Genomic DNA, 57,216 nt, shown 5'->3' with positions numbered 1-57,216 from the left:
TCCTGGATGAACCTTTATCCGCACTTGATTTAAAGCTGCGGACCGAAATGCAATATGAGCTGAGGGAACTGCAGAGAAATCTGGGCATTACGTTTATTTTCGTCACACATGACCAGGAAGAAGCATTAGCCATGTCAGATGAAATTTTCGTACTTAACAGCGGAAGCATCGAGCAAAGCGGAACTCCTACTGATATTTATGATGAGCCGATCAATCGTTTTGTAGCAGATTTTATTGGGGAATCAAATATCGTTGCTGGAACGATGATCCAAGACTATCTGGTGAAGTTTGCCGGCAAATTATTTGAGTGTGTTGATGGGGGCTTTGAGCCAAACGAAGATGTTGAGATCGTCATCCGCCCTGAAGACCTGGCTATTACCGCACCGGAAGATGGGAAACTGAAGGTACAAGTTGACTCCCAGCTCTTTAGGGGAGTCCATTATGAAATCAGCTGCTATGACAGCGATGGCAATGAGTGGCTGGTCCATTCAACGAAAAAGGCGACAGTCGGGGATCAAATTGGCCTTCATTTCGATCCCGAAGCAATACACGTCATGAGGCACGGGGAAACAGAAGAGGAATTTGATAAGCGTCTTGAAGCTTATGAAGAGGAAAGCCATGAAAACTAATTCCCGCAACTTTTATTTAATTCCTTATGTCCTTTGGATTGCTCTCTTTGTAGTAGCGCCATTGCTTCTTGTTCTGTATTATTCGTTTTTTGATATTGAAGGGCACTTCACTTTGGAGAATTATAGAAAGTTCTTTACACCCGTTTATTTAAAAATGACTTTAAGCTCCTTTTGGTATGCCTTTTTAATAACGTTATTTTCATTGCTGATCGCTTATCCGACAGCTTATTTGCTTACTAAGACGAAACATAAGCAGCTGTGGCTCTTATTAATTATACTGCCATCGTGGATTAATTTGCTTTTAAAAGCCTATGCATTCCTGGGTATCTTTGGAACATATGGTGCAGCGAATAGCTTTTTGGATGCAATGGGAATAGGGGGCAGGCAAATTCTGTTCACTGATTTCAGCTTTATCTTTGTGTCAGTATACATCTTTCTTCCTTTCATGATTTTGCCGATATTTAATTCTCTGAATGAACTGAATCCAACCCTTCTTGATGCCAGCAATGATTTAGGCGGGTCTTCCTGGGTAACATTTAAACGCGTAATTTTTCCTTTGACACTTGATGGCGTGAAATCGGGATGCCAGATCGTCTTTATCCCTGCACTGTCATTATTCATGCTGACAAGGCTGATTGCAGGAAACCGTGTCATCACTCTTGGAACAGCCATTGAACAGCATTTCCTTGTGACACAGGACTGGGGAATGGGCTCGACCATTGCCGTATTTCTGATTATCGCAATGGTGTTCATTATGGTGCTGACAGGCAGAAGAAAGCGGGGGATCCTATAATGAAAAAGAACAGGAAATGGCCGGCGATTTATTTGGCACTTATCTTTATCATCCTGTACGCCCCGATCTTTTACTTGATATTTTATTCATTCAACAGCGGAGGGACCATGTATCAATTCGAAGGTTTCACCCTGGATTGGTATCGGGAGCTGTTTGCTGATGCCCGATTACTCATCATTGTCCTTAACACCATTATTATTGCCCTTTTATCTGCAGCGATTTCGACCATTATTGGAGTGGCTGGAGGACTAGCCATTGCCTATGCTAGAAAACGCAGAGTGAAAAATACGCTCCTGTCACTGAATAATGTGCTGATTGTCAGTCCGGATGTCATTATAGGCGCCTCGTTTTTGATTCTGTTTACAATGATCGGACTTAAGCTTGGATTTGTATCTGTTTTGCTTGCTCACATAGCCTTTAGTGTACCGATTGTTGTGCTGATGGTTTTGCCTAAAATAGAAGAAATGAGCACGTCCATGATTTATGCAGCCATGGATCTTGGGGCAAGCAGATTCGATGTGCTGACCAAAGTCATTCTCCCTTATATTACTCCTGGAATTTTCGCTGGCTTTTTTATGGCCCTGACGTATTCCCTGGATGATTTTGCGGTAACTTTCTTTGTTACAGGCAACGGCTTTACCACTTTGTCTGTTGAGATTTATTCACTGGCAAGACGGGGAGTTTCTTTAAATATTAATGCTTTATCTGCTTTGCTTTTCCTATTTACAATCATTCTGGTAATAGGCTATTACTTTATTACGAAACGAAATGATAAGCCGAATGGAATGGGGGTAAGGCAATGAAGAAGCTTGTTCAGGCACTCGCCGCGGTATTAATTGTTTCATTTACCTTATTGTACATCGCTTCAGGGCTGAATTCCTCCCAGGGCTACACAAGCGGAAATACTTTGACCATTTTTAATTGGGGCGACTATATAGATGCAGACTTGGTGGACAAATTCGAACAGGAAACAGGCATAAAAGTCATCTATGAGACATTCGATTCCAATGAAGCGATGATGACGAAAATTGAACAGGGTGGCACAGCTTATGATATTGCTGTTCCATCTGAATATGCGATTGAAAAAATGAAAGAGGAAGACCTGCTTTTGCCGGTTGATCATTCAAAAATTCCGAACCTGAAATATATCGATCAGCGTTTTATGGACCTGCCTTTTGATCCCGGGAATGAATATTCAATTCCCTATTTCTGGGGTACTGTCGGAATTCTTTATAACACCGATATTTTAGGAGATAAAAAAATCACAAGCTGGAATGATTTATGGGACCCTGAATTAAAGAACCAGATCCTGCTGATAGATGGGGCAAGGGAAGTAATGGGCATGGGTCTCAACAGTCTCCATTATTCGCTGAATGACAAAAATAGAGACCATTTGGTCGAAGCTAAACAAAAGCTCGATAGTCTTACTCCTAACATTAAAGCCATTGTCGGTGATGAAATCAGAATGCTGATGGAAAATGATGAAGCCGGCATTGGGGTGGTCTGGTCCGGCACGGCTCAGGAACTCATGTGGGAGAAGGATAATCTGGAATATGTACTTCCGGAAGAAGGCTCCAATCTTTGGTTTGATAATATGGTCATCCCTAAGACTGCCAAAAACCCGGAAGCAGCCCACCAGTTTATGAATTTCATCCTTGACCCGGAAAATGCGGCACAAAATACAGAATACGTTGGATATTCAACGCCGAATAAAGAAGCGCTGAAATATATGGACGAAGAAACAATTTCAGATGAACGATTCTATCCGGATGAAGAAATGACAGCTCGGCTGGAGGTTTATGAGAACCTGGGAAAAAGAATGCTTGCTTATTATAACGAGCTTTTCCTTGAATTTAAAATGCATAAAAAATAAAGTGCTGCCAGGATCAATTCCTGGCAGTTTTTGCATTGGAACTGTTTTAAAGAATCAGGGAATGCTAGCTCAAAGGAGGATGGAAAATGAAAATATTCATCAGTATATTTTTATTGATTTTTTCATTCGCAAGTATAGGGAATTCCATAAGTGCTGCCCCGCTAAAACCTGAATTGGCGATTGTCATTGACGATCTGGGAAACAACATGAAGGGAACAGCAGAAATGATGGAGCTTCCGGTGACCTTAACAGTTGCCATCATGCCTTTCATGCCAACGACAAAAGAAGATGCAGAACTGGCAAGTGAAAATGGACATGAAGTGATCGTTCATATGCCAATGGAGCCGAAAAGAGGAAAGAGGAGCTGGCTTGGTCCGGGGGCAATCACAACAGATTTAACTGATGAAGAAATCCGCAGCAGGGTAGAGAGTGCCATCAAAGAAGTGCCGCATGCGGTCGGGATGAATCACCATATGGGTTCAAGAGCCACTGAGAATGAGCGGGTCATGAGAATTGTCCTTAAAGTATGCAAAGAACACGGATTATTTTATCTTGACAGCAAAACAACCGGCAAAAGCGTCGTCGGCAAACTGGCAAAAGAAATCGGTGTACCATATGTAGAAAACAATATTTTCTTCGATGACATATACACTACTGCCCATATTACAAAACAGGCTGACAGACTTGCAGAAAAACTGGTGAAAAATGAACGCATTATCGCAATTGGCCATGTCGGCATCACAGGTACAAAGATGGTTAATGTGCTTAAAGAGTATATACCTGTTTATAAAGAGAAAGCAGAAATAGTGCCGCTCTCAGAACTGATTCCAGGCTATGAACTTATTGACGAAGGTCCTTGAACTAAAGCGGAAGCTCCTTGATCAGGGTAAACGTCAACTAAAAACCGCCACGTCCTGTGGCGAACGTTGAAGCCGGCACATCCTGTGCAAGTCCGACAGGCATATGACGAATCACGCAGGAAACCTTCCAAAGCAGCTTTGGTCGGGCGATGTATCCGATGACGAAGCGTTCCTTGTCCTGATTTCTGGAGTGATTTGGCTTATGACCCGAGGGGCTAGGCGCTGGAGGTAGATGCAATCTTTCCACAGAGTGATTCACACAGTTCCATTTTATAATTTACTATAAATAAAAGCTGCAAGCCTGGTGTGGTTTGCAGCTTTCTTCATGGTGTGTAATAAAACGGTGCAATGGTGAAATACGGCTTAAATCCTAAAAGGTGGCCGCCCACATTCCGGTCTGGTTAGTCCCGCAACGAAGCGATGTTAGAAGAGGTGGGCGACCGTGAATATAGTATATGCAGTGATGCAAAAAGGATGCAGCAAAACTTCCCTGAATACAGGAAGGTTTTGTATGATCTTACTGAACTTGTGTGGCATGGGTGTCCGGCACCTTTTTAAAAGAGATACATCATTGTAACAATGATAAGGGTTAGAATGACCGAGAAAAAAGATGCCTGAGATGTTAATGGATTTTGCTGTTGAAATGGCAAAGATGGTGCATTTATTTCTTTTGAGAAAAGGGAGCAGGCATGGAAAACGTTTTATCACAAGCTTAAGGATTTGAAAAAAAGTGAAGCATCCTCATTAAAAGAAATTGCCAATCGGGGCTGCTGCAAAAGAATTGGAAAATGCAATACTCTCTGAATAAAAATATCCATCCACTGCAAAACATAACATTGTCAGAACTGTAAAAAGTGCGGCAATGTTTTTTTTTCATTTACTCATGATTTTGTCCCGGTTGTTAGGGGTATGTAAATATTAAATTAACAGGAAGGGGTGAATTGCATGCTTTGGACTATAGCAGGTATTTTGCTTGTATTATGGATACTCGGATTAATATTTAAAGTAGCAGGAGGCATCATTCATATACTGCTGGTAATAGCAGCGATCATCTTTGTTGTAAACTTTATAAGAGGCCGTGCATCCGGCAGGGGATAAATGAAAAAAGCCTTCAGATTTTGGAGGCTTTTTTTAAAGTTAATGTATTTGATCCATCACGATTAAGCTACCCTGTGCTGGCGATCATTTATTTTCGGAAAGATTCCCATTCAATGAATATGGAGTTAACTCTCATTCATACGCTGACCTCCAGACATGTTCTGGAAAGAAGGCTGCCGTATCTCTTCAGGCGAGTAATATAGAGGCAGCGAAATAGTAAAGCTGGTTCCTTTATTCTGTGTGCTCTCTATTAAATATTTTCCTTTCAAACGATTGATGATGTCAAAAGATATCATTAATCCTAAGCCGGTTCCTTTTGTTTTCGTTGAGTAATAGGGCTGACCGAGCATTTGAAGCTTTTCTTTCGACATTCCGACACCTTCATCTTTAATTTGTATATCTGCTGTAGTATTTCTTTTGAATGCTGAAACCTCTAGAATACCGCCATCAGGCATGGCTTCTATACTATTTTTCATTAAGTTAATAAATAATTGCTTTATTTCATTCGGATTACCCATGATAAAAATGCCTTCAAAAATACTTGTCCTTATTTCAACCTTTGTCATCAGTCCATATGGCCGCATAAAATCAGCCACCTCCAATAATAATCCGGAAAGTGAAACTTTACTGGTAACAGAAGTTTCCGGGCGTGCAAGTAAGAGGAAATCACTAATAATATGATTGGTTCTGTCCAGCTCTTCCAAAGAAACTTTAATAAATGTCTTTTGATCTGCAGTCAGGTTTTTTTCATTTTTAAGCATTTGCAGAAAACCTCTTACAGTAGTCATTGGATTCCTAATTTCATGGGCGACTGACGCAGCCAGCTGACTGATTGCATTGATTTTTTCGGCATTTCTCAGTTTTTCCATCATATTTTCCTGAACCAGATTCATTTCAATCAAATAGATGATTATAGAAAGCGTCATAATGGAAACTGCTGAAAACAATAGTAAGTATACAGCGTCTTCGTTTATATCCTTTTGGAGGAAAATAACATACCTGGTTATCGTAATGGGAAGATAAAATAAAACTGCTATACTGAGTTTTTGCCTAAATGTACATTTTTTATAGATTTTTGACGCATAGAAAAAAAGCACAGAAATTATTGTGTAATTTACAAGCGCAATCCAAATATCTCCTGGTGAAAAAAAGCCCTTAAAAGAAATCAATGCAAAAATAGTCAGGAAGCCTGCACGGGGCTTAATGTAAAAATAGGCGACAAAAACAGGAATAAATTTCAAGTCAAAAAACTGACCGCCTGCAATTTCCACAGGAAAAGTCATAGTGAGGAAAAGTGCTAAAAAAAGAACAGATAAAAGCGGGGCAGAAGTCTTCCAGTAATCCCCCCGATAAGAAGAGATTTTATGGATAAAAGGGATCATGATCATAATCAGAAAGTGAAAAATCAAGTCAGCTGTAAAATCATACAAAAGAACCATTCCTCCATTATGTAGGTAATATTAGTAATTAAACAAAAGAAAGGAAGAATCCTTTATATGGGAACATTTATTTATTCTGGTTATATGAAAGAACCATTTGTTTACATAACATTATTATGGGTTAATTTGATTATTTACAAATGACCCGCAGTTCCATTATAAAAAACCGGCCCATAGTGGGACGGTTTCTCATCATGCCAGTACCATTTCAGTCTTCAATTCTCCAACAATCTTCTGGACTTCACTGCCTTCAAGAGTTTCTTTTTCAAGAAGGGCCTCTACCAGCGTTTCAAATTGAGGCTGATGATTTGCGATGATCAATTCGCATCTTTCCAGTGCTTTCTGGAAAAGATCCTGCATTTTTGCTTCTTTTTGACCTTTGTTAAAAGTAAGCTCAAAGCCGTTATCCAGTAACCCGGTATCAACCATTTGCTCAATGATATGCTTGGCTTGTTTTACGTCACCGCTTACTCCAATGCTATGCTCGCCAAGAATCATTCGTTCTGATACACCGCCAGCGAGAATCATGGCAACTTGATCAAGCAATTCACTTGTTGTCGATAAGTGAAGTTCTTTTTGAATGGGGGCCACGTAACCAAGAGCTTCACCTCGGGGAATGATGGTTGCTTTTCGGACGGATCCTGGTTTTGTTAAAGCAGCCACTAAAGCATGGCCAGCTTCGTGTATGGCCACCCGCTGCTTCGTGCCGGGATCCTGCAATGCACGGGTGGTAGTTCCCAAAATGGTCCGATCCAGCGCATAATCCAAATCATCCTTAGAGATAATTTCCTGGCCGTTACGGACAGCTCTGCGGCTTGCCGTTTCAAAAAGGGAATGAAGATCTGCTCCCGAGAATCCAGAAGTGCTTTCTGCCAGATCGCCAAGTGTTGTCATGACATCCTCAGCAAGTAATCTATTTTTCGTGTGAATATTGATAATCTCTCTTCGGCCCTTTGTATCCGGAAGAGGGACATTGAAGGAGAAGTCAATACGCCCAGGACGGAGGAAGGCTTCATCGAGCATATCCTTCCTGTTTGTCGCTGCAATAAATAGTATTCCATCATTGGAATATCCGCCGTCAAGCTGAACTAGCAGCTCAGTTAATGTTTTTTCACTTTCTTCCCCGCCATGCTGCTTTCTTCTGCCTGCCAGTGCATCTACTTCGTCAATGAAGACAACAGCAGGGGCATGCTTTCTTGCATTTTGGAAAAGATTTCTTACACGGGATGCTCCCACACCAACGAACAATTCATTAAAACCGGAACCGCTGGTTGAGAAAAAAGTAGCTCCAAGCTCTTTAGCGATTGCCTGAGCCAGCAACGTTTTCCCCGTTCCAGGAGGCCCGTATAACAGAATTCCCTTTGGCGGCTTAATCCCCATCTTCAGGGAGCGCTCAGGTTCTTTTAAAATTGAAAGAGTCTGCATGATTTCCTCTTTCATTTCTTCCTGAATTCCGCCAACATCCTCAAGTGAAATGGAAGGAAGGGCCTTTGGCTTAGATACACTTTGCTTCATAGTATTTGTAGCGCCCATTCCGCCTTTTCCTGACTTAAACAGGTAAATGCCAATGGCTATAAACAAAAGGACTACACCGCCCAGAATCCAAGGGGTATAAGGTCCTGTGTTTGCGAACGTATATTGTATATTATAGGTTTCTACTAATTTATCAACCATCTCACTGTTGGGGGGCACATGGGAGATGTACTCGCCATCAGGGGCTGTGATCAGCAGTTTCCCATTTTTATATTCCTGTACTGCAACAGTCTTCCCATCCTGGGAGGCAATAATTTTTTCCACAGAAGAAAACGGGACTGTCACATCCTTTTTTCCTGCTTGTACGGTCCAAATAACCGCCGCCAAAATCACCGTGATCACCAATGCAATAGAAACAATCGTCGAAGGCTTCTTAAGACGTGATTTCAACTATTTCCCTCCTCATTAAACATACCTACATTATAAGGAAAAAGAATTGTTAATTACAGGGTTTTACACTTTTTAAACGTTGTAAATTATGGAAAAATAATATCTCATTAGAGGAATTGTGCTATAACAGCATTCCAGGTGCATCAATTTATGATAAAAATGTGACAGAGATGAAGCAAATAAAATTATAAAACATAATAACAATCAAAACTATAAAATTGGAAACTGGATATGAAATAGTGAATAATAGAAACTGTGAAAAAAATATGGGAAAAAGGTGTAAAGATGGCACAGCAGGATTTTACAAAAGGAAATATATTCAAACAGCTCTTGGTGTTCTCAACTCCAATCATGCTCACTAATTTTCTGCAGGTTTCCTATCAATTTATTGATAGTCTGTGGGTTGGGAATCTGCTTGGGGCCGACGCATTGGGAGCTGTGGCGGTGTCCGGCACTGTAATCTTTACAGTTCTTTCTTTTATCATTGGAATAAACAATGCGGCGTTAACGATTTTATCCCAGCAAAAGGGTGGGGATCATGAAGAGGGGCTGAAACAATATTTGAATGCCTTTACCGTCATTCAGACAATTATGTCAGTTGCTCTTGGAATAGCCGGATTCCTGTTTGCAGAAAGAATTTTGGCCATAATGGGCACACCTGCAGGAATGGCTGAAGGTGCAGCATCCTATTTGCAGATTAACTTCATTGGTATTCTGTTTTTATTTGGATACAATTTTATAGGAACCGTACTCAGGGCGCTCGGAGACAGCAAGAGTCCACTGTACTTTGTCCTGATAGCAGTCGTATTAAATGCAATCCTGGACCCTCTTTTTATATCTGTATTCCAGCTTGGTATTGATGGGGCAGCTTGTGCTACGATCCTTTCACAGGGGTTCGCATTTATGATCGGAATGATATTCATACTCCGCAAAAAGCTGGCGCCGTTCACTATTCCTTCTTGGCCGCATAAAGAGGAAGCGGCATTAATTTTCAAGCTCGGCATCCCTTCTGGACTTCAAATGACCGTTATATCGGCTGGTGTTATGGCTATTATGTCTGTCGTCACCTCTTTTGGCGATGACGTGGTTGCGGGATTTGGTGCAGCTCAGCGTATTGACAGCATCATTATGCTTCCTGCGATGGCATTGGGGACTGCAGTCAACAGTATGGCCGGTCAAAATATAGGGAGAAATCAATGGGAACGGGTTCATCAAATCGCCTTGTACGGAGTCATTTACAATCTTGGAATCATGTTTATCATCGCTTTTGGTACGGTCCTATTTGCAGAACACGGGGTGCGCCTGTTTATACAGGATAAAGAATCAGTTCAGTATGGCACTGACTATTTAAAGATCATTGCCTTTTTTTATCCGCTCCTGGGCATTAATTTTATATTGAATGGTGTGGTAAGAGCTTCCGGTGCGATGTTTCAAGTGCTCATACTGAATATCATTTCATTCTGGATCCTGCGCTATCCTTTAACATTCCTATTTTCAAAGTTTATGGGTGATAAAGGAATTGCTGCAGGCATGGGGATAAGCTTTGCTATAAGCAGTGTCATCGCCTTTATGTATTACCGTATCGGAAAGTGGGATAAACAGGCTATATTTGGAGAGGGAAAATAATCCTTTTCACTTTCATTTATTTCATTTATACTAAAATTGGATAATACAATAACGTGCCACAAGGGGAGCATTCTGCTGAGAGTGAATAGTTCGCTGTTCTGACCCTTTGAACCTGTTAGATAATGCTAGCGCAGGAATGTGGAATAAAAGGCGGAAGGGGTTTTTCTGCCTGCTTGTTCTCCCTTGGGGTATCGTCATACGATTATAGGGGGATTTTTTTATGAAAAAATTAAGCCTGACGGCGATGATTGAAGCTTCATTTTTTGCAGCATTTGCTATTATTTTGGATTTCCTTCCATCTATTAAGCTGTCGCCTTCCATTTCAATTTCTGCTGCGATGATTCCCATATTCATTTTGGCATTCAGATGGGGCTTTAAAGTCAGCTTCATTGCCGGTCTATTATGGGGAATATTGCAGATTGCCATGGGTGATGCCTGGATTGCGACTCCGCTTCAGGCATTTATTGAGTACTTTGTGGCATTTGCCTGTATCGGTTTTGCCGGTTTGTTTTTCCGACCAATTCAAAATCAGCTGCGCAGCGGAAACAAGAAAAAGGCATTGGGCTGGGTTGTTTTAGCTGTGTTTGCCGGAAGCCTTGCCCGGTATTTCTGGCATTACATAGCAGGTGTCCTTTTCTTTGGGAGCTATGCGCCGGAAGGGATGTCACCGGTTCTCTTTTCCTTCCTGGCAAACGGTGCAACCATGCTCGGAGCAGCTATTCTCTGCTCGATTTTAGCAGTATTAATTATATCTTCAGCTCCAAGATTGATCATAAGAAAAACGGATGAAGTTATTCAATCACAAAAACGCGCTTCCTAATATAATCAGCCTCTTTGGAAATTTCCAAAGAGGTTTTTTCTTATTTTAGGAAACTGCTCCTGAAAAATGGGTATATTACTCAAAAAGGGGAGTGATTGTTTGTCAAACACATTGCAGGGCAATATTATTACAGGTGTATATGATGCAGAAACCAGTGCCTTTGAGATCCAGAAGGTTAAAAATTTCAGCACCCAGTCTGTCCTTAACAAAAATCAATGTGAAAATTTGTATAACTATTTATCCCTTCATGAAGAGGATGAGGGAGGACAGATTATTACACTTTACGATCAAATGCCATTAATGCTGACCAGGCAGGAAATAGGCAATTTAAAGAAAGATTTGGAGAACATTAAAAAGCTATATCAGTAGAAAATTGCTTTGCACCTTTGCAAAGCTTTTTTTGCATAAATAAATTTGACAATTTTGTGACAAAAAGTTTGACAAATTTGTGAACATAGTTAGAATATTAAATAAAAGGGGATGAAAATATGACTTTAAAACAGCAAAAGGTGCTGCATTTTTTTAGAAATGTTACTGCGGCCGGTATTCTTTTAGGGTTAATTGTCTTTATTTCAAGCTTTTTTGTAAGCGGTCTCACGGGTGAGTATGTTTTATCAATCGGTTTAAGCATTATGGTATCATCCATGCTAATTTTTGGATTCGGATTTTTTATCAATGTGATGGAAGAAATGACAAAGGGCAGCAAGGGAATCAGACAATACAAATAAAACCGGCCTCCAAAAGGGAGACCGGTTTTATTATCTGGCTCATGGGATGGACAAGGCGATTCCGCTTTTCTTGAATTAATGAGCCGCGTGCCCAGAAGTGAGAACCCAAATAGAACCTACTACAATTACAATAACCATAAATACGGCATAAATCATATTAACTAAGTTCGTTTTGCCGTCTTCTCCTTCTCTTAAGTGCATGAACATGAACAGCTGCATGCCTGCCTGAATGACAGCCAGCGAGCCGATGATCCACATGATCACTTTAAAAGAGAGGTTCGTTTTTAGGGCAATACCTGCTGCTGCAAATGTCAGCACAAGGGAAACAGCAAATCCAATGACATGGCTTATAGGGAAGCTTTTTGATTGATGATGTTCCATTTAAGCCACCAGTCCTTTCAAATACACGAATGTGAAAATAAAGATCCAGACCACATCAAGGAAGTGCCAGTAAAGGCCGATAATAAACGTTTTTCTTGCTGTAGTAGGGGTAAGGCCTCTTTTTAAAAGCTGGATAATGACCATAGTTGCCCAGCCAATCCCCAATGTAACATGGGCTCCGTGTGTACCCAGCAGGACAAATAAGCTGGATAGGAACGCACTTGTCTGCATCGTTGCACCTTCATGGGCATAATGGATAAACTCATTAATCTCCATGAATAGGAATCCTGCGCCAAGTGCAAGGGTAATCACCAGCCAGGTGATTAGCCCTTTCAGGTTATGGCGGCGCATTTCAAAAATGGCGATGCCCATTGTAAAGCTGCTTGTCAAAAGGAGGACTGTCTGAATCATGACATCCTTGATCACAAAAATGTCTTTATGTGTTGGCCCTCCAGCAAAGCGTTCATATAAAACTCCATATACTCCGAACAGAGTGGCAAATAGAACGATTTCAGCGCCAAGGAAAACCCAGAAGCCAAGAATATTCATCCGGTCCTGTTCAGTTTGATATTCAAGGGGCAAAGAAGTATCCACTTTAGCTGACATGATCGTGCACCTCTCCTTCTGTTTTTCTCCACGCATTTTCAATTCTGTGGATTTCATCTTTTGTAACATGGAAGCCTTCATTGTAATCGAATGAACGAATGATCAATCCAGCAAAAATGCCGATGGCAGCTACAGCTGCAGCGATGTGCCATTCAAATACAAGGAGGAAGCCTGCGATGCCAAAGATGACACCCATATAAATCGGAAGCCAGGAATTGCTTGGCATATGAATCTCTTCGATTTCACTGTCATATAACGTTAAGCCTTCATTCTTTTTTTTCATGTGCCAGAAAGGATCAAGGGATTTAACTTCCGGCAGTTTTGCAAAGTTATAGAATTGAACAGGTGACGCAGTAGACCATTCCAATGTTCTTGCGTCCCATGGGTCGCTTGAAATGTTTCTGTCGGCATAGCGGATGCTCCAGTAAATGTTGTAGCAGAACACCGCGAATCCGGCTGCCAGAATGATGGAACCAATTGCCGAAAGCATAAAGAGTGGTGCAAATCCAGACTCGGCAGAGTATGTGTATGCACGTCTTACAGCTCCGTTTAATCCAAGGAAGAACATAGGCATGAATGTTACGTTAAAGCCGATAACAAATAGCCAGAAATGCCATTTACCGATTTTTTCATTCAGCATGAAGCCGAACATTTTTGGCCACCAGTAGTAAAGACCTGCAAATACCGCAAATACGACACCTGGAATTAATACATAGTGGAAGTGGGCAACCAGGAATAATGTATTGTGATACTGATAATCCGCTGCACCCATTGCAAGCATTACGCCAGTAACCCCGCCTATGACGAAGCATGGGACGAATGCAAGTGCCCAAAGCATGGCGGAAGTAATTTTTATGCGGCCTTTACGCATCGTAAACAGCCAGTTAAACATCTTGACTCCAGTCGGTATGGCTATCGCCATCGTCGTGATGGAGAAGAAAGAGTTTACAGCAGGGCCTGATCCCATTGTATAGAAATGGTGGACCCAGACAACCATACTTAAAAGGGCAATTCCAAGGATGGAAAATACCATTGATTTATATCCAAACAATGATTTTCTTGAGAAAGTGGCAATAACTTCTGAGAAAATCCCGAATGCAGGAAGGGCAACAATGTAAACTTCAGGATGTCCCCAAAGCCAGAACAGGTTAGCCCAAAGCATATCCATTCCTCCGCCTGATACTGTAAAGAAGTGTGTTCCATACAGACGGTCGAATGTCATCAGTGCCAATGCAACTGTGAAAATAGGGAAAGCTGCCACAATCAGAATGGATGTTACAAAGGTAGTCCAAGTGAACATCGGCATTTTCATTAGTGTCATGCCTTTTGTTCTCATTTTCAAAATCGTGACGATAAAGTTTATACCTGTCATCAGTGTCCCGATACCAGCAATTTGCAGCGCGACTGCGTAAAAATTATTGCCGATTCCAGGGCTGAATTCCTTGCCTGCAAGAGGGAAGTAAGATGTCCAGCCTGCATCAGGCGATCCCCCGATAACAAAAGAAATATTAAATAGCATAGCTCCGCTGAAGAACAGCCAGAAGCTAAGTGCATTCAGCTGCGGAAAGGCAACGTCACGCGCACCAATTTGAAGCGGAATGACAACGTTCATTAATCCAATCAAGAATGGCATTGCCATGAAAAGAATCATAATAACGCCGTGTGTTGTAAAAATTTCATTATAGTGCTGTGAATTCAGAAATTCCATTTCAGGGCGTGCTGTCTGAGCTTTCATCAGCAAGCCGTCCATCCCGCCGCGGAAAAACATCAATACTGCGGAGATGATATACATGATACCGATTTTTTTATGATCAACTGTAGTCAGCCATTCGGTCCAGAGGTATTTCCACTTTTTTAAATACGTGATGGCAGCGACTGCACCAATCATCGTTAATAAAATAGCAATCTGTGAACCTAGTATAAGGGGGTCCCCAGTAATAAAAAACTCATCCCATTTAATGCCCATGATGGCCACCTCCATGGTTTTCTTGACTATCATGGCTCTCTTCTTCACCATGACCTTCAATTACGTTTGGATTCTCATTTTTATAATTGTCATCTTCTTCGAATGTTTTACCTTGATATCCATGGCCTCTGTAGAGCTCAGGATTTGTATAAGCCTTCGAATTTGGATCAGCATGGTTAACCCATTCTAAATGAGTATTGGAATATGTCAGTCTTCCTAAATGCGTAGGCTTCAGCAGCCCTTCATACTCTTTCTCAGTCAGTTTAGGTGCTGTTTCTTTAACGTCGTCAACCCATTGGTCAAAATCTTCCTGTGTTTGAGCAAGAACCTCAAACTTCATATCCGCATAGCCGCGGCCGTTAAAGTTCGTGTTCTGTCCTTCATATGATCCAGGGTTATCAGCGACAAGATACATTTCAGTTTCCATTTTGGGCATCGTATATTTCTGTCCGCCAAGTGCAGGCACCCAGAAAGATTGCATAGTGCTGGCAGATGTCATTTTAAAGAGAACCGGCGTATCTTCAGGAATATTGACATAGTTCACTGTTTCAATGCCTTCTTCAGGATAGCTGAAGATCCATTTCCAGTCAGCAGATGTTACATGTATTGTAATAGGTTCTTTTTCTTCATAGCCCTTAGGTGTTTCTTCCAGCGCATAAAGTGTTTTTACTGTCGGGATTGTTAGGGCGATGACAATTAAAATCGGAATCCCGGTCCAAATAATTTCAAGTAGTGTACTTCCATGCTCCTCAGGGGGTTCATAATCTTTATTCTCAGGTCGTTCACGGTATTTCCAGACAATGTAGCCGAATAATCCAAACACGACTGCAACGACAAGAAGCATCCAGATCAGGGACCAGTTAATTAATTCGGTAATGCTTCTTGCAACGGGGCCCTGAGGTTCAAATACAACCATATTGCAGCCGCTTAAAACCATTAAGGGCAATAGGGCTGTTAAAGAGAGCAGCATTTTCTTCATCTGATGTTTCATCTCCTTTTGACAAAAACTATTGTTAAATAATTCACAAATAATGTGCGGGTTTTCACAAAGATGCCAAAAAAATATATAGCTGGTAAACATAAGCATCCTTAAAAACCTTTATTTAACTTAGTTATCACTGTGTAAATGATATTAACATAAGCAAATGTGAAAAGTTGTGACAAAAGTGGGAAGGAAATAAATGTAAGCTATTTGGACAGCTTATATTTTTGTTCAAATAGCATTATTACAGGGTTATGGTCATCAAAACAACTTTTGAACAAATTTTGAACTTTAATGCGACACCCTAATTATCTTATGTTACATCCATATTCAAGCAAAAAACCACCAAATAAAATTCTCCATACAAGAATTAATTAAATGAATTCTCTCTTTGTTGAAAAATACTGAATAGTACAGTAACATGGACTAATAATAGAGAAGGACAGGGTGAGGAAATGACTGATTTAAGAAGTGATACGGTTACAAAGCCAACTGAAGAAATGCGGAAAGCTGCTTATGAAGCTGAAGTTGGGGATGACGTATATGGAGAGGATCCATCAATAAATAAATTGGAAGAGACAGCTGCTGAGGTGCTTGGTAAGGAGGCAGCTCTGTTTGTAACGAGCGGCACACAGGGAAACCAGATTGCCATCTTAACACATTGCCGTCCGGGCAATGAAATTATTCTTGAAGCAGAAAGCCATATTTTTTATTATGAAAGCGGCGCTTCATCTGCCTTTGCCGGAGTCCAGACAAGGACGCTAAATGGGATAAGAGGTGCAATGAATCCTTCAGAAGTGGAGTATGCCATTAGGGGAGAAGATCAGCATTATCCGGAAACAGGATTGATTTGTCTGGAAAATACCCATAACAGAGCTGGCGGTGCCGTAATACCTATTGATAATATGAAAGAAATATACAGCATTGGCAAAACGAATAATATTCCCGTACATATTGATGGGGCAAGACTGTTTAATGCAGCCGCAGCCTTAAACCTGCCGGCTTCTGAAATGGCCAATCATTGCGACACTGTGCAAGTATGCCTCTCTAAGGGGCTCGGAGCACCTGTTGGTTCCATTCTTGCAGGTAGCAGAGAATTTATTGCTGCAGCAAGAAAATGGCGCAAAAGATTGGGAGGGGGACTCCGCCAGGCTGGGATCATAGCAGCTCCGGGAATTGTTGCATTAACGAATATGAGAGAGCGTTTAGCCGAGGATCACGAAAATGCTCAATATCTTGCACAGCAGCTTGGACAAATCAAAGGGATTGAAATCGTAAATCAAGTAGATACAAATATCATTGTGGCTGATGTAAAAAACCTTAAAATGAACTCATCGGAATTTGTTGAAAAGTTAAAAGCTGAGGGAGTGCTTTCAGGAACTTTCGGACCTTCTTATGTGCGTTTTGTCACTCACTATGATGTTACTAAAAAGCAGCTTGAAGATGCAGTCATAGCCATACACAGAACAGCTGGTCAAAGGATCTAACTGCAAATAAAAACCCATGTTTTCTGCAGCAAGCGTTTTTCCGTTTCAAATGAATCGCATATCTCAGCTTAGATGGCTCAAAAAGCACACAAATGGTTATAAGAAAATAAAAGGAAATCGGCGCATTAGCCGATTTCCTTTTTGTTGATTAAAGGTTCAAGCTGATTTTTTATATCATCAAGCAATTCATGAATGGTCACTTCATTATCTGTTTGTCCTTTATCAAGAGCGGATTCCAAAAGCTTTGCAAAATCATTAAAGTTAGTTTTCATAATAGACACCTTCAAATTGCAATGTATTTTATGACTCTATTCCCTGATAAGATTTTTTAAAACTCATTATATATTATTAATTTTCCGGCTGAGGTGTGACGAATAGTGAACAGCCATTCAATCTTGTTCTTTGTATGAATGTTTAGGTCCTAAGAAATCTGGGTAATTAATACTGATAAATTTCTCAGCTGCCCCCATACCTGTCTAATACGAAGCGAATAGTATAGCAGGAAAGAGATTATAGATTCATTCATTCATTCATTAATTAAATCAGGAGGTCTGGTTATGAGATTGGTGCAAATGGATATTGATCAGCTATTGGAAGCCACATCGGAAATTGCCGAAGAAGATCTTGGCTATATGATCAGACATGTAGAAATTGATCATTTATTAGAACGAACCCAGGATTGGTAATATATATGGAAAATCCCCGCAGTCAGGAACTGAGGGGATTTTTTATGCTGAAGACTTATTTTCTTGAACATGGTTCTTAAATCGCAAAGTTTTTTTAGAAGATATAACTACCCCCAAGGTGACAATGCCTCCGCCGATTATCTGATACAAATACAATTTTTCCTCCGTAAAACACAATGCGAAAATGATAGCGAAAATAGGAAGAAGATTCAGGAAAACCCCTGCTTTGGCTGCTCCTATTAAGGAAACTCCAAAATTCCAGGATAGAAAAGCCATAATTGAAGCCAGAAAACCAACATACAGCAAGATTCCTGCGGAGGTTAAGGTGAAGACAGGGGTTTTTTCCATCACTAGATATTCAATAAGGCTTAAAGGCACCAATAGTAAAATGCCGATAAATGATGATGCATAAAAAGAAGTTAGCACAGGCAAAACGTTTGAATATTTTTTCCCAATTACCGAATACGATGCCCACATAATGACTGCTGCCAATACGTATAGATCTCCGGCATTTATTTTCCATGAAAGAAACATTTCAATCGATCCCTTTGAAATAATATATAAAATTCCAAAGACTGACAGGAGAATTCCTGCTGCCTGGTGGGCTAGAAGTTTTTCTCTTAAAATAAATATGGCTAGAGTGGCGATAAAAAGCGGTGTAGTACTATTTACCACAGATGCATTAATTGATGTGGTGTATTGCAGCGCAAAATAAATGATTGTGTTGTAACCGGCAACACCTGTCACCGCCAATAGCAAAAGTATCCGCTTATGCTCCCAAATTATGTTCCAATCTCTTTTTAGCTTCTTGACCATAAAAGGAGTTAAAAGCAAGAATGCAATGATCCATCGCATTAGGGAAAAGAGCAGCGGCGGAAAATAATCGACACCAATTCTCCCAATAACAAAATTCCCTCCCCAAATCATGTTCGCTAAAATCAGCATTAAAAAACCATACTTTTTGTTTGTCCCATCCAGCATTTGAGAAAACCTTCTTCCTGCACTGTAATAAATTAAATTTTACCTTTACCGCCAGGAAAATTCATTAATTTCAGAAATTTTATAAAAATTAATTTGTAACTATTGGAAGATTCAACCCGTCAACTTACTTAAAAAGGGGTGTCTTTCATGAAGAAGAAATGGCTTTTTCTGGGCGGAATCACACTGATCATTATTTTATTGGCGTACTTCTCGTTTCTTAACAGGTTAAAAATTGTCAGTAACCTGGCAGAAAATAATGAAGAAGTGACAGTTTTAAAGAATAAGGTATGGGAAGTTACGTTTTCAAAAGAACTTAATCCAGATAGTGTGAACAACAGCTCCGTTTATATTTTGAATGAGGAGGGCGGAAAAGAGCAGGTTAAAGTCTCACTGGAAAATAATAATAAATCCATCGAAATTCAACCGCCTGATGAAGGATATAATCTAAATTCTCCAAACTATACATTGGTCCTTACTAAAGATATCAAAACAAAGGGCGGACAAAACCTGAATCAATCAGTAAAAACTGCTTTCAAAGTTATAGATACTCTGCCGGCAATCGGCTCAAGAAATAAATTGAACGATTACTTTTCAAAAATGCTCAATGAAGAAAGGACATTCCTTGCTGGAAGGGATATGGCAGTGAGCGAGGAGAGCAGCAGTGAAAAGAGCTCAGCAGATTCTGCAGGTGCAGACTTTTCCGCAACAAATGTTCAAGTAGCCGGTATAGATGAAGCTGATCTGATAAAAACGGATGGGACGCATATATACAAAATTACTGATAATAAAGTCCAGATTATTAAGGCCATCCCGGCTGACAAAATGAAGATGGAATCTGAATTATCATTTAATCAGGAATTCTCTCCCTATCAGCTATTTATAGAAGGCAATCAATTAATTGTTATGGGCCACAGCTATAAAGATGCTCCTGTTCACATAGGAAAACCTGCTTCAGAAAAAAAGATTGCACCTGCATTTCATTCCACAAAAACGATTGTTTTCAATATCGATAATAAACAAAATCCAGCACAAATCAGAGAAGCAGATATCGAAGGCAGTTTGCTTGCTTCCAGGCTAATGGATGGAAAGGTATATTTGATTACAAGTCATTTTCCCGAATATTGGATTTTGGAAAGAAATAAAAATGCAGATATGCGTCCCCGTTATTTTGATACTGCCGAGAGCAGGGAGCAGCAGATCGTCGATTATAATGAGATAAAATATTTTCCAGGTTCCCAAAACGCAAATTATATTAATATAGCTGTATTGAATTTAAGAGCCGACAAAGAGCCACTATCAGTCACAAGCTACTTAGGCAGCGGAAATGAATTCTATATGTCCCATAATAATCTATATTTATCAGCAGCCAATTACAATAATGAAACAATCGGAGACAGACAGATGCCCCATCCGGATACGAGCATCTATAAATTCAATATAAAAGACGGAAAAGTAGAGTTCCAGACATCAACTGAAATAAAAGGCACCGTTTTAAACCAGTTTTCAATGGATGAATATAATGAAAACTTCAGAGTGGTAACAACCAAAGGAGAGGCCTGGGACGAAAGAACCCCTTCTTCCAACAGCCTTTATATTCTGGATAAGAATTTAAAAAAGATTGGACAGCTGGAAAACCTGGCTAGAGGAGAACGGATTTATTCTGCAAGGTTTATGAATGACCGTATTTATATGGTTACTTTTAAGGAAACGGACCCGCTCTTTGTCATTGATGGATCAAATCCGGAAAAACCTTCTGTTCTGGGTGAGTTAAAAATTCCCGGCTTCAGCAATTACCTGCACCCATTAGACGAAAACCACCTCATTGGCTTCGGACATGATACGAAGATAACAGGAGGCAAAGGAGCAGGCAGCCAGCCTGTTATTACAACAGACGGTGTAAAAATATCTTTATTCGATGTAAGCAATACCAATAAGCCAGTTGAAAAAGATACAGAAATAATAGGAGGACGCGGAACATATTCACCTTTAAATCACGATCACAAAGCTCTGTTTATCCATAAAAAGAAAAATCTATATGGATTTCCGATTTCAATCTATCAAAATAAAGAAGGAAGCCAGTTTGAATCAAATTTCGACTACCAGGGTGCGTTAATATACAAAATTACTGCCCAAAATGGAATCGAGTTTCAAAGACAAATAACCCATCAGACAGAAAATGCAATTTATGAAGAATGGGAAGATACAATTGAAAGGCTTATCTATATCGGCGACCACCTATATAGCATTTCCCCTAAAAAAGTGGATGCCTACCATATAGATGGATTCAAAAAAGCAGGAGAACTTGAGTTAAATTAATTGGAGGAACCAGCCATTTTCTGGCCGGTTCTTTTTTATGCGCACACTGAAAAACAATAATGGAAATGAATTACCACATATTAGAATGAAAATGTCGAATAAAGGCTAATATAAAGCTGATAGTATATAAATATAATTTTACTAAAACGGCTGGTGAGAATATGAAAGGCGGGAGTACCCCTAAATTAATATCTTCTGAAATGGCCATGCTCTGGAACACCTATGTAGCTGATACAGCAGCAGTCTGCTGCATAAAACACTATATAAAAACAAATGAAGATCCGGATGTCTTGCCGGTTTTGAAATATGCGCTATCCATCGCCAAGGATCACATAGACGACATTTCCTCACTCTTTCAAAAAGAAGATTTTCCCATACCTGATGGATTCAATGAAAAAGACCTGCACAATGACACACCCAGGTTATTTTCAGACGTAACCTATATTAGATTCATGCATCATTTAGGAAGAACCGGATTGAATGCCTATTCACTTGCTAAATCAGTTTCTGCAAGAAAAGACATTCGCAGCATGTTTAAAAAATACTATGAGCAAACAGAGAAACTTTTTGATATGGCCGCTGAGGCCATGGAGGAAAAGGGAATATTCATTCGATCACCATATATAGATTATCCTAAAAAAGTAGAATATGTATCAGACCATCGTTTCCTTGGCGGAATTGCAGGCAAAAAGAGGCAGCTGCTGGCCATCGAAATCGCCCATCTGGGTACGAATATCGAGTTATCCAATATTGCTAAAACCATGCTTTTGGCATTCAGCCAGGTAGCTAAACAAAAAGTCATAAGCGATTATTTCAAAAGAGGCTATAATATGAGCCTGGAGCATGCGGAATATTTTCTCAATGTCTTAAAAAATGACGATGTGGCATATCCAAGCACATGGGATGGGTCTATTACAGACTCAACTATCTCACCTTTTTCGGATAGATTAATGATGTTTCTGATCGCCAGCATAACTGCGGTCGGCGTAATGGACTTTGGAATAGCCATCGGGGCAAGCATTCGAAAAGACCTGGCTATTCAATATGCTAAAATGATGATCAAAGTCGGAAATTTTGCAGATGAAGGAGCAAAAATTATGATTGACAACGGCTGGCTGGAAAAGCCGCCTCAATCACTTGATAGAGAAAAGCTCAGAAATAAGTAGCTGAAGCACCTTTTTGCGGGTGCTTTATTTTTTTATGATGAATGCAGACCAAAAATTGGGGTAATAGATTACTAGCTTAGAAGAATTAAAAAAGGAGATGAACTCTTATGCGAAAATGGATGCTTGCTTTTACCGCCTGCATACTGATGACAGCATGCAGTGCAGAGGAAGAAAATAAGGAAGGAGCAAAGAATGATTCAACTAATAGCCAGGAATATAATGAAGCTGTGAATACAGAAGGTGAAGAAAAGCCTCTCTCAGTTGCTGAATTGGATGACCGCATTGATGAGGGAATGAATATTGATACTTACTCGGCCGAAGTTCAATCTTGGGCGGAAAAAGGGCAGCTTGAAATGGAAGAAACAGTTACCGTCGAAGATGAAAACACATCATCTGCTGATATCCTGCAGCTTGCGGATGGATTTCTCGGAGTAGCATATGATGAAAAAGAGGTGACAGAAGTTAAAATGTTCCAGTCAGTAGAACATGCAAAAGAATATTTTGAATCTCTGTAACTGGAAAAGTGCTGGAGCTTACCTAACAAAATAATAATTTCTAACCCAACTGATAGTAGACCTTCCGGATGGAAGGTCTTTTCTCATTCTGGACTATTTACCATAATGGCCGCCACCTGCAAAAGCCGATCATAGAATAGAGCGGATGCAGGGTTTTGATCCAGCTCCGTTTCCTTGAAAGCATCTTTCATGCAGGCAAGCCATCTTTGTGCTCTTAAAGGTGTAATATCAAATGGCAGATGCCTTTGTTTCATGGCCGGCGGTCCAAACTCCTGGCTGTAAAGTGGCGATCCTCCAAGAAATTGCGTAAGAAACATTTTTTGCTTTCTCTTAATGTCCTCTATATCACCTTCAAAAAGGGGACTTAATACAGGATCTGCATAAACCCGGGGATAAAACGCCTCCACTAGCTTCTCAATGGTTTCAGTTCCGCCTATTTCTTCAAAAAGTGTCTTAAAATCATTCACGATTCTCACCTGCTTGAATTACATTTTTTTAATTTCATTATATAGAAGTTATACTAACTTAAATGTGATTTAAATCACAGTATGATTATTGGCGAAACTTTTTTCAGCTGTGAACGTAAATTAAAGTAAGAAGTCGAAAGGGTGAGAAGATGGGCAAAAAAGGCTGTATTAAATGCGGCAGCAGTGATGCCGGTCAAAAAGAAGTTGCCATGACTGGTACAGGACTTTCCAAAATGTTTGATATTCAGCATAACCGTTTTCTGGTAGTTTACTGTAAAAACTGCGGATACTCAGAATTCTATAATAAAAACTCTTCCACTGCAGGAAATGTTCTGGATTTTTTCTTCGGCGGATAAAAGTAACGGATCATGCATTGCCCATCATGCGGCAATGTTTTTCTTTTTTAGGCAAAAAATTTTGTTAGCTGAATGGAATGTGAGAAAATTATCCAGTACCCTAATTAATAAAAAGAGGTGAAAGAATGGAAAATTTACAATCTGCTGTATCATTACATAACGGTGTCAAAATGCCGTGGCTGGGACTGGGTGTTTTTAAAGTTAAGGACGGAGACGAAGTGGTTCAGTCAGTGAAATCAGCCCTTAAAGCAGGATATAAAAGCATTGATACGGCTGCAGTCTATCAGAATGAAGAAGGTGTAGGCCAGGCAATCAAGGAAGCAGGCGTACCTCGTGAAGAACTTTTTATTACCACAAAAGTTTGGAATTCTGACCAGGGCTATGATTCTACAATCAATGCATTTGAAACCAGCCTTGAAAAGCTGGGCCTCGATTATATCGACCTTTACCTGATCCATTGGCCTGTGAAGGGGAAATATAAAGAAACATGGAAAGCCCTTGAAACTCTTTATAAAGAAAAAAGAGTAAAGGCAATTGGTGTGAGCAACTTCCAGATCCATCACCTCGAAGATCTGATGCAGGATGCTGAAATAAATCCTATGGTTAACCAGGTTGAGCTTCATCCTTTGCTGAACCAGGCAGAGCTTAGGGACTTCTGCAAGAAGCAGGACATTCAAATAGAAGCATGGTCACCGCTGGCACAGGGAGAGCTTCTTGAAAACGAAGCATTGAAGGAAATTGCCCAAAAGTACAGCAAATCGGTTGCACAAGTGATCTTAAGATGGGATCTTCAGAACGAAATTGTAACAATACCCAAGTCAGTGAAAGAACATCGCATCATTGAAAATGCTGATGTATTTGACTTTGAGCTTTCTTCAGAAGATATGGACAAAATCAGCGGCTTAAATGAAAATAGACGAGTAGGTCCGGACCCTGACAACTTCGATTTCTAAATAATGCAGGAAACCGGCAGGCAAAAAGCCTGCCGGTTTCCTTTTACTCCTCAAAATAATCCCGAAATTCTTCTGTATCCGTTTCGGCTTTATTCTTAAAGTAAGGGTTATCTTCAGTCGAATTTTCCGGATCGAGATTTGTCTTTATCACAAGTGTTGGCCCCGAAGTATGCCCGGCAATCATCCGATCATCCAGTTCTTCGAAATCCGGCAGCTTTTTGCTTCCTGGTTTTATTGGATCCATGGCTGCACCTCCCATCAATAGCGTGCAATGAGCAGGCGGAATTTATTCACATACGTTCCTTAAAAGCTAAAGAATGTTTGCATAGAGGAAAAAAAGGTTATTAGGGAAGAAAACATTCTTAGGCAGATAAAACGACCGTGTTTTGATGGAGGAAGAAACAATGAGTATTTTCGAGAATATTTTGGATATTTTGGAGAAAAAGGGAGCTATATCAATCCCTTCTTTGCTTGATGAAATGAATAAACTAAGTAACTCTCAGAATACCAGCCGAAAACCGCTTGAATTATCACATGTAAAATCTGTCATCAGCAGAAAAAGAGAAATTTTCCATATAAAAAATAATATTGTCACGATTGACCCTGATAAAGAGCCCATCCTTTTGAGTGTCAGCCTCGGCGGTTATCCCGGACCCTGGTACAAAGTCGAAGTGGATTTTATCAATGGACGTTTTGTATACTTTGAATGGCATTTAAGCTCGTTCTCACATAGAACTGAACTGCCTGCAGCATCAGGCAGCATTGAGGAATTTAAGAAGGAATTATATCGGCTGAAAATTTGGAAGTGGCAGAAGGAATACCAAAACCCTGGAATCATATTGGATAGTGTGACGTGGTCCATAAAGCTGATTACAAAGGAGAATATTTTTGAGAGTCAGGGGATACAGGCATTCCCTGAGGGCTGGGAAAAGTTTTGTAAGGCACTTTCAAAGCTGACAGGAAAATATATATGCTAAAAAGCTGCTGCTAAGGAATAGCTGCAGCTTTTTTAGCGTTCTGAAATCATCTTAAGGACAAAACTCTTATCCTCCTCATCAATGAAAAGGCAATATTCTTCTTCCTCTGTTATGTCAAGAAGATGCTGAAGTTCTTTTGGAATATGGATAGAGCCATTTTCAGATATAAGTCTTTTATTATGGGTTGATTCCAAATCAGCCTTCTCAATAATAATTTGATCCTGGTCGAAGCGAAGATCAGCCAGTTTTCCCGGCATAAGCCCAAATTGGCTGCGCCACTTGCTTGGGAGCAGAATTTTACCAGTTTTATTGAAATTTTTGCATTTATACATTGTTAACATGCTGATCAGCTCCTTCTATGCTTGTTAATCTATTACACATATTGGAATGTTCAAAACACATATTTTAAGCAAATTTAAAAATATCTGCCGTTCTTGCGGAAAGAATGAATAATTTTCCTTTAAATACAAAACCTTTAAAAAAAGGTGGGGTAAGATGAAAAAGAAGCTATATTTGGTGCTTATAATTCTCCTTTCCTGGCTGACTGTTCCATTCATAGGCAAAAGGGATTTTAAACGTTTTTATCCAGCAGCCATTTTTATGTGCCTTTATGTTCTGATAGAAGGGTTTATCGCTGAAAAAAACAAATGGTGGACTATTAAGGAAAGATTACTTCCAAAGCTCAGTGGTGAACTCCCATTGATATTAGGGCCGTTTTTTGCGGGATCTATATGGATATTAAAATTAACTTATGGCAGGCCCTTGCTGTATATCCTTTTGAATTCAGTTGTTGATGCCTTTTTCGCCTACCCTTTTTATACTTGGTTCAAAAAGATTGGGATTTGGAGGCTTCTCCGTTTTACACAGCTGAAGCTATTTATGCTTTTCATGATGAAGTCAATATTCATGTATGTTTTTCATATGGCATTTGTGGATAAAAAAATATTATCGGCGGCAGTTGGCGGATATAGGAATTATTTTAATAAATTCCGAATGAATGAGAGAGAGGAGAGGGGATAATGGAAAAAAGAAGAGACATGTCCTGTACAGATGATAAAGATATTCTCCATCATCTAATGGAAGAACAAATTGCTTATATCTGTGTAGAGGAAGAAGAAGAACGAATGAAGGAAGAAACCATGAAAAACGGGAATAACGATTAAGATCTTTTACTGAAAGAGGTGGAAAATGAAAAAAATAATTGTCAGCCTTATGGTTTTGATTGCTTTATCAGAATACATTCCCATTCGGGCATTGTCCGTAGAAGCGCATGCTGAAAGACCAGAACCAGCCTATGCTAAATGGGGCAGACTTGCTATGGAAACAGCAAAAAAGAAATATCCTAAAGCTAAAATTCTTGACTACTTGCATATCGGCAGAGAAAGGAGACAAACAACAGACATCGAAAAGTTCAAGCTATGGATAGAAGATGAGGGCAAAGAATTCGGTCTATACATTGATATTGAATTTGATTCAAAAACTGACAGAGTCATCAGGATCAATACGCGAAGATCAGCTAATTAACTTGATCAGAATAAAACCAGGGGCTTTATGATATTATAAAGTCCCTGGTTTCTTATTTCTCAAATTCAAATTTTGAATAACAATCAATCGCGAAGTCTGCATAGGGGTTAGGGTTGCGGAATGCACAGGTGCTGATGCCGATCTGTCTGGCAGGCATTAAATCTGTATCCTGGTCGCCAATGGCCAGATCAATATGATAACGCCGATGAAGATATTCATAGGATTCCGGATGCGGCTTTAAGGAGAAACCATCAAATTCAGGGCAGATAACTTCTTCAAAATGGGAAGTGAGTTTCCAATACTCGAGCAGCTCCTCAGTTGATTGCCGGTTCCGATGGGTTACCAGCACGTTTACATTATTTTGCTCTAATATTTCCCTTACATATGGGAATAATGGCTTCTCATCATGCTTAAAAGTAGCTTCCATTTGACGGAAATCCGCAATTTTATCCGGAGAAACATTAAATTTCTGATAGGCTGTCCCGTTTTTAAGAGGCATAAGTACTTCATGAGGATTCAGCTCTTTACCGGATATGCGAATAAAAGCCTGAACCAATGTGGGCCATGTATCTAGAATGGTGCCATCTAAATCCCAGAGAACATTCATAAAAATCTCACCTCCTTGCTATGTAACCATTGTATAGGTATTTAAAGGGGAAAGGCAAATACCCGGCAATCTTTTAATTGCCGGGTTTAATACTATCTTAATACATTAAAATATCTTGCTTCCGGATGAGCAAAGACCATTGCAGAGACAGATGCTTCCGGTTCCATCATGCATTCTTCTGTTAGCTTAACCCCGATATCCTCAGGCTGTATAAGCTTAAATAGCTTCTTCTGGTCCTCTAGATCAGGGCACGCAGGATATCCATAAGAAAAGCGTTGTCCCTGGTACTTCGCCGCAAAACGGTCCTTCATAGTCATTTCAACTGGATCAGGGAATCCCCAGCGATCCCGTATCTGACGATGGATCAGCTCGGCAAGCCCTTCAGCTGTCTCCAAAGCGAGCGACTGCAGGGCATGGCTTTCCAGGAATCTGCCTTCGGCTTTTAAACGGTCTGCTATACCGCGTATACCTTTTCCGGCAGTCACAGTAAAGAAGGCAGCATAATCCATTTGACCGCTTTCTTTTGATCTAAGGAAGTCCGCCAGACATAGGAATGGCTCCGTTTCCTGGCGCGGGAACTCAAACGTTTCAATGATCGTTTTTTCATCTTCATCATAGATATACACCTTATCGCCATCTGACTGGGCAGGGAAGAATTGATAAACTGCTTTTGGTTCAATCCAGTTTTTCTCTTTTGCTTCAGCAATCAGTTCATCAACCATTGTGTTAATCTTAATCGCTTTTTCATCTTTTTCTGCAAGCAGCTTTTGCAAGTTTCCTTTTAAGCCAAGGTGATGGCCAATCAGCATTTGCTTATTTATATACGGCTCAATATGTGAGAGGGAATATGTTTTCAGCAAATGCCGCTTTAAGTCTTTTGGAACAAAAACTGGCACTTTTGTGCTGACTGTTGGTTTAGGCTTTACTGCAACTGCAACCGATCCGCGGTCAAAAGGGACTGCATTCAGGACCGCTGCCTGTTTTTCTGCCTGCTGAATCCGCAGTTTCTCCACTTCTTCTGGCTCCTGAAGCTGATTGGCTAGAGAAAGTCCATTCATGGCATCCTTGGCATATAGCACGAGTCCATCATATTCTTTGGAAATTTTAGTATCTGTAAACTTTCTCGACAATGCAGCGCCGCCTACTAATATCGGAATATCGATTCCTGCCTGTTTCATGTCATGTGCCGTAATGACCATCTGCTGTGCGGATTTAACAAGCAGACCTGAAAGGCCGACCATATCCGGATTCTCACGCCTGATTTTTTCAATCAATTCAGCAGGGGAGACCTTGATTCCCAGGTCTATCACTTCATATCCATTATTGCTTAAAATAATATCCACAAGGTTTTTCCCTATATCATGGACATCCCCTTTAACGGTTGCCAGGATGATTTTCCCCTTGGATGAAGATTGTGCAGCATCCTTTTCCATATATGGCTCCAGATATGCAACAGATGCTTTCATAACCTCTGCACTTTGAAGGACTTCTGCAACAATCAGCTGGTTATCATTGAACAATCTTCCTACTTCCTTCATTCCATTCATTAATGGCCCATTAATGATATCAAGCGGAGCAGGGTATGCTTGCAGGGCCAGTTCAAGATCAGGCAGCAGCCCTTCTTTTGTTCCCTCCAGAATATAATAGGCGAGGCGTTCCTCAAGCGTCATATCCGGGAGGACACTTTTACTTTCTTTCTTCTTATCCCGGTAAAAATCAGTGAAAATGGCAAGTGATTCATCAGTAGTTTCGAAAAGAAGCTTTTCAGCCATTAAGACCTCTTCCTTTGAAATGGAGGCAAATCTTTCGAGCTTTTCCGTATTCACTATCGCATAATCGAGTCCTGCTTGAGTACAGTGATAAAGGAATACTGAATTTAATATCTCCCTGCCGACAGGAGGGAGGCCAAATGAAACATTACTGATTCCCAATATGGTTTGAACCTCCGGTAAAGCCTCTTTAATAAGTCTTATCCCATCTACCGTTGCCTTTGCAGACCCGATGTATTGCTCATCCCCTGTGCCGACAGGAAAGACGAGGGGGTCAAAAATAAGATCCTCAGGCGGAATTTGATACTTATTTACAAGCAAATCATACGAACGCTTTGCAATTTCCAGTTTTCTTTCAGCCGTAACACCCATTCCGGCTTCATCTATAGTACCTACTACCACAGCTGCACCATATCGATGGATCAGTGGGGCAATAGCTTCGAATCTTTCTTCGCCATCCTCCAGATTAATGGAATTTATGATGGCTTTACCCTGTGAATAGGTGAGGGCCTTCTCGATAACCGTTTCATCAGTTGAATCAATGACCAGCGGAACCTTAATTTTTTTTACTAATTCCTTGATAAAGTTTTCAACATCCTGCATTTCTTCACGGTCAGGATCTGCAAGGCAAATATCAATTACGTGGGCTCCGCCTTTTACTTGCGCCCGGCCTATTTCAGCAGCTTCCTCGAACTTTCCTTCAGCAATCAGTCTTTTAAACTTGCGTGAGCCAATTACATTTGTGCGCTCGCCGACCATAATGGGCCTTAATGTCGGGTCATCATAAATCAGAGGTTCAATTCCGGAAACTTTATGCACTGAATTCCCCTCATAATTTCTGGGTTTATAATCTTTAACCGACTCAGCAATCGCCTGAATATGTTCAGGGGTGGTTCCGCAGCAGCCGCCTACGATATTCAGCCAGCCTTCCTTGGCAAAGCCCTCAAGCTTTCTCGCCAGTGATTCCGGAGTTTCATGGTACTGTCCTTCTTCATCAGGCAATCCTGCATTGGGATAGCAGCTGACTGCAGTAGATGCCAATCCTGACAGAGAACGGATATGGTCCTGCATGAATTCGGGCCCTGTCGCACAGTTGAGTCCGACTGCCAGTGGTTTCATATGTTCCAGCGAAATATAAAATGCTTCAATCGATTGGCCAGCAAGAGTCGTGCCCATCGGTTCAATCGTTCCCGAAACGATAAGCGGAAGTTTTATTCCCGTCTTTTTTGATGCATTTTCAATGCCGATAAAACCAGCCTTCACATTCAGCATGTCCTGGCTGGTTTCCAGGAGAAGAAGATCGGCTCCACCGTCAATTAACCCTCTGGCTTGTTCTTCATAAGCCGCAATCATTTCTTCAAATGTAGACCCGCCGGTTACACTCAGCGTCTTCGTCGTAGGACCCATGGCACCAGCCACATATCTTGGCCATTCAGGAGTTGAAATGCGGTCTGCAGCTTCCCTGGCAATTTCAACAGCAATTTTATTTAGTTCATAAGCTTTTTCTTCCAGATCGTAATCTGCCAGAACAATGCTGGTTGCGCCAAAGGTATTGGTTTCAATAATATCTGCGCCGGCTTTTAAATATTCAAGGTGAATATGTTCGATCACCGAAGGAGCTGTTATATTTAAATTCTCGTTGCAGCCTTCATATTCTTCGCCGCCAAAGTCAGCAGCGGTAAGATCGGCCCTCTGCAGCATGGTGCCCATTGCTCCATCCATGATCAGGATTTTCTTTTTTATCTGCTCCTGCAGTGATGGTTTATGCATGTTGTTTCCTCCTTGAAAGCCGTTCGGTTGTCTCACGGGCATAGTTTGATAGTTCAACAGTCATTTCATAGCGCATAAATGGAGTGATGAGGTAAATGCCATTAAACAGCTCTGCCGCGGCATCGATCAGCGACTTGGCAATAGCTATGCCTTCAGCTCCAGCCTGTGCAGGATCATCCTTTAATGAAGCCATCCGGTTTCTAATGCTGTCGGAAATTTTGATTCCAGGAACTTCATTATGCAGAAACTCAGCATTCCGGCTGCCGGTAAGAGGCATTAGGCCTATATAAACAGGTGCTTTTAAATCTTTCACAGCCTCATGAACTTCCAGCAGCTTCTCTTCAGAAAAAACAGGCTGCGAGATGAAATAGTCCGCACCATGTTCAATTTTCTTTTCAAGCCGTCCAACAGCTTTTTCCAATGAGCGGACATTGGGATTAAAAGCCCCTGCAACTGAAAAGGCAGCTTTCTGGCCGAGATCTTTCCCTGAAAAAGATAACCCTTCATTTAACTGCTTGATCATACTGATCAATTCAAATGATGAGACATCATATACAGAAGATGCTCCTGGAAAATCACCGACACGTGCAGGATCACCCGTTACGGCAAGAATATCATTTAATCCAAGTGCGTGCAGACCCATTAAATGGGATTGCAGTCCAATAATATTCCTATCCCTGCAGGTCACATGAACAAGCGGGCGCAATCCTGTCTGCTGCTTGACGAGATATCCAAGCGCAGAGTTGCATACCCGGGGGGAAGCAAGGGAGTTATCAGCAAGTGTAATAGAATCTATTCCGGCTTCTTTCAATGCTTTTGCACCTTCGAAAAAGCGTGAAGTATCAAGCTTCCTTGGAGGATCCAATTCAACAATGACAGAAGGCCTTTCCCTGACAATATCTTGAAGAGGAGGGAGCTCTCTTGATGATGATGGCTTTTCAGAAACCATGACTTTATTGATTGCCTTTGTCTCTTTTTCCTCTATTGGCGGAAGTCCTTTTAAAACGTCAGAAAACGCCTTGATATGGTCAGGTGTTGTTCCACAGCAGCCTCCAAGCAGGCGGACACCCTGATTTCGGAATTCAATCGCTGACTGCCGGAAATATTCTGCATCTCCTTCATAATGAAATTTGCCATCCGTATAGGCTGGAATACTGGCATTTGGATAAGCAGAAAGATAGGCATGCTTTGGCAAAGGCACACTTTCGAGAGTTTTCAGCATATGATGCGGACCAAGCCTGCAATTGATTCCCACAACATCCGCACCAATTCCTTCAAGCTTTGCTAAAGCATCAGCGATAGAAGTCTGGTTCTGAAGAACACCCGCTTCCTGAAGAGACACCTGTGCGATAATCGGCAAATCAGTTTCTTTCCTGGCTATGGCAAGGACAGTCTCAAGCTCTTCCAGGTCATAATAGGTTTCAAGCAAAATACCATCTACATTCTCAAGCAGCAGGCAATAAAGCTGCTCCCTGAAGCTTCTTTTTATTTCTTCAAGTGTAATCATGTTGGGCTTGAATCCCCTGATCCCGCCGATTGTACCAGCAACATATGCGCGTTCCTTGGCAGCTTTTTTGGCAATCCTTGCTGCAGCACTGTTAATCTCCTTAACGGAGTCTTCCAGTCCATATCGCTGAAGCTTCAAATAATTCGCCGCATACGTATTTGTTTGGATCAATTCAGCCCCTGCGCCTATGTATGCTTCATGGATGTGCTGGATCTGTTCAGATTGTGATAAATTTAATTCCTCAAAACAGCTGTCGGTACCATAGGAGTACAGAAGAGTTCCCATCGCGCCATCTGCTATGATGATTTCATTCTTTAATTTATTTAGGAAACTCAAAATATCACCCCCGCTGTAAAATCGAATGTTTTGTTTTTCCGGCAGCAGATAAAGCTGCCTTGAAATCTTCTATAATATCATCTGCGCTCTCCAGGCCAACAGATAGACGAAGAAGACTGTCCGTTATTCCGCGCTGCTCCCGTTCGGATGCTGGCATGGCTGCATGTGACATTTTTGCAGGGTAGGAGAGGATGGATTCAACAGCTCCCAGACTTACTGCAAAAACAGGTATTTTCGCATTTTCAACAAATGTTCTCATCGATAGCTCATCTTCAAGCTCAAAAGATAGGACGGCACCTGCGTTCACAGCCTGCATTTTCTGGATTTTATATCCGGGATGATCTGCAAAACCTGGATAATGCACCTTCTTAACAGATGGGTGATCATTAAGGAAACCAGCAATTTTCTTAGCTGATTTCACAGACTGATCAAGCCTGACCTGCAGCGTTTTAATGCCTCTCAGCACAAGCCACGCATCCTGAACACCCAAAACGGCTCCAAAGGAGTTCTGGAGAAAAGCAAGTCTTGCACCTAAATCCGGATCTTTCACAACCGCTAGGCCAGCCACGACGTCGCTGTGTCCGGATAAAAATTTGGTTGCGCTGTGCAGCACTATATCTGCACCTAAAGAAAGCGGTTTTTGAAGGGCAGGGGTCAGGAAGGTATTATCCACAAATGTCAAGGCTCCATGCTGTCTTGCAAGTGAACTGATGGCCTGTATATCTGTCACTTTCAGCAGCGGGTTGGAAGGAGTCTCTACATAGAAAACTTTCGTGTTGGGACGGATTGCTTCTTTTACTTCCTCAAGATTTGTCATATCAACAAATGTGTGCTCAATGCCAAAGCGGGACAGGACTTCTGTTGTCATTCGATAGGTTCCGCCATATACATCTTCTGTAATGACAACATGATCTCCCTGAGATAAGAGGAGGAATGCTGTAGAAATGGCAGCCATTCCAGAAGAAAAGGCAAACCCTCTAATACCTTCTTCAAGCTCCGCGATGACTTCTTCAAGTGCTTCCCTTGTTGGATTCAGGCTGCGGCTGTAATCATATTTTCCGAACACATCAATATCTTTTTGATGAAAAGTGGAGGCATGCTGGATCGGTACACTGACAGCTCCTGTTTCCGGGTCGAATTTTTGATTATTGTGAAGTAATTTCGTTTGGAATGTGTAATTCGAACTCATCGTACTGCCTCCTTAACAACCTTAGCAAAAGCATGTTCAAGATCCGCCTTCAAATCTTCTGCATTTTCTATTCCAACCGAGAAACGCAGAAGCCTATTACAAACACCGGTTTCAATACGGATTTCTTCAGGAATGTCCGCATGTGTCTGAGTTGCTGGATAAGTTATGAAACTCTCGACTCCTCCAAGGCTTTCAGCAAAGGAGATAAGGGAGAGGCTCTGCAGAAATGGATTCACCCAGGATTCATCCTTGATTCGGAATGATATCATGCCGCCCTTGCCGGGATAAAGGACATCTGTTACTGCATCGTGGCCCGATAAAAATTCTGCTAATTCCTTTGCATTTTCTTCATGACGTTCCATGCGGAGAGAGAGTGTCTTCATCCCTCTGATCAACAGCCATGAATCAAAAGGGCTAAGGACAGCACCTGCGGCATTGTGGTTCATCGCCAGTGCCTCACATAACTCTTTGCCTTTTGCAACAATTAATCCGGCAAGGACATCATTATGCCCGCCAAGATACTTGGTTGCACTATGGATCACAATATCAGCTCCAAGCTTTAACGGCTGCTGAAGGAGAGGGGTATAAAACGTGTTATCAACTATAAGGAGGATATTATGCTTTTGGGCAATGTCTGCTATCAATTGAATGTCAGTCTGTTCCATAAGCGGATTAGTTGGAGTCTCCAGAAATATTGCCTTGGTCTTTTCCGTGATTAATAGTTCAACATCTTCGGAATTGCTGGTATTTACATATTTGCACTGAAGTCCCCACTTCTTGAAGCCCTGTTCAAGCAGACGATATGTACCGCCATATAAATCCTTTGATACAATCCATTCATCTCCGGATTTAAAAAGAGAAAGAATGGTAAGAATTGCGGCCATTCCAGAACTGCAGGCATAGCCTTGGTCGCCTTCTTCCAGATCGGCGATTGCCTCCTCAAGCAGCTGGCGGGTAGGGTTGCCTGTTCTGCTATAGTCAAAGCCAGTTGACTGGCCAATGCCTTCATGGCGATATGCCGTGGAAAAATATACGGGCGGGTTGACAGCACCTGTTGCTGACTCGCTCCTGTTTCCGATTTGCGCTAATCTGGTGTCAATATTATACATGCTTGTAACCACTCCTTATAAAAAATAAAAAAAAGCCTTCTATAAGAAGAAGACTTTTTAATGTGATCAGCCATTCTTCTTATCTTTCAAGTTTTAGAAACTTGCAGGAATTAGCACCTTTTCAATCAAAAAAATGATTGCTGGTTGCTGAGGCGTCGTCGGGCCTTACCCTCGACCTCTCTGGATAAGAAATCAAATATTAAATTTTCTCTAAACTTTACTACAGTAAACCGCTAATCGTCAACACTTTTTTGAATATTTTATGTTATAAAAAATATCCGACCAGGTATCTTACGTCCTTTTGCCCTCAGTCTCCATTATTTAAGGGGGAATGAGGAAAATTTTGAACAAAAAAACTTCCCATCAGATTCTGGAAAGTTTTTTTGGGGTATTCATTCTTCAATCAAATCGTTAACCGGCACATCCATTTCTTTTTCAGAATCTGCTTTTGTGTAAACACGTGCTGTTTTAGTCTGCTCATCTACATGCTGAATGATGATCGGGATGCCATTCAAAGTAACACTGTGCATTTCAGCAGACTCAGCAATCTCTTTTGCTCTGCCAATATTCATGGAAAAACCTCCTGAATTTGAATAATTTTAATGTGTCTTAAAAATACACAAATTATTCTTTTGAAAAAAACCTGGCATAAAATGTTAGAAGGGGATCACTTTAAAGTTCAGAATATTTGTTTTATAATGAACGTAAATGAAATTTTTCTTGGAGGGGAGCTAATATGCGTGAACATAGCCACTGCCGCCACCGGTTTGCGGAATCCGAGGGTCCAGCAGTATTCCAGACCATGGATGGCATTGAAGTAAATGTTTCTGGTTCCATGTTCGAAAAATGTACAACTTGCGGCCATTTTGATTTTCCTGTGGAAACGAGAGAAGCAATTGAATCTTCCCTAAAAGAAAACAGAAAAAATGCGAATGCAGTGAAACAAATCTATATTAACTTAGTTGAGACTTTTTAAAGCCGGACGACTGCCGGCTTTTTTATTTTGTCTTCTATATAAGAAAGTGCTTTTACAAAATGTTTTTGAATTTTTGCTTGAACTTAGTTATTAACCTGAACTGATCATCGCTATGGGCACATGATTCTCGAAAATTCATCCGCATTTTCGTCGTGCGGTATTAGTCAAGGAAGCCTTTTTAAATGTCCTGCGGCAGGAGAGGGAGCGGGAGACCGCGCAGGCGGAGCTGAAGACCTCTGTTCCTCCCGGCGGAAAGAAGGTCCCGTGCTGAAATCAGCGGGCAACATTTTAAGTATAATAACAATCTAAAATGAACCCCTAAAAACCACCCAGTTATTTCTTATTTATAATTGTTTAACATTTAACAAAACATTTTATTAGAATAAGTAATTACTAAAAAAAATTTTTTAATAGTTTTCCACTATATTCATGTTTTTATCTTTGTACAACTAGATTTTCCGTGTTAGAATAACTGTGGAAACGTTTTATCCTCTGAAAAATATTATTATTCGTAAAAATAAAACGTTAATGCATCATATAGACGGGTATTGTATTTTCAGGGGAGAAAAATGTATTTGAATTATTTACTTAAAAACAGTTATGGAGGTAATTTTCCATGAAAAAGCCATCGAATGGTGAGGGACCTTTTGAACAAGGATTTCATGGCCCCAACCTTGGCTACGTTATTGAACTATATGAAAGATACTTAGAGGATCCATCTTCTATCGATCCTGAAATGAAAGACTACTTTGAAAGAAATGGTTCCCCTCTAGCGAGTGAAGGAACTCCGCAAATGGCTTCATCAGCAAATCAGCCAATGAATGCCGGACAGCTTGAAAAAACACTTGCTGCGATTCGCCTTGCTGATAATATCCGCACATATGGCCACTTGGCTGCAGATATTTATCCGCTGGGTAACAATAAATCTGAAAGTGCATTATTCGAACTGAGCAAATATGGCTTAACTGAAAATGATTTAAAAGAGATTCCTGCCGGTGTCATTACTAAAGACGCCACCTATCCATTACGCAACGGACTTGAAGCAATTGAATTCCTGAAAAGCGCTTATATGGGACCAATTGCGTTTGAATTCCAGCATATATTTGATGAAAACGAAAAAGACTGGCTTCGCCGTAAAATAGGGGCCAACAGCCATAAACTGTCAATGCAGAAGGCAGAAAAACTGAAAGTTTTAAGAAGACTGACTGAAGTTGAGGAATTTGAAAAATTCCTTCATAAAACATTCGTTGGCCAGAAAAGATTCTCAATTGAGGGTCTTGATACAATGGTTCCATTACTGGATGAAATTGTTTCTGAATCCGTTTCTGATGGAGCCAAAACAATTAACATCGGCATGGCCCACCGCGGAAGATTAAATGTTCTTGCCCATGTGCTTGGAAAGCCGTATGAAATGATCTTCGCGGAATTCCAGCATGCGCCAAATAAAGAACTGGTTCCTTCCGAAGGATCTATCGGAATCAATTACGGCTGGACAGGCGACGTTAAATATCACCTTGGTCTTGATAAACAGATCAAAGATGAGAATACGACCATAGCCAGACTGACATTAGCTAACAATCCGAGCCATCTTGAATTTGTAGGTTCACTGGTTGAGGGCTATACCAGAGCTTCACAGGATAATAGAACAAAGGCCGGTTATCCTGAAGTAGATCCAAAAGCTGCTTTAGCCATTATCATTCATGGAGACGCAGCATTCCCAGGACAGGGAATTGTAGCAGAAACACTGAACCTTGGACAGCTGACTGGCTACAATACGGGCGGTTCGATCCATATCATTGCCAATAATACAATTGGTTTCACAACAGAATCACATGATTCACGTTCTACCAGATATGCAAGTGATCTTGCCAAAGGTTATGAAATGCCAATTCTGCATGTGAATGCAGATGAACCTGAAGCAGTAGTTGCAGCGGCAAGAATTGCTTGTGAATATCGTGCGAAATTCCAAAAGGATATCCTTATCGACTTAATCGGATACCGAAGATTTGGGCACAACGAGATGGACGAGCCTATGACGACTAATCCTCTTATGTATAACATTATTCGCAAGCGTCCAACCGTGAAAGCGCTGTATGCTGATAAGCTTCTAAATGAAAAGATCATTTCCAAAGAGGAAGCAGAGGGCATTCATCATGAAGTACTGGAAAAAATGAAGGCTGCCTATGAAAAGGTTCCAAAAGAAAAGAAAGAGGCGGAGTTAACCAATCCACCTGAAACAGTCGAAAAGGGTCTGCCAAAAATTAAAACAGCTGTGTCTGTCGATAAATTAAAGCAAATTAACGAAGAATTATTAAAATGGCCAGAGAATTTCAAAGTGTTTGATAAACTCGGCAAAATCCTGCAGCGCAGATTGGAAGCGCTTGAAGGAGACGGCAAGATTGATTGGGGACTTGCTGAAACACTGGCTTTTGCAACCATTTTATCTGATGGTACCCCTGTCAGACTGACTGGCCAGGATTCCGAGAGAGGTACATTTGCACAAAGAAACGTTGTTCTGCACGATCATACAACTGGAAAAGCGTATTCACCTTTGCACAAGCTTTCAACGGCTAAAGCATCATTCGCTGTCCATAATAGCCCATTATCTGAAGCTGCTGTCGTAGGCTTTGAATATGGATATAATGTATTCGCTCCGGAAACGCTTGTTCTATGGGAAGCTCAGTATGGTGATTTTGCCAATGCGGCACAGGTAATGTTTGACCAGTTTATTGCTGCTGGCCGTGCGAAATGGGGCCAAAAATCAGGTCTTGTCATGCTTCTTCCACATGGCTATGAAGGACAGGGACCTGAACATTCAAGTGCCCGCCTGGAAAGATTCCTGACTCTTGCAGCAGAAAACAACTGGACAGTTGCTAATCTATCTTCTTCAGCACAGTACTTCCATATCTTAAGAAGACAGGCTGCCATTCTCGGAAAAGAGGAAGTTCGCCCGTTGGTGATCATGTCTCCTAAGAGTCTGCTGCGCAATCCGAATGTCGCTTCAAATGGACTCGAATTGAGCGAAGGAGAATTCAAGTCTGTTATTGAACAGCCTGGCTTAGGCCAAAATCACGAAAAAGTGAAACGCATCATTCTTGGAACAGGTAAGATCACAATTGATTTATCCGAAAACCTGAAAAACTACCAGGATCAGGATTGGTTCCATATTTTACGAGTGGAAGAAATCTATCCGTTCCCAATGAATCAAATTAAAGAAATTTTAACCCGCTATCCTAATGTAGAAGAAATCGTTTGGATTCAGGAAGAACCAAAAAATATGGGTGCATGGAATTTCGTTGAACCTAGACTGAAAGAAATCGCAGGCAGCGATATCGATGTCAGCTACATTGGAAGAAGACGCCGTTCAAGCCCGGCTGAAGGTGACCCGACTGTTCATAAGAAAGAACAAGCACGGATAATAGATGAGACCCTAACACGGAAGCAAGAAGGAGGAAATTAAGGTGGCAGAAATCAAAGTTCCAGAATTGGCGGAATCCATTACAGAAGGTACGGTGGCACAGTGGCTAAAACAGCCTGGTGATACAGTAAATAAAGGGGATTATGTTGTAGAACTTGAAACAGATAAAGTAAATGTTGAAATCATTTCTGAACATAGCGGTGTTTTACAGGAAATTAAAGCACAGGAAGGCGACACGGTTAATGTTGGTGAAACCATTGCTATCGTTAATGAAAGCGGACAAGCTGCACCTGCTCCAGAAAAAACGGAAGAAAAACCTGAGGCTCCTAAAGCTGAACAGCCTAAAGCAGAGGATCAGCCCGAACAGCCAGCAGCTGAAGAAAAAGCTGGCGGACAGCGTCCGATCGCTTCTCCGGCAGCACGCAAGCTGGCAAGAGAAAAAGGGATTGACCTAAGCCAGGTGCCGACAGCTGATCCACTGGGAAGAATCAGAACCCAGGATGTTGAATCCTTCAATCCAAATCAAGCAAAACAGCAAGCTCAGGCACCAAAACCGGCAGCAGCTTCTAAACCTGCTGAACAGCCAGCCGCCGGAAAAGAAGTGGAACGAATCAAAATGTCACGCCGCCGCCAGACCATTGCAAACCGCCTTGTAGAAGTTCAGCAAACTGCAGCGATGCTGACAACGTTCAATGAAGTGGACATGACAAATGTGATGAACCTTCGTAAGAACCGCAAAGATAAATTCTTTGAAGAAAATGATGTTAAGCTTGGCTTCATGTCATTTTTCACAAAAGCGGTAGTAGCAGCCCTTAAGAAAAATCCTTATTTAAATGCTGAAATTCAAGGCAATGAAATTGTCCTTAAGAAATTCTATGACATTGGTATTGCCGTGTCAGCACCAGAAGGTCTTGTCGTGCCGGTTGTACGTGATGCAGACCGCAAAAACTTTGCTGAAATCGAAAAGGATATCATGGACCTTGCGGTTAAGGCGAGAGACAATAAACTTGCTTTATCAGATCTGCAGGGTGGAAGCTTCACTATCACTAATGGCGGTGTATTTGGCTCCATGATGTCTACTCCAATCCTGAACGGACCACAGGTTGGTATTCTTGGAATGCATTCCATCCAATTGCGCCCGGTTGCAATTGATGCTGAAAGAATGGAAAACCGCCCAATGATGTATATCGCACTTTCCTATGACCACAGAATTGTTGACGGTAAAGAAGCTGTCACATTCCTGAAACGCGTCAAGGAACTGATCGAAGATCCTGAAAGCCTTCTTTTTGAAGCATAATAAAATAGAAACCAGAGCGGAATCGGCTCTGGTTTTATTTTTTTCTTTATTGAAAATTATTTGCATTAAGGAAACATTGTACTTGTTATGCATAATATATTAAAAAGCAGGTGATGAGCTTGAGACGAAGACAAATGAAGATACTGCAATACAGTACGGTTTTAAAGAAACTCGGTGTTCTCAGTGAACAGGAATATGAAAATATTAAAAAGGCTAATAATCTTTCAGCATACTTGCGGAAATATTAAAAAAAGCGGGAATAGCTCCCGCTCCTACATATTTACTAAGTATTTGGCAAAACTATTAAGTTGAAACTTACTCTTTAAACGGCTTCAATCCCCGTTTTTGAATTTCAGTTTTTAATATCCTAATCCATTCCTTTTCAGACCCTGACTTCAATGCATCACGATACGAGACGACCAGCTGTTCATTACTCATAATTTTCATTATGCATACCTCCTGGTTAAATGGATTGAATATTCTATTTTTAATTATTGTAAAGGTTTTTTAAGTTTTTGTGAACCCTTTATAAAGAAAAGATTTATTTCATTATGATGACATTTTTTGCGGCGCATTTCAGCAGCTGATAGTGGACTCGAATACAAACCGAAGGTAAGATTTATATAAATAGATTGCTGAAAGGAGGAAGCCGCTAATGAATCTGGCACTAGACCATCTCGTACACTTTATTAAAGCTGAACCATCTGAACCAGTGAAGAAATGGGGGAATGTGGGATATAAAGCAGTATTGGGAGGAAGCCATGAGAACTGGGGGACATATAACAGCCTTTTATATATCGGGCAGTCATACATTGAATTTTTATCAATTGAATCAAATCATATTGCCGCTGCTGCTGAAAACCCGCTCATTAAACAGCTGACAGATGAACTCCCGTCAGGGGAAGGCATCGGGCAGCTCTGCTTCCGAACCAGTAATATTGAAGAGCTAAAGGCTGAATTAAAGAGGAAAGGCTTTGAGTCCCTTCCAATTTTTGAAGGAAGCAGAAAGAGGCAGGATGGAAGCTTGCTTTCGTGGAAGATGCTGTTCTTTAAAGAAAACCCACATTATAAATATCCTTTCTTTATTGACTGGGGCGTGGAAGACGATAAAAGATTTGAAGAACTGCGACATCTTGGCTTTATTGATGAAAACCTTGAAAATGAAAAAATCGAAGAAGTGTTTATAGCCTCCAATGACTGTGAAAAGTCTGCGGAGTCATGGAAGGCGATTATGCCGAATTTCATGGCTGATGTTTACATAAACAGCAATGGAAAAGAGAAGAGAGCATCCATTGGAATTGGATCAGTAAAACTCACCTTTTGCCAGCCATTACTGGATGAAGGAAGGGTTTTGGAAGTTCTGAAAAAAAGAGGAGAGAAGCCCTTTGCTGTTCAGCTTTCGCCTGGCCTTGAAAAAGAAATAACCCTATTTGAAGCTGTTTATTTTTAAAGGAGGAAGCCCATTGTTAAGGAAATTCACTGTAAACACTTCTGAACGAGACCAGTTTCTCGAAATAACTTCAGAAGTACAGGCATACATTAACCAGTGCGGAATCGCTGAAGGAGCAGCAATCGTCTATTGCCCGCATACAACTGCCGGCATCACCATAAATGAGAATGCAGATCCGGATGTTAAGACAGATTTGATCCGCCGATTCGATGAAATATATCCTTGGGATCAGCAAAAAGACCTTCATATGGAAGGGAATACCGCAGCGCATATGAAAGCGGTCACTGTCGGTTCCTCACAGCATATCGTCATTACAGAAGGACAGCTGCTTCTGGGCACCTGGCAGGGTATTTACTTCTGTGAATTTGACGGACCAAGGACGAGGACATTTTATGTAAAAATTTCAGATTGAACATTAAAGAAGCTGCTCCTATATTAAAGGGCAGTTTTTTTATTATGGAGAATTCACATTAGATGAATCTATAGTTTTAAAAATTGCGCCAGAAAAATTTATAAGTTATCAATATATGAAAATATTGAATATTCAGCAATATATGATAACATAAAATGTAAGCGTTTTAGATCAGCATCTTAGAGAACTCTTTACACAATGAATAGATCATCATATACCAAGGAGGATTTCTGGATGACGGAATTATTGAACCTAACAGTAGGGAAGCTCCTGGAGGAGAAAGCCGGCCTTCACCCGAATCACGAAGCAGTAGTTTACGCAGATCGCGGGCTCCGAATGAGTTATAAGGAGTTTAATGAATATTGCAGGCTTGCTGCCAAAGGGTTTATGAAGCTGGGTCTTGAAAAAGGAGAGCATATTGCCGCATGGTCAACCAATACGCCCGAGTGGCTTACATGCCAGTTCTCAACAGCCAAAATGGGGGCTGTCCTTGTAACAGTTAATACAAACTATCAAGCTGCTGAGCTTGAATATCTATTAAAGCAATCTGACAGTACAACCATTGTTCTGATGGAAAAGTTCAGAGAAACCTCCTACATAGAAATGCTATACAGTATCGTCCCGGAACTTAAGGATTCTGAGCCAGGGCAGCTGAAAAGCAAAAGACTTCCTTTTTTAAAAAATGTTATCGTGATGGGAGAAAAACGTTTTCCCGGAACTTACAGCTGGGAAGATATGATCAGGATGGGCGAATCAGTTCCAGACGCAGAACTCAATGAGCGTATGGAGAGCCTGGATTCGGACGATGCCATCAATATGCAATACACATCAGGGACGACAGGCTTTCCAAAAGGGGTTATGCTAACCCATAACAACATTGTTAATAATGGCTATAATATTGCAAATTGCATGCGTTTAACAAAAGATGACCGCTTATGTATTCCTGTTCCGTTTTTCCATTGTTTCGGGTGCGTGTTGGGAACGATGGCATGCATATCCGTCGGCGCAACCATTGTGCCGGTCCAGGAGTTCAGTCCTAAAGCCGTTCTGAAGACGGTCCAGGATGAGAAATGTACAGGCCTGCATGGGGTGCCGACAATGTTTATTGCAGAGCTGAATGATCCCGACTTCTCAAAGTATGATCTATCGACTCTCCGCACTGGCATAATGGCTGGATCCAATTGCCCTATTGAAGTCATGAAAGGCGTTATTGAAAGAATGGGTGCAAGCGAAATAACCATTGCTTATGGACAAACAGAATCCTCTCCCGTTATTACGCAGACACGGACGGATGATCCGATTGAGCTGAGAGTGGAATCTGTGGGAAGAGCACTGCCGAATGTGGAAGTAAAAATTGTGGAACCAGGCACCAATAATGAAGTACCTACTGGAGAACAAGGGGAATTGTGTACAAGGGGCTATCATGTCATGAAGGGATATTATAAAAATCCTGATGCTACGAAAGAAGCCATTGATAAAGAAGGCTGGCTCCATACAGGTGATCTCGCTGTAATGGATGAGAACGGGTACTGTAAAATCACTGGAAGACTAAAGGATATGATCATTCGCGGAGGAGAGAATATATATCCCCGCGAAATTGAAGAATTTCTTTATACGCATCCAGCGATCCTGGACGTTCAGGTAGTTGGAGTCCCAGATGCCGTATATGGTGAGGAAGTGGTCGCCTGGATAATCCTTAAAGAAGACGCTGAATTAACACCAGCCGACCTTCGGGAATACTGCAAAGGGAAAATTTCACGCCATAAAATCCCCCGCTATATTGAGTTTACTAAGCAGTATCCAATGACAGCATCCGGAAAAATCCAGAAATTCAAATTGCGTGAACAGGCTAAAGAAGTCATTGAAAAAGCAAATACATTGAAATAAAGGACATTTAACCTGTTGGGACTTTTCCAGCAGGTTTTTTTATGGAACTCCGCCTTCCCTCATTCATAAGTCTTAATAAATCTCAATCTCCCAGCCAATGTTTTACTGCGTGAAGGTATATAAAATGAGATTAAAGATAAAGTGAAGGGAGAAATGGAAAATGTATGAGGACATCTATGTCATAGAAATTTTAAATAAAGCTAAGCTTAAGGAAATTGCTGAACTAAACACGGCTGATCCATTTCAGGAAAATACGAAGGAAAAATTGTGCTGCAGGCTTCCTTTAGCAAAAAAGTTCACAGTATGCCAATGCAGCTAGGACGGGGAATATTCTCCGTCCTATTTTTTTGAAAAGAATCTTCTGAAAATGATAGTATAATAAACAAAAGAGAATAAAAAGGGGGAGCAAGTGCTAATGACAACACAAAAGCTGTTTGTTTATGGAACCTTAAGAAAACATGAGTCAAATCACTTTGTTTTAAAAGGCAGTCCCTGCATTGCCGAGCAGGCATGGGTATATGGGGAGTTATATGATACTGGACTCGGCTATCCCTCTATGAAACCATCACTTGACCAAAAAGTATATGGAGAGCTTTATGAAGTGCCTTTAGATCATTTCACTGACCTGGATGAACTTGAAGATTTTATCCCGGGCAGAAAAGATAATTTATATGATCGGGTGGAACAGACTGTTCATACTGATGCAGGAGAGGCAAATGCACTAGTATACGTCTCCTGCCGGGATGATCTTTTAGCCGAACCCATTCTTTATGGAGATTGGAAGCTCTACCGTTTAATGAAGGATAAGCCCGAAAAGACCTTTTATTTTGCATACGGTTCCTGCATGGATGATGAGCGGTTTTGTGTGGCAAAGGTAGATCATCATTTTAAAAGCATTGTCGGCGGGGGGACGCTCACCGGTTATTCGATGCAATACCTATTTTCCAGGGATGATGGAGGAAGGGCGGACATTATAGAAAATGGCGGCGTCACAGAAGGAGTTCTATATGAACTTCCTTATGAAGGAGTTGAATACCTGTTCCATAGAGAAGGTTTTTATGGTCAATGGTATCGTCCTGCCTTTGTGAATGTCAAAGTTGGAGATAAGTTATATGAAGATGTCCTGACTTTTCATGTCTACAATAAAAAGGGCGAGCTTCCCCCGCCAGATCATTACGCTCTTGAAATTCTCCGGGGGGCAAGAGGCAGAGTAAGTGACGATTATTACCGGAAGCTTGAACAGCAGCTGGAAACACTGGGTGTTCAAATTAGATTGGATGCATAGCAGCATAAGACTTAAGGATGAGCATATGTTCATCCTTTTTTCTATATTGTATGGCTGCTGATTCTTCTACAATAAAGGCAGTTAATATGGAATAGGAGGACCATCCATGCATGGAGCAAAATTATATGAAGCACATCTTGATTCAGCCAACTTGGAACGAAGCATCGATTTTTATGAAAACCTTGGCTTTAAAGCAGCGTACACAATAGAAGACAGGAAAGCAGCATTTTTCTTTTTGGGGGAAAATAAAGGAAACATGCTGGGCATCTGGGAAACAAAAGACTCCCCGATTAAGAGAAGTCATATTGCGTTTTCCGTTTCGCCAGCCAAGCTGCGGGGAATTATTCCTTTTTTAAGGGAAAAAGGAATCGAGGTGAGGGAAAGCTTTGGCCTACCACCGAAAGAGCCGATTGTCCATACTTGGATGCCAGCTGCTTCGGTATATTTTTATGATCCAGACGGCCATTCATTAGAATATATAGCTGTCTTAGAAGGGGAAGCAAGACCTTACTTGAATCCAATGTACTTAAGTGAATGGGAAGGAATAAAATAATGCAAAATTTTTAATTGGTGGTTTGAAACAGGCTAAGCGGGTGGTATATTACCTTTGCCATCATCTTAGAAAGAAGGTCATCAAAATGAAAATTATAGCAGATAATGGCTTTTATGAAGTGGAATATGATAACGAACATTATGACAATTTAGAGTTTGTACGAATAGACCAAATCTGTGAAATTAACTATGTAACAATGAAAAACACAATAACGGGAGAAGTGTATACCTTTGAAGCGGATAAAATCAGGAGATTCCGGAAATTAATGAAGTTAATGCCAGAAGTTAAAGAGAATCTTGTTGCAGACAGCAGTTCGTATTCTTTATAATAAATACTAATCATATAAAGTATGCAGACTGTGAAGGAGTGGCAATTATGATTCATTTAAAATGGCATGAACGAGAAACATTGAAAAAAGTAAAATGCGTGCATACAGATGCAGCAAAATACATTGTAAACCGGGCTTTAACAGCGGGGAATATCTATAATGTAAAAAATGAAACTGAAGAATTCTATTTCATCGAAGACAATTCCGGAAAAGTAAGCGGATTTTATAAAGACTATTTCCAGGATGCTTAATTCATTAAAGAAAACGGCCTTATGAAGGCCGTTTTCTTTTTTTACCTTTGTGCAGGGAAAATTCTGCGGACAGTTTCTGTAAATTCATCAAAAAATCCTTCGATTGGCTGACCAGCTCGAATGTCCTCTGTATATCCTGTCATTCGATCATAAAAGTCGGGGTTAACAGAAACGTATACATTATCAATATCCTGATCGACTGCTTTAACCTGATCTGAAATCTTCCCCTCGACATCCTTAGTCAAATCTCCATTTCCATCACTCAAGCGTGCGGCAACATAGGCATTATTATCTGTCACGATTACATTCGCAGTCTCAACCTCTGGAATGGAAGTAATTTTATCGGCAGCTTTATCAGCAACCTTCATTCGCGGGGATTCATTTTGATTTTCATTGTCCGTTCCTGTGCGGGTAAGATCAATCCCCGGTTCAGTTGTGCGTCCATTTTCGCCATAGTTGCTGTCGTTTACTTTTGTAGGCTCTGTCAAGTCTCTGTTTCTTTGAGCTGTTTCATTCATATCCGCGTCATTCATGCCGCAGCCTGCAAGCAATGCAGCTGACAAGGCCCCTGCCAAAAATAATTTCCTCTTGATCATTCACTTTCCTCCTTCCGTTTTCCCCCTTATCTTTCCATGAATAGGTGCTCTTATTCAGATTCTTTAATAAAATAAACAAAAAAGGAGCAGGGCATTAAGCCCGCTCCTCATATAATTATGATTCTGACATGATCTGCACAGCATCAGGTTTATCTTTTGTATATAATCTTCTGCCAAGCCATGATTGAAAAACTAAAAATATTCCGCCCGCAGTCCAATATAGCGGCAAAGCTGCAGGTGCATTTAAAGAAACCAGCATAATCATTACAGGAGATAATAAACCAATCAATTTCATTTGCTTTGGCGTTTGAGCAGTCATATTAGTTAGAGTGAACCGGTACTGAAGATAGTACACAATTCCTGCAATGATTGTGATCCAAATATCAGAATGACCAAGATTGAACCAGAGAAACGAATGTGCAGCAATTTCCTGATTTCCTCTTATGGCATAAAAGAACCCCATCAGAATGGGCATTTGTATAAAGATTGGCAGACATCCTGCAGCATTCAAAGGATTTACTCCATGAGATTGATACAAACCGAACATTTCCTGCTGCAGTTTTTGCTGCTCCTGTGGTTTTTTCGCTGTTTTCAGCTTTTGCTGGATTTTTTCAAGTTCAGGTTTTAACTTATCCATTTTTTCTTTCATTAAGCTTTGATTTTTATATTGTTTGAGCATTAATGGCATTAATATCAGCCTAATCATTATGGTAATGAAGATAATAGCCAGGCCGAAATTGCCATGAAAGAAAACAGCTGTTCCATGTATTGCCAATGCAAACGGATCGACAAAATAATGATGGAAAAAGCCTGTTCCTTCTCCTCCTTGTGCCTGACAGGCAGATAAGAATATAGGCAGTACAGTAATCATGGTAATGGCTAGCAACAGTTTAATTTTTCTCATACAGGTCAAACCTCCCGCTATATTTTTTCTTTAAATAGGGGAGAGACCTTCTGGCTCATCACTTTGTTCACCTTTTTTCAGTATAAGTTTTGCAATCCAGGACTGAATCGAATCGCAAATAAAGCCCCGATCTATGCGGAACTCTGGAAGGCTTTCATATTCTCTTTGTTCATTCTCAATATATCTGCTACTGTATAAAGTCGGCTCTATTTTCCAAATGATTAACAGCTTGGCAGCTAAACCAATGATATAAGTTAAATACAGAGTATATTCTGATGAAATAAAAGACGATTCAGTTATTATTTCAAAGATATTATTTCACCTCTATTCACAGATTTAAGTATAATTGAATGCTCTATTGAAAACAATTGCAGATGTAACCAATTGCAAAAAGTTATCGTTTGTCCATTCTATTGTACCTATACAGGAATATAATAGGAGAAAGTATATATATTATCGGCTTAGTTTGATACACTCTATCAGGGAGATTAATTAATTAATCATTATCTCTAGTTCAATACATGAATGGTGGGGTATTTTGTCTTTGTTAAAACAAAAAACAATTATAACACTTTCCAAACTCCTCGTACCCTTATTCATTTTGCTGATTGTCATGGTGGAGGCAAAAGGGATATTCATTGATTTTAATTGGGCTCTCCTTGAGCTTTATATTGACCGGCTAACCTTCCAAAGGCTATTTTTTATCCTTTTATTGGGACTGGCTGCACTTTTTCCAATGTATTTTTATGATGAAATACTCCAAAGGCTTTTCAGAATTAGAGTGCCTAAAAAAAAGCTATTATTTTATTCTTTATCTGCCAATGCATTCTCTAACTTTCTCGGATTTGGGGGTGTGGCCGGAGCTACACTCAGGTCCTATTTTTATAAGGATTACCTGACTGCCAATACTCCGTATATCAAAATAATTGCCAAGCTGTCGCTTTTTTACCTAACCGGCTTGTCCATATTGTCATGGATCGTCCTTTTTACAGATTTACATTTATACGATGATGTTAAACTTATAAAGATTGCAGTCTGGGCCGTTGCAGCTTATACACCTCTGCTGCTGTGCGTTTACTTTTTTAAGTCGTCTTTTTGGAATACGAAGCACATCAAAAAAGGATTTGCAGGGGAATTGCTGGCTGTTTCTTTATCAGAGTGGCTATTTATCATCATTTGTATCTGGGGAATAGCCCGGGCACTTGAAGTATCGATTTCATTTTTTGTTCTGTTTCCCATTGTCATCATTTCAGCTTGCGCTGGCATTGCGAGTATGATCCCTGGAGGAATTGGTTCATTTGATTTTGTATTTTTGATCGGACTGGAATCACAAGGTGTTCCCACCGAATTGGGGCTCTTGATTCTTATGTTCTACCGTCTCAGCTATTATGTAGTTCCTGTGTTTATTGGCACTCCCTTTGTCATGAACCAGTTTTGGAATAACAGAATGCCGAAAAACAGCTTCAAAATATAAAAGAGCCTTTGTGGGCTCTTTTTTTGCTGTCTAGCTCCAGCGGCTCCTAGAAACTCGGGATCATAAGCCGATTCCTTTCAGAAGGAAAAACGCCTTCTCACAGGGAGCGGCTTATGCCTGAGGCACGCAGGACAAGGAAGGCTTCGTCAGCATAAACATCGCACAACCGAAAGCGGCAGCTTTTGGGAGGACGTCGCGATCTTAGTCTGCATTCCTTCGTGGGCAAGGCGCTTCCGCTTTTCTTACTCACCAAAGAACATCAAGTATATCTTTGTTGAATAAATTTGTATCAATATTGCATGCCTTCGCATCAATTCCGTACTGCCAGCCTGCAATCAATGAATTTGCAGGAGCTTCTGGTTTATATCCAGGCGCCTGTTCCTGCTTAGTAATTCCTGCATTTGGCGCAGCTGTCCATATGAATGTATTTTCAAGAAGGGAAGAATTTTCGGCTGCTGCTTGACTGAAAGATTTAGTCAGGTCCTGTTCCTTATCAAAAATCCCATATATGCCAGGATGATAGGGTGACTCCTCCATTGCTTGATACCAGCCTTCAATGAAGGCAGAATCAACAGGATAATCGGGCTCAATATCCGCGAAAATCGCTACACCCTCCGGGATTCCCAGCTCCTTTGCCAATTGGACAGCTGCATTCGCCTCACTCTGTCCATTTTCCAGGCCAGTTGCCTCATTAAATCGATTCCAAATCACGAGTAATTTAATATCATTCCTTTGCAGAAGTTCAGCCTCTTGGGGTGTAATGCCTGCAGATACACCTTCTTTTTCACCTAAATAGCGTCCCCACACTTTAGGTGACCCGAAGTTTTCCCGAACGCATGAAAGCAAGTCGCTTGTGGTGAGACTTGCAGAGTCTACACCCCAAACGACTTCATCATCCTCTGACTTGCCATCCTGGTCATTTTTCGCACCTTTATCTCCGCTGCTGTCTTTGGTGCCGCTATTTTCATTTCCATTACCTGTTTGATTGGAGTCCTGATTTTTATCAGCCTTATTTTTGATTGTATTTGTTACATTAACATCCACATTTACCTCAATGTCATTCGTAACATTATTGTCGATTTGACTATCTTCACCATTATTCAAATCGTTGTCGATTGAGTTATTTACATTAGCTTTATTTCCTTTTATATTATTTTTTACTTGATTACTGATATCACTGTCATTGCTTTTGCTTTGGCCATCTGTAGTAGTCTGGGTTTTTGGCGCGTCATCCTTTGAATCCATGAGGGAGAAAGCAAAGAGCGAAATCATTACGGCAAAAAATGCGGTCACAACGAAAGGCAAAAGGCCCCGTCTTTCCATATCCCACAGCCCTCCTTGTCAGTTCATGACATCCTATGCGGAGGGCAGAAAGTTGGTGATTGCCGTAATAGGCAAGTGCAGTCCGAGGGAATATTCCTGCATCTTATCTCAATATAATATCCCAGCATGTGACACTCGGGAAATAATTTCAAAGCGTTATAACAGGATAATATCATCATTCAATATAACGAACAGCCGCAGAAGAATGTGTAAAAAAAATCCTTAACGGGTAAATAACCGTATGCCTGGAGGTTGAAAAATTTGATAAAGACGGTAAACTTCACTACTATAAAAATAATAGCCAAATTTTTCATCCATTTAAGAGGATAAAAAATTGAATGGGGGATAATGGGGGTAATAGCAGATAAGATATTTTTAAAAGGGATTGTTATATTTGTCACAGGAGGTTTTCGATAATGCAGAGGGAATTTGCGGATGATAGTATAGCCTTGCATACTGATCTGTACCAAATAAATATGGCCCAGACCTACTGGGAAGACAACATACATAATAAAAAGGCGGTCTTTGAAGTGTTCTTCAGGAAGCTGCCCTTTGGCAACGGCTATGGAATTTTTGCCGGCCTGGAAAGAGTTATAGAGTATATAGAAAACTTTAGATTTACAGACAGTGATCTGCAGTACTTAAAAAACGAATTGAATTATGAAGAAGGTTTCCTCGAATACTTGAAAAATATGAGGTTTTCAGGGACCATCAAATCAATGGAAGAAGGTGAGCTTGTATTCGGCAATGAGCCAATTTTGCGAGTAGAAGCCCCGCTGGCTGAAGCACAGATTATTGAAACAGCTATTTTGAATATCATTAACTACCAGACATTGATTGCTACAAAAGCAACCCGAATCAAAGAAGTAATTGGCGATGGAACAGCCATGGAATTCGGTTCAAGAAGAGCACATGAAATGGATGCAGCTATTTGGGGAACAAGAGCTGCCTATATCGGCGGCTTTGATGCAACATCTAACGTTAGAGCAGGCAAGAGGTTTGGCATTCCTGTTGCAGGGACACATGCCCATTCATTTGTACAGGCTTACCGGGACGAGTATACAGCTTTTAAGAAATATGCCCAGACCCATAAGGACTGTGTTTTTCTCGTCGATACGTATGACACTCTTAAATCCGGAGTACCGAACGCAATTAAAGTGGCGAAGGAAATGCAAGGTCAAATTAACTTTAAAGGTATAAGGCTTGATAGCGGGGACTTGGCTTATCTTTCTAAAAAAGCAAGAAAAATGCTGGATGATGCAGGTTTTCCTGAAGCAAAGATTATTGCTTCAAATGATCTGGATGAATACACCATCATAAACCTGAAAGCTCAAGGAGCGAAAATCGATATTTGGGGCATTGGCACAAAACTCATTACAGCGTACGAACAGGCTGCATTAGGGGCTGTTTATAAACTCGTTTCAATAGAAGATGAAAATGGCAAAATGGCTGACACCATAAAAATAAGCGGCAACCCAGAGAAAGTGACAACTCCCGGATTAAAGAGGGTTTATCGGATTATTAACAGAGATAACCATAAATCAGAAGGGGACTACATTGCTCTGGATCATGAAAATCCTCAAGCTGAGCCAAAGCTTAAGATGTTCCATCCTGTTCACACATTTATAAGCAAGTTTGTTACAAATTTCGAAGCCAGGGAACTGCATAAAGTGATATTTCAGGAAGGCAAGCTTACCTATAAAATTCCATCTTTAAAAGACATGCAAAGCTTTGCAAAGGATAATCTCAATGTATTATGGGATGAGTACCGCCGTTCCTTAAATCCAGAGGAATACCCAGTCGACCTTAGCCAGGAGTGCTGGGATAATAAGATGAAAATGATCAGCCAGGTGAAAGAAAATATAAAAGGCTGAAGCTTTAAGAAGAGGGAGGAACCTGTAATGAATCTGCAAAAAGAAATTATGGAAAGTTTAAATGTAAATCCAAATATCAATCCAAAGGAAGAAATAAAGAAAAGAATTGAGTTTCTAAAGGATTATCTTGTTAAAACAAATTCAAAAGGTTATGTACTAGGCATAAGCGGCGGCCAGGATTCCACTCTTGCCGGAAGACTTGCGCAGCTTGCGGTTGAAGAGCTTCGAAAAGAAGGGAAGGAGGCAACATTCATAGCAGTCCGCCTTCCGTACGGCGTTCAGCAGGATGAGAAGGATGCACAGCTTGCCCTTTCCTTTATTCAGGCCGACAAAGAAGTGGTCTTTAATATTAAAAATGCAGTCGATGAAGTGAAAACCGAGTATGATCGTATAATTCCGGAAGAACCCCTGAAGGATTATCATAAAGGCAATGTTAAAGCCCGCATGAGAATGATTGCCCAATATGCAATTGGCGGCCAATACGGCTTGCTGGTCATTGGCACGGATCATGCTGCAGAAGCAGTGACTGGATTCTTCACAAAATACGGCGATGGCGGCGCAGATGTCCTGCCGCTGTCCGGACTGACAAAAAGACAGGGAAAAAAACTTCTTAAAGAGCTTGGGGCAGAAGAAAGACTATACTTAAAAGTACCTACAGCCGATCTTCTTGACCAGAAACCCGGACAGGCTGATGAAACTGAATTAGGTATCTCATACGATGAATTGGATGACTACCTTGAAGGGAAATCAGTAAGTCCGGAAGCTGCAAAAAAAATCGAAAAACGCTATATGGTTTCTGAACACAAGCGCCATCTGCCTGCATCGATGCACGATAACTGGTGGAAATAAGCACACTTAAAAAGGAAAATCCATTTAGGGATTTTCCTTTTATTTTTGGTTCAGCCTATTCAGCATTTCCCGATAAAACCGTTCTGGTTCATCCACATTCAGCACGATGCGGCTGGCCTTTCTTTTTAAGCCATACATTAATTCATAAACCTGGGGATCTTTCAGCAGAATTTCTAACATCGGCTTTTCTTGAATTAAATCAGGCACTCTGGCATCAAATAGATCATTCATTTCTTGTCTGCTGAACTTTTCAGGGCCATCATAGTACATGATTTCTTTAACATTTTCCAATGGAAGGTACATGCTTTTTGAGAATCCGGACTGCAGCAGCAAGTGAGAATCAGTAAGCACGAAAGGTGTTAAGCGAGTGGCGTTTATCTCGGCCAGAAAGTACAAAATACCATAAATATTTGCTATTAATACGATATATGCTGCAATAACATTCCATGAATGAAGCCAATAATGCAGTCCGATTGATTCAATGGCAATCGCATGGATCAGCATGATATAAACGGCATTCACACTTGTTTTTTGATGGTAGGTAAAAGAATCGCCATACTTTATCGAAGTTTTCTTTTTCCATGAAAACAGGGCGTAATTTACCATGGCGAATTCAGTCACAAAAACAGACCCTATTTTATGGTTGGGTAAATGCTTTTCCGCAGATCTCTTGGCATTAAAGAGAAAAAGTGAATTGTTTCCACTCAGCCTGCGATATTCTCTTAAAAGCCCTGGCAGTTTAGTTAGAATCTTATAGGCAATAAACAGCTCCAACCCAATAAAAAGCATTTCGGAAAAAACAATTAAATAGGGCAAAAAGGGAAATTGCGGGAAATGCCTGGCAGGGATAATAAGATAAGCGGCAGCGTATCCTGCTAAAATGACTGCTCCTAAATACTTCAACGAATATCTCTTGCGCAGTACGAGGAAATACGCCAATAGCGGTACAACGACCAGAAAATCAAGCAGGGAGCCCAACGCCGCTACGTCTGGAACCGGATCAAAAAGGGTGGTTCTATATAGAGTATAGTTGGAAAGCAGAATCAAGCATGTAAGTACACCAAACCATAGCCATTTAGGCCTTTCCAAGGAATTTGTCATAATTATCCACCTCAATTAAATTATAGCTTAGAAAGAGGGTGAAATGATACTGAAATCAAGCTAAATTCGGACTCAGCGTGTATCTGATTACGATTTTGTGTCCGAACACCAGTCAATTTCGGACTCAACGACCAGCCGTTTGCGGTTTTGTGTCCGAACACCAGTCAACTTCTGACTCAACGACCATCCCTTCGCGGTTTTGAGTCCGAACACCAGTCAACTTCGGACTCAACGACCATCCCTTCGCGGTTTTGTGTTCGAACCCCAGTCAACTTCGGACTCAACGACCATCCGTTCGCGATTTTGAGTCCGAACACCAGTCAACTTCGGACTCAACGACCATCCGTTCGCGGTTTTGAATCCGAACACCAGTCAACTTCTGACTCAACGACCATCCCTTCGCGGTTTTGAGTCCGAACACCAGTCAACTTCGGACTCAACGACCATCCGTTCGCGGTTTTGTGTCCGAACCCCAGTCAACTTCGGACTCAACGACCATCCGTTCGCGATTTTGAGTCCGAACACCAGTCAACTTCGGACTCAACGACCATCCGTTCGCGGTTTTGAGTTCAAACACCAATCAACTTCGGACTCAAAGACCATCTGTTCGCGATTTTGAGTCCGAACCCGACACCTATACTGCAAAAACCAACAAATACAAGATACAAACAAAGCCCCAACAGCAATTGGGGCAAACCACGTAAAACGCTGTATCTAAAATCATAAATCAAAACCAACTTTTTAAAACCCAGTCAAAAGCTGATATGCCCATTCTGCCATTTCCTCACTTGGCGGCTGAATCTCCTTCAGCGGATATTCCAATCCGAGTGCTTACCATTTGTATACACCAAGCTTGTGATAGGGAAGGACCTCAATTTTTTTTACATTCTTCAGCTTTTTAATGACCCCCCCCAGCTGTTCCAGATCACTATGATCATCAGATATTGCAGGCACAATAAACGTGCCGGATCCATACAGGCACCTAATGAAGAAATTCTTACAATCAGCGCCAACAATTACCTGTTTAATAGAATAAGAGATTTTGATTAAATATAAATATGAAAACATTATCAAAAATTTCATTCATTCTAATGTTGTCTGTCGCACTTGTCTTTGGATTCAATTTCGATGCAAAAGCATCAACAGTACATACCGTTCAGCCAGGGGATACAATGTGGAAGATCGCCCTGAAGTATCAGGTGGGAGTTCCTGAAATCATTAATGCCAATGGGCAGATTTCGAATCCGAACTTCATTTATCCTGGGCAAAAGGTGAATATCCCTGCATTATCAAAAGCTACCACAAGTGTGGAAGAGCAGGTAGTTCAGCTTGTAAACCAGGAAAGGGCAAAGTATGGATTAAAGCCCTTAAAATCAAATTGGGAGCTTGCGAGAGTGGCAAGATACAAATCTCAGGATATGATCAATAAGAAGTATTTCGATCACAACTCTCCTACATACGGAAGCCCGTTTGATATGATGAAGAGCTTTGGAATTACTTACAGAACCGCTGGAGAAAACATTGCTGCAGGTCAAAAAACACCTCAGGAAGTTGTAACAGCATGGATGAACAGCGAGGGCCACCGCAAGAACATCCTATCAGCCAATTTCACAGAAATCGGAGTGGGATATGCACAGGGCGGTTATTATGGACATTATTGGACACAGATGTTTATTGGGAGGTAAGAGAAGAAGAAAAGCGGAAGCGCCTTGCTTACGAAGGAACGCAGACTAAGAACGCCACGTCCTCCCAAAAGCTGCCGCTTTTGGTCGTGCGATGATTATGCTGACGAAGCCTTC

The 57,216-nt window shown here is 40.9% G+C and carries 58 protein-coding genes, 1 pseudogene and 2 riboswitches (1 of these 61 only partly in view); of the genes and pseudogenes, 36 read left to right on the top strand and 23 right to left on the bottom strand.

The features are described from left to right. The 6 genes from NR125_RS18475 to NR125_RS18450 all read left to right on the top strand — a co-directional run. Positions 1 to 629 carry the 3' portion of an ABC transporter ATP-binding protein gene (locus NR125_RS18475; RefSeq protein ID WP_009334505.1) on the top strand. Its footprint begins 478 nt before the window's first position, so 629 of the gene's 1,107 nt are visible here — the last part of the coding sequence; its start codon lies beyond the left edge, outside the window; the stop codon is at positions 627 to 629. Beyond that, complete coding sequence (locus tag NR125_RS18470; protein WP_256815885.1) at positions 619 to 1,422, top strand: ABC transporter permease; 804 nt, start codon at positions 619 to 621, stop codon at positions 1,420 to 1,422. The genes NR125_RS18475 and NR125_RS18470 overlap by 11 nt, the downstream gene beginning before the upstream one ends. After that, the gene (locus tag NR125_RS18465) at positions 1,422 to 2,225 is read left to right on the top strand and encodes an ABC transporter permease (protein WP_019379810.1); all 804 of its coding nucleotides are present in this window, start codon (positions 1,422 to 1,424) and stop codon (positions 2,223 to 2,225) included. The genes NR125_RS18470 and NR125_RS18465 overlap by 1 nt, the downstream gene beginning before the upstream one ends. Beyond that, positions 2,222 to 3,295, top strand: coding sequence for an ABC transporter substrate-binding protein (locus NR125_RS18460; protein WP_256815883.1), 1,074 nt, complete (start codon positions 2,222 to 2,224; stop codon positions 3,293 to 3,295). The genes NR125_RS18465 and NR125_RS18460 overlap by 4 nt, the downstream gene beginning before the upstream one ends. A gap of 86 nt (positions 3,296 to 3,381) precedes the next feature. Beyond that, on the top strand, positions 3,382 to 4,155 hold the full coding sequence (locus NR125_RS18455; protein WP_009334509.1) for a divergent polysaccharide deacetylase family protein: 774 nt from the start codon (positions 3,382 to 3,384) through the stop codon (positions 4,153 to 4,155). 945 nt (positions 4,156 to 5,100) lie between these two features. Next, positions 5,101 to 5,253: a lmo0937 family membrane protein gene (locus NR125_RS18450; RefSeq protein WP_019379812.1), complete on the top strand. Its 153-nt coding sequence runs from the start codon at positions 5,101 to 5,103 to the stop codon at positions 5,251 to 5,253. Between the two features lie 125 nt (positions 5,254 to 5,378). Here the strand turns inward: NR125_RS18450 and NR125_RS18445 are convergent, their stop codons facing one another. Both NR125_RS18445 and NR125_RS18440 read right to left on the bottom strand, forming a co-directional pair. Beyond that, a complete protein-coding gene (locus NR125_RS18445) occupies positions 5,379 to 6,692 on the bottom strand; it encodes an ATP-binding protein (RefSeq protein WP_256815881.1) in 1,314 nt (437 codons plus the stop codon). 192 nt (positions 6,693 to 6,884) lie between these two features. Further along, positions 6,885 to 8,615 carry an AAA family ATPase gene (locus NR125_RS18440; protein WP_019379814.1) on the bottom strand — a complete coding sequence of 577 codons (1,731 nt, stop codon included), beginning with the start codon at positions 8,613 to 8,615 and terminating at the stop codon, positions 6,885 to 6,887. 285 nt (positions 8,616 to 8,900) lie between these two features. Between NR125_RS18440 and NR125_RS18435 the strand changes: the two genes are divergently transcribed. From NR125_RS18435 to NR125_RS18420, 4 genes are all read left to right on the top strand, one after another. After that, positions 8,901 to 10,241, top strand: a complete 1,341-nt coding sequence (locus NR125_RS18435; RefSeq protein ID WP_034297042.1) for an MATE family efflux transporter — start codon at positions 8,901 to 8,903, stop codon at positions 10,239 to 10,241. 51 nt (positions 10,242 to 10,292) lie between these two features. Next, positions 10,293 to 10,395: riboswitch (TPP riboswitch) on the top strand. A 66-nt stretch (positions 10,396 to 10,461) separates the two neighbouring features. Next, positions 10,462 to 11,061, top strand: a complete 600-nt coding sequence (thiT, locus tag NR125_RS18430; protein WP_217024855.1) for an energy-coupled thiamine transporter ThiT — start codon at positions 10,462 to 10,464, stop codon at positions 11,059 to 11,061. Between the two features lie 99 nt (positions 11,062 to 11,160). Beyond that, a complete protein-coding gene (locus NR125_RS18425) occupies positions 11,161 to 11,430 on the top strand; it encodes a hypothetical protein (RefSeq protein WP_009334515.1) in 270 nt (89 codons plus the stop codon). Positions 11,431 to 11,549: 119 nt separating this feature from the next. Beyond that, positions 11,550 to 11,789 carry a hypothetical protein gene (locus tag NR125_RS18420; protein ID WP_009334516.1) on the top strand — a complete coding sequence of 80 codons (240 nt, stop codon included), beginning with the start codon at positions 11,550 to 11,552 and terminating at the stop codon, positions 11,787 to 11,789. A 75-nt stretch (positions 11,790 to 11,864) separates the two neighbouring features. Here the strand turns inward: NR125_RS18420 and qoxD are convergent, their stop codons facing one another. The 4 genes from qoxD to qoxA are packed head-to-tail and all read right to left on the bottom strand — an operon-like array spanning position 11,865 to position 15,721. Then, entirely contained in the window at positions 11,865 to 12,170 is a 306-nt protein-coding gene (gene qoxD, locus NR125_RS18415; protein WP_256815877.1) for a cytochrome aa3 quinol oxidase subunit IV, read from the bottom strand. Beyond that, positions 12,171 to 12,776: a cytochrome aa3 quinol oxidase subunit III gene (gene qoxC / locus NR125_RS18410; RefSeq protein ID WP_009334518.1), complete on the bottom strand. Its 606-nt coding sequence runs from the start codon at positions 12,774 to 12,776 to the stop codon at positions 12,171 to 12,173. Next, complete coding sequence (gene qoxB, locus NR125_RS18405) at positions 12,766 to 14,742, bottom strand: cytochrome aa3 quinol oxidase subunit I (protein WP_009334519.1); 1,977 nt, start codon at positions 14,740 to 14,742, stop codon at positions 12,766 to 12,768. Before qoxB ends, qoxC begins: the two co-directional genes overlap by 11 nt. After that, positions 14,732 to 15,721, bottom strand: a complete 990-nt coding sequence (gene qoxA, locus NR125_RS18400; RefSeq protein WP_009334520.1) for a cytochrome aa3 quinol oxidase subunit II — start codon at positions 15,719 to 15,721, stop codon at positions 14,732 to 14,734. Before qoxA ends, qoxB begins: the two co-directional genes overlap by 11 nt. A gap of 458 nt (positions 15,722 to 16,179) precedes the next feature. On the opposite strand from qoxA, the gene ltaE reads away from it, so the two are divergent. Continuing rightward, complete coding sequence (gene ltaE, locus NR125_RS18395) at positions 16,180 to 17,211, top strand: low-specificity L-threonine aldolase (protein ID WP_192908615.1); 1,032 nt, start codon at positions 16,180 to 16,182, stop codon at positions 17,209 to 17,211. Positions 17,212 to 17,336: 125 nt separating this feature from the next. On the opposite strand, the gene NR125_RS18390 is transcribed toward ltaE, so the two are convergent. After that, positions 17,337 to 17,483, bottom strand: coding sequence for a YwzD family small protein (locus tag NR125_RS18390; protein ID WP_019379821.1), 147 nt, complete (start codon positions 17,481 to 17,483; stop codon positions 17,337 to 17,339). Positions 17,484 to 17,768: 285 nt separating this feature from the next. Here NR125_RS18390 and NR125_RS18385 point away from each other — a divergent pair, with 285 nt between their 5' ends. Further along, positions 17,769 to 17,897: a hypothetical protein gene (locus NR125_RS18385; RefSeq protein ID WP_019379822.1), complete on the top strand. Its 129-nt coding sequence runs from the start codon at positions 17,769 to 17,771 to the stop codon at positions 17,895 to 17,897. A 42-nt stretch (positions 17,898 to 17,939) separates the two neighbouring features. Here NR125_RS18385 and NR125_RS18380 read toward each other — a convergent pair whose 3' ends face one another. Further along, entirely contained in the window at positions 17,940 to 18,878 is a 939-nt protein-coding gene (locus tag NR125_RS18380) for a DMT family transporter (protein WP_256815872.1), read from the bottom strand. A 147-nt stretch (positions 18,879 to 19,025) separates the two neighbouring features. On the opposite strand from NR125_RS18380, the gene NR125_RS18375 reads away from it, so the two are divergent. From NR125_RS18375 to NR125_RS18365, 3 genes are all read left to right on the top strand, one after another. Beyond that, complete coding sequence (locus tag NR125_RS18375; RefSeq protein WP_192908613.1) at positions 19,026 to 21,194, top strand: beta-propeller domain-containing protein; 2,169 nt, start codon at positions 19,026 to 19,028, stop codon at positions 21,192 to 21,194. 161 nt (positions 21,195 to 21,355) lie between these two features. Beyond that, positions 21,356 to 22,360: a DUF3231 family protein gene (locus tag NR125_RS18370; RefSeq protein ID WP_192908612.1), complete on the top strand. Its 1,005-nt coding sequence runs from the start codon at positions 21,356 to 21,358 to the stop codon at positions 22,358 to 22,360. Between the two features lie 107 nt (positions 22,361 to 22,467). Then, positions 22,468 to 22,875: a hypothetical protein gene (locus NR125_RS18365; RefSeq protein WP_009334526.1), complete on the top strand. Its 408-nt coding sequence runs from the start codon at positions 22,468 to 22,470 to the stop codon at positions 22,873 to 22,875. 83 nt (positions 22,876 to 22,958) lie between these two features. Here NR125_RS18365 and NR125_RS18360 read toward each other — a convergent pair whose 3' ends face one another. Next, positions 22,959 to 23,342: a globin domain-containing protein gene (locus tag NR125_RS18360; RefSeq protein WP_050807827.1), complete on the bottom strand. Its 384-nt coding sequence runs from the start codon at positions 23,340 to 23,342 to the stop codon at positions 22,959 to 22,961. Positions 23,343 to 23,491: 149 nt separating this feature from the next. Between NR125_RS18360 and NR125_RS18355 the strand changes: the two genes are divergently transcribed. Together NR125_RS18355 and NR125_RS18350 are read left to right on the top strand one after the other, a co-directional pair. Then, positions 23,492 to 23,698 (top strand): zinc ribbon domain-containing protein, encoded by a 207-nt coding sequence (locus NR125_RS18355; RefSeq protein ID WP_009334528.1) that lies wholly within the window; start codon positions 23,492 to 23,494, stop codon positions 23,696 to 23,698. 125 nt (positions 23,699 to 23,823) lie between these two features. Beyond that, positions 23,824 to 24,651 (top strand): aldo/keto reductase, encoded by an 828-nt coding sequence (locus NR125_RS18350; RefSeq protein ID WP_192908611.1) that lies wholly within the window; start codon positions 23,824 to 23,826, stop codon positions 24,649 to 24,651. A gap of 43 nt (positions 24,652 to 24,694) precedes the next feature. Here the strand turns inward: NR125_RS18350 and NR125_RS18345 are convergent, their stop codons facing one another. Continuing rightward, positions 24,695 to 24,895, bottom strand: coding sequence for a hypothetical protein (locus tag NR125_RS18345; protein WP_009334530.1), 201 nt, complete (start codon positions 24,893 to 24,895; stop codon positions 24,695 to 24,697). A 160-nt stretch (positions 24,896 to 25,055) separates the two neighbouring features. Here NR125_RS18345 and NR125_RS18340 point away from each other — a divergent pair, with 160 nt between their 5' ends. Then, positions 25,056 to 25,628 carry a hypothetical protein gene (locus tag NR125_RS18340; RefSeq protein ID WP_009334531.1) on the top strand — a complete coding sequence of 191 codons (573 nt, stop codon included), beginning with the start codon at positions 25,056 to 25,058 and terminating at the stop codon, positions 25,626 to 25,628. A 32-nt stretch (positions 25,629 to 25,660) separates the two neighbouring features. On the opposite strand, the gene NR125_RS18335 is transcribed toward NR125_RS18340, so the two are convergent. Continuing rightward, positions 25,661 to 25,969: a hypothetical protein gene (locus NR125_RS18335; protein ID WP_009334532.1), complete on the bottom strand. Its 309-nt coding sequence runs from the start codon at positions 25,967 to 25,969 to the stop codon at positions 25,661 to 25,663. Positions 25,970 to 26,123: 154 nt separating this feature from the next. Here NR125_RS18335 and NR125_RS18330 point away from each other — a divergent pair, with 154 nt between their 5' ends. From NR125_RS18330 to NR125_RS18320, 3 genes are read left to right on the top strand one after another with little or no spacing between them, the layout of a single operon-like run. Then, entirely contained in the window at positions 26,124 to 26,648 is a 525-nt protein-coding gene (locus tag NR125_RS18330; RefSeq protein WP_009334533.1) for a hypothetical protein, read from the top strand. Then, the gene (locus tag NR125_RS18325) at positions 26,648 to 26,791 is read left to right on the top strand and encodes a hypothetical protein (protein ID WP_034297045.1); all 144 of its coding nucleotides are present in this window, start codon (positions 26,648 to 26,650) and stop codon (positions 26,789 to 26,791) included. Before NR125_RS18330 ends, NR125_RS18325 begins: the two co-directional genes overlap by 1 nt. Before the next feature lie 25 nt (positions 26,792 to 26,816). After that, complete coding sequence (locus tag NR125_RS18320; RefSeq protein ID WP_009334534.1) at positions 26,817 to 27,152, top strand: DUF3889 domain-containing protein; 336 nt, start codon at positions 26,817 to 26,819, stop codon at positions 27,150 to 27,152. Positions 27,153 to 27,204: 52 nt separating this feature from the next. On the opposite strand, the gene NR125_RS18315 is transcribed toward NR125_RS18320, so the two are convergent. The 6 genes from NR125_RS18315 to NR125_RS18290 form a co-directional block, all read right to left on the bottom strand. Further along, a complete protein-coding gene (locus NR125_RS18315) occupies positions 27,205 to 27,759 on the bottom strand; it encodes an HAD hydrolase-like protein (RefSeq protein ID WP_009334535.1) in 555 nt (184 codons plus the stop codon). A gap of 92 nt (positions 27,760 to 27,851) precedes the next feature. Further along, positions 27,852 to 31,298 carry a methionine synthase gene (gene metH / locus NR125_RS18310; protein ID WP_192908610.1) on the bottom strand — a complete coding sequence of 1,149 codons (3,447 nt, stop codon included), beginning with the start codon at positions 31,296 to 31,298 and terminating at the stop codon, positions 27,852 to 27,854. Then, positions 31,291 to 33,141 carry a bifunctional homocysteine S-methyltransferase/methylenetetrahydrofolate reductase gene (locus NR125_RS18305; RefSeq protein WP_009334538.1) on the bottom strand — a complete coding sequence of 617 codons (1,851 nt, stop codon included), beginning with the start codon at positions 33,139 to 33,141 and terminating at the stop codon, positions 31,291 to 31,293. The genes metH and NR125_RS18305 overlap by 8 nt, the downstream gene beginning before the upstream one ends. 4 nt (positions 33,142 to 33,145) lie before the next feature. Next, entirely contained in the window at positions 33,146 to 34,330 is a 1,185-nt protein-coding gene (metC, locus tag NR125_RS18300; protein ID WP_009334539.1) for a cystathionine beta-lyase, read from the bottom strand. Continuing rightward, a complete protein-coding gene (locus NR125_RS18295; protein WP_192908609.1) occupies positions 34,327 to 35,439 on the bottom strand; it encodes a methionine biosynthesis PLP-dependent protein in 1,113 nt (370 codons plus the stop codon). Before NR125_RS18295 ends, metC begins: the two co-directional genes overlap by 4 nt. 76 nt (positions 35,440 to 35,515) lie before the next feature. Continuing rightward, a riboswitch (SAM riboswitch) is annotated at positions 35,516 to 35,630 on the bottom strand. A 201-nt stretch (positions 35,631 to 35,831) separates the two neighbouring features. Then, entirely contained in the window at positions 35,832 to 36,011 is a 180-nt protein-coding gene (locus NR125_RS18290; RefSeq protein ID WP_009334541.1) for an H-type small acid-soluble spore protein, read from the bottom strand. A gap of 164 nt (positions 36,012 to 36,175) precedes the next feature. On the opposite strand from NR125_RS18290, the gene NR125_RS18285 reads away from it, so the two are divergent. From NR125_RS18285 to odhB, 3 genes are all read left to right on the top strand, one after another. Next, the gene (locus tag NR125_RS18285) at positions 36,176 to 36,415 is read left to right on the top strand and encodes a hypothetical protein (RefSeq protein ID WP_009334542.1); all 240 of its coding nucleotides are present in this window, start codon (positions 36,176 to 36,178) and stop codon (positions 36,413 to 36,415) included. A 616-nt stretch (positions 36,416 to 37,031) separates the two neighbouring features. After that, on the top strand, positions 37,032 to 39,875 hold the full coding sequence (gene sucA / locus NR125_RS18280; protein ID WP_009334543.1) for a 2-oxoglutarate dehydrogenase E1 component: 2,844 nt from the start codon (positions 37,032 to 37,034) through the stop codon (positions 39,873 to 39,875). Position 39,876: 1 nt separating this feature from the next. Then, the gene (gene odhB, locus NR125_RS18275; protein ID WP_009334544.1) at positions 39,877 to 41,130 is read left to right on the top strand and encodes a 2-oxoglutarate dehydrogenase complex dihydrolipoyllysine-residue succinyltransferase; all 1,254 of its coding nucleotides are present in this window, start codon (positions 39,877 to 39,879) and stop codon (positions 41,128 to 41,130) included. 315 nt (positions 41,131 to 41,445) lie between these two features. Here the strand turns inward: odhB and sda are convergent, their stop codons facing one another. Continuing rightward, positions 41,446 to 41,577, bottom strand: a complete 132-nt coding sequence (gene sda / locus NR125_RS18270; RefSeq protein WP_009334545.1) for a sporulation histidine kinase inhibitor Sda — start codon at positions 41,575 to 41,577, stop codon at positions 41,446 to 41,448. A gap of 208 nt (positions 41,578 to 41,785) precedes the next feature. Between sda and NR125_RS18265 the strand changes: the two genes are divergently transcribed. From NR125_RS18265 to NR125_RS18230, 8 genes are all read left to right on the top strand, one after another. Next, positions 41,786 to 42,580 carry a VOC family protein gene (locus tag NR125_RS18265; protein WP_009334546.1) on the top strand — a complete coding sequence of 265 codons (795 nt, stop codon included), beginning with the start codon at positions 41,786 to 41,788 and terminating at the stop codon, positions 42,578 to 42,580. Between the two features lie 13 nt (positions 42,581 to 42,593). Next, positions 42,594 to 42,992: a secondary thiamine-phosphate synthase enzyme YjbQ gene (locus NR125_RS18260; RefSeq protein WP_009334547.1), complete on the top strand. Its 399-nt coding sequence runs from the start codon at positions 42,594 to 42,596 to the stop codon at positions 42,990 to 42,992. 234 nt (positions 42,993 to 43,226) lie between these two features. After that, on the top strand, positions 43,227 to 44,879 hold the full coding sequence (locus NR125_RS18255; RefSeq protein ID WP_256815869.1) for an AMP-binding protein: 1,653 nt from the start codon (positions 43,227 to 43,229) through the stop codon (positions 44,877 to 44,879). 160 nt (positions 44,880 to 45,039) lie between these two features. Further along, positions 45,040 to 45,198, top strand: coding sequence for a hypothetical protein (locus NR125_RS18250; RefSeq protein WP_009334549.1), 159 nt, complete (start codon positions 45,040 to 45,042; stop codon positions 45,196 to 45,198). A gap of 96 nt (positions 45,199 to 45,294) precedes the next feature. Then, on the top strand, positions 45,295 to 46,164 hold the full coding sequence (locus NR125_RS18245; RefSeq protein ID WP_009334550.1) for a gamma-glutamylcyclotransferase family protein: 870 nt from the start codon (positions 45,295 to 45,297) through the stop codon (positions 46,162 to 46,164). Positions 46,165 to 46,270: 106 nt separating this feature from the next. Continuing rightward, positions 46,271 to 46,717 (top strand): VOC family protein, encoded by a 447-nt coding sequence (locus tag NR125_RS18240; RefSeq protein ID WP_192908608.1) that lies wholly within the window; start codon positions 46,271 to 46,273, stop codon positions 46,715 to 46,717. Positions 46,718 to 46,802: 85 nt separating this feature from the next. Beyond that, a complete protein-coding gene (locus tag NR125_RS18235; RefSeq protein WP_009334552.1) occupies positions 46,803 to 47,045 on the top strand; it encodes a hypothetical protein in 243 nt (80 codons plus the stop codon). Between the two features lie 47 nt (positions 47,046 to 47,092). Next, positions 47,093 to 47,296: a DUF6501 family protein gene (locus NR125_RS18230; RefSeq protein WP_019379842.1), complete on the top strand. Its 204-nt coding sequence runs from the start codon at positions 47,093 to 47,095 to the stop codon at positions 47,294 to 47,296. Between the two features lie 41 nt (positions 47,297 to 47,337). Here NR125_RS18230 and NR125_RS18225 read toward each other — a convergent pair whose 3' ends face one another. Beyond that, on the bottom strand, positions 47,338 to 47,892 hold the full coding sequence (locus NR125_RS18225) for a YhcN/YlaJ family sporulation lipoprotein (protein ID WP_019379843.1): 555 nt from the start codon (positions 47,890 to 47,892) through the stop codon (positions 47,338 to 47,340). Between the two features lie 115 nt (positions 47,893 to 48,007). Then, positions 48,008 to 48,796, bottom strand: coding sequence for a membrane protein insertase YidC (gene yidC / locus NR125_RS18220; RefSeq protein WP_192908607.1), 789 nt, complete (start codon positions 48,794 to 48,796; stop codon positions 48,008 to 48,010). Between the two features lie 538 nt (positions 48,797 to 49,334). Between yidC and NR125_RS18215 the strand changes: the two genes are divergently transcribed. Beyond that, positions 49,335 to 50,270: a putative bifunctional lysylphosphatidylglycerol flippase/synthetase gene (locus NR125_RS18215; RefSeq protein ID WP_009334556.1), complete on the top strand. Its 936-nt coding sequence runs from the start codon at positions 49,335 to 49,337 to the stop codon at positions 50,268 to 50,270. A gap of 246 nt (positions 50,271 to 50,516) precedes the next feature. Here the strand turns inward: NR125_RS18215 and NR125_RS18210 are convergent, their stop codons facing one another. Then, entirely contained in the window at positions 50,517 to 51,593 is a 1,077-nt protein-coding gene (locus tag NR125_RS18210; protein WP_034297049.1) for a glycoside hydrolase domain-containing protein, read from the bottom strand. A gap of 416 nt (positions 51,594 to 52,009) precedes the next feature. On the opposite strand from NR125_RS18210, the gene NR125_RS18205 reads away from it, so the two are divergent. Both NR125_RS18205 and nadE read left to right on the top strand, forming a co-directional pair. Beyond that, the gene (locus NR125_RS18205) at positions 52,010 to 53,467 is read left to right on the top strand and encodes a nicotinate phosphoribosyltransferase (protein WP_009334558.1); all 1,458 of its coding nucleotides are present in this window, start codon (positions 52,010 to 52,012) and stop codon (positions 53,465 to 53,467) included. A 27-nt stretch (positions 53,468 to 53,494) separates the two neighbouring features. Continuing rightward, a complete protein-coding gene (nadE, locus tag NR125_RS18200) occupies positions 53,495 to 54,316 on the top strand; it encodes an ammonia-dependent NAD(+) synthetase (protein ID WP_009334559.1) in 822 nt (273 codons plus the stop codon). Positions 54,317 to 54,355: 39 nt separating this feature from the next. Here nadE and NR125_RS18195 read toward each other — a convergent pair whose 3' ends face one another. Continuing rightward, a complete protein-coding gene (locus NR125_RS18195; RefSeq protein ID WP_009334560.1) occupies positions 54,356 to 55,417 on the bottom strand; it encodes a hypothetical protein in 1,062 nt (353 codons plus the stop codon). 741 nt (positions 55,418 to 56,158) lie between these two features. Next, positions 56,159 to 56,399, bottom strand: a pseudogene (locus NR125_RS29650) (pyruvate formate-lyase-activating protein); the annotation flags it as partial. Positions 56,400 to 56,475: 76 nt separating this feature from the next. On the opposite strand from NR125_RS29650, the gene safA reads away from it, so the two are divergent. Beyond that, entirely contained in the window at positions 56,476 to 57,102 is a 627-nt protein-coding gene (safA, locus tag NR125_RS18185) for a SafA/ExsA family spore coat assembly protein (RefSeq protein WP_157380239.1), read from the top strand. The last annotated feature ends 114 nt before the right edge of the window (positions 57,103 to 57,216 follow it).

Source organism: Cytobacillus sp. Bac17 (assembly GCF_024519925.1).
Classification (GTDB): domain Bacteria; phylum Bacillota; class Bacilli; order Bacillales; family Cytobacillaceae; genus Cytobacillus; species Cytobacillus pseudoceanisediminis.
This window is presented reverse-complemented; position numbering and strand designations above follow the sequence as displayed.

What these genes read in the sequence shown, in the direction of transcription:
- NR125_RS18325 (WP_034297045.1), top strand. Translation starts at nt 26,648, where the DNA reads ATGGAAAAAAGAAGAGACATGTCCTGTACAGATGATAAAGATATTCTC.
- NR125_RS18420 (WP_009334516.1), top strand. Translation starts at nt 11,550, where the DNA reads ATGACTTTAAAACAGCAAAAGGTGCTGCATTTTTTTAGAAATGTTACT.
- qoxD (WP_256815877.1), bottom strand. Translation starts at nt 12,170, where the DNA reads ATGGAACATCATCAATCAAAAAGCTTCCCTATAAGCCATGTCATTGGA.
- NR125_RS18225 (WP_019379843.1), bottom strand. Translation starts at nt 47,892, where the DNA reads ATGATCAAGAGGAAATTATTTTTGGCAGGGGCCTTGTCAGCTGCATTG.
- NR125_RS18460 (WP_256815883.1), top strand. Translation starts at nt 2,222, where the DNA reads ATGAAGAAGCTTGTTCAGGCACTCGCCGCGGTATTAATTGTTTCATTT.
- NR125_RS18435 (WP_034297042.1), top strand. Translation starts at nt 8,901, where the DNA reads ATGGCACAGCAGGATTTTACAAAAGGAAATATATTCAAACAGCTCTTG.
- NR125_RS18255 (WP_256815869.1), top strand. Translation starts at nt 43,227, where the DNA reads ATGACGGAATTATTGAACCTAACAGTAGGGAAGCTCCTGGAGGAGAAA.
- NR125_RS18285 (WP_009334542.1), top strand. Translation starts at nt 36,176, where the DNA reads ATGCGTGAACATAGCCACTGCCGCCACCGGTTTGCGGAATCCGAGGGT.
- NR125_RS18455 (WP_009334509.1), top strand. Translation starts at nt 3,382, where the DNA reads ATGAAAATATTCATCAGTATATTTTTATTGATTTTTTCATTCGCAAGT.
- safA (WP_157380239.1), top strand. Translation starts at nt 56,476, where the DNA reads ATGAAAACATTATCAAAAATTTCATTCATTCTAATGTTGTCTGTCGCA.
- NR125_RS18445 (WP_256815881.1), bottom strand. Translation starts at nt 6,692, where the DNA reads ATGGTTCTTTTGTATGATTTTACAGCTGACTTGATTTTTCACTTTCTG.
- NR125_RS18320 (WP_009334534.1), top strand. Translation starts at nt 26,817, where the DNA reads ATGAAAAAAATAATTGTCAGCCTTATGGTTTTGATTGCTTTATCAGAA.
- NR125_RS18330 (WP_009334533.1), top strand. Translation starts at nt 26,124, where the DNA reads ATGAAAAAGAAGCTATATTTGGTGCTTATAATTCTCCTTTCCTGGCTG.
- NR125_RS18470 (WP_256815885.1), top strand. Translation starts at nt 619, where the DNA reads ATGAAAACTAATTCCCGCAACTTTTATTTAATTCCTTATGTCCTTTGG.
- qoxA (WP_009334520.1), bottom strand. Translation starts at nt 15,721, where the DNA reads ATGAAGAAAATGCTGCTCTCTTTAACAGCCCTATTGCCCTTAATGGTT.
- nadE (WP_009334559.1), top strand. Translation starts at nt 53,495, where the DNA reads ATGAATCTGCAAAAAGAAATTATGGAAAGTTTAAATGTAAATCCAAAT.
- NR125_RS18450 (WP_019379812.1), top strand. Translation starts at nt 5,101, where the DNA reads ATGCTTTGGACTATAGCAGGTATTTTGCTTGTATTATGGATACTCGGA.
- NR125_RS18245 (WP_009334550.1), top strand. Translation starts at nt 45,295, where the DNA reads ATGACAACACAAAAGCTGTTTGTTTATGGAACCTTAAGAAAACATGAG.
- NR125_RS18335 (WP_009334532.1), bottom strand. Translation starts at nt 25,969, where the DNA reads ATGTTAACAATGTATAAATGCAAAAATTTCAATAAAACTGGTAAAATT.
- NR125_RS18210 (WP_034297049.1), bottom strand. Translation starts at nt 51,593, where the DNA reads ATGGAAAGACGGGGCCTTTTGCCTTTCGTTGTGACCGCATTTTTTGCC.
- NR125_RS18235 (WP_009334552.1), top strand. Translation starts at nt 46,803, where the DNA reads ATGAAAATTATAGCAGATAATGGCTTTTATGAAGTGGAATATGATAAC.
- ltaE (WP_192908615.1), top strand. Translation starts at nt 16,180, where the DNA reads ATGACTGATTTAAGAAGTGATACGGTTACAAAGCCAACTGAAGAAATG.
- NR125_RS18465 (WP_019379810.1), top strand. Translation starts at nt 1,422, where the DNA reads ATGAAAAAGAACAGGAAATGGCCGGCGATTTATTTGGCACTTATCTTT.
- NR125_RS18385 (WP_019379822.1), top strand. Translation starts at nt 17,769, where the DNA reads ATGAGATTGGTGCAAATGGATATTGATCAGCTATTGGAAGCCACATCG.
- NR125_RS18230 (WP_019379842.1), top strand. Translation starts at nt 47,093, where the DNA reads ATGATTCATTTAAAATGGCATGAACGAGAAACATTGAAAAAAGTAAAA.
- NR125_RS18355 (WP_009334528.1), top strand. Translation starts at nt 23,492, where the DNA reads ATGGGCAAAAAAGGCTGTATTAAATGCGGCAGCAGTGATGCCGGTCAA.
- NR125_RS18315 (WP_009334535.1), bottom strand. Translation starts at nt 27,759, where the DNA reads ATGAATGTTCTCTGGGATTTAGATGGCACCATTCTAGATACATGGCCC.
- sucA (WP_009334543.1), top strand. Translation starts at nt 37,032, where the DNA reads ATGAAAAAGCCATCGAATGGTGAGGGACCTTTTGAACAAGGATTTCAT.
- yidC (WP_192908607.1), bottom strand. Translation starts at nt 48,796, where the DNA reads ATGAGAAAAATTAAACTGTTGCTAGCCATTACCATGATTACTGTACTG.
- sda (WP_009334545.1), bottom strand. Translation starts at nt 41,577, where the DNA reads ATGAAAATTATGAGTAATGAACAGCTGGTCGTCTCGTATCGTGATGCA.
- NR125_RS18390 (WP_019379821.1), bottom strand. Translation starts at nt 17,483, where the DNA reads ATGAAAACTAACTTTAATGATTTTGCAAAGCTTTTGGAATCCGCTCTT.
- NR125_RS18380 (WP_256815872.1), bottom strand. Translation starts at nt 18,878, where the DNA reads ATGCTGGATGGGACAAACAAAAAGTATGGTTTTTTAATGCTGATTTTA.
- NR125_RS18345 (WP_009334530.1), bottom strand. Translation starts at nt 24,895, where the DNA reads ATGGATCCAATAAAACCAGGAAGCAAAAAGCTGCCGGATTTCGAAGAA.
- NR125_RS18340 (WP_009334531.1), top strand. Translation starts at nt 25,056, where the DNA reads ATGAGTATTTTCGAGAATATTTTGGATATTTTGGAGAAAAAGGGAGCT.
- qoxC (WP_009334518.1), bottom strand. Translation starts at nt 12,776, where the DNA reads ATGTCAGCTAAAGTGGATACTTCTTTGCCCCTTGAATATCAAACTGAA.
- NR125_RS18295 (WP_192908609.1), bottom strand. Translation starts at nt 35,439, where the DNA reads ATGTATAATATTGACACCAGATTAGCGCAAATCGGAAACAGGAGCGAG.
- NR125_RS18350 (WP_192908611.1), top strand. Translation starts at nt 23,824, where the DNA reads ATGGAAAATTTACAATCTGCTGTATCATTACATAACGGTGTCAAAATG.
- thiT (WP_217024855.1), top strand. Translation starts at nt 10,462, where the DNA reads ATGAAAAAATTAAGCCTGACGGCGATGATTGAAGCTTCATTTTTTGCA.
- metH (WP_192908610.1), bottom strand. Translation starts at nt 31,298, where the DNA reads ATGCATAAACCATCACTGCAGGAGCAGATAAAAAAGAAAATCCTGATC.
- NR125_RS18205 (WP_009334558.1), top strand. Translation starts at nt 52,010, where the DNA reads ATGCAGAGGGAATTTGCGGATGATAGTATAGCCTTGCATACTGATCTG.
- NR125_RS18195 (WP_009334560.1), bottom strand. Translation starts at nt 55,417, where the DNA reads ATGACAAATTCCTTGGAAAGGCCTAAATGGCTATGGTTTGGTGTACTT.
- NR125_RS18375 (WP_192908613.1), top strand. Translation starts at nt 19,026, where the DNA reads ATGAAGAAGAAATGGCTTTTTCTGGGCGGAATCACACTGATCATTATT.
- qoxB (WP_009334519.1), bottom strand. Translation starts at nt 14,742, where the DNA reads ATGGGCATTAAATGGGATGAGTTTTTTATTACTGGGGACCCCCTTATA.
- NR125_RS18370 (WP_192908612.1), top strand. Translation starts at nt 21,356, where the DNA reads ATGAAAGGCGGGAGTACCCCTAAATTAATATCTTCTGAAATGGCCATG.
- NR125_RS18365 (WP_009334526.1), top strand. Translation starts at nt 22,468, where the DNA reads ATGCGAAAATGGATGCTTGCTTTTACCGCCTGCATACTGATGACAGCA.
- NR125_RS18290 (WP_009334541.1), bottom strand. Translation starts at nt 36,011, where the DNA reads ATGAATATTGGCAGAGCAAAAGAGATTGCTGAGTCTGCTGAAATGCAC.
- NR125_RS18240 (WP_192908608.1), top strand. Translation starts at nt 46,271, where the DNA reads ATGCATGGAGCAAAATTATATGAAGCACATCTTGATTCAGCCAACTTG.
- NR125_RS18250 (WP_009334549.1), top strand. Translation starts at nt 45,040, where the DNA reads ATGTATGAGGACATCTATGTCATAGAAATTTTAAATAAAGCTAAGCTT.
- NR125_RS18265 (WP_009334546.1), top strand. Translation starts at nt 41,786, where the DNA reads ATGAATCTGGCACTAGACCATCTCGTACACTTTATTAAAGCTGAACCA.
- metC (WP_009334539.1), bottom strand. Translation starts at nt 34,330, where the DNA reads ATGAGTTCGAATTACACATTCCAAACGAAATTACTTCACAATAATCAA.